This is a genomic window from Hymenobacter sp. (assembly GCF_031398885.1).
GTDB lineage: Bacteria > Bacteroidota > Bacteroidia > Cytophagales > Hymenobacteraceae > Hymenobacter.
Genome location: NZ_JANNOD010000086.1, coordinates 1 through 53293, shown reverse-complemented (window position 1 = coordinate 53293; position 53293 = coordinate 1). Strand labels below are relative to the sequence as shown.

Sequence of the window (53293 nt, the reverse complement as noted above, 5' to 3'; positions counted from 1 at the left end):
GGCTAGTTTGGCGTATTCAAACGTGCCGGGCTCCTGCATCAGTGCGCGGGTAGAGATGCGTGGGCTTTGGTTGTCTTTGCAATCAAAGCTGCCGCGCACATGGCAGGCGCGAATGCGCAGCTCCATCAGCACGGGCATGTTGCTGGCCTCCGACAGGCAAAAGCCGTCTTCCACCATGCGCACCATCACGGGTAAATCGGGACGCGGGTCCATCAGGCACATCGAGCTTTTCAGGGCAAAGGCGTGTGCCGCTCAGCATGACGTTCTGCTTTGTCGTTACCTTGTTGTCTCACTCCCCAAAATTACTTTCCAAAACCTCGTTTCCGCCTTCTACCATGCTGCGCTCCCTGGCCGCCGACTTCATCGGCCTGATTTTTCCGCGCCTGTGCCTGGCCTGCCGCGAGCCGCTGGTGACCGGCGAAACCCACCTTTGCACCGGCTGCCGGGCCGAGCTGCCCTACACCGACTACCACCGGCTGCCGCCCGACCAGAACCCGCTGGGCCGGCGCTTCTGGGGCAAGCTGCCCCTGCGCCACGCCCTGAGCTACCTGCGCTTCGTGCGCCACGGCCGGGTGCAGCACCTGCTCCACGAGCTCAAGTACCAGGGCCAGCGCGACGTGGGCACGGCCCTGGGCCAGCTCTACGGCGCCGAGCTGCGCGCCGTGGGTCTGGCGGCCGACTTCGACCTCATCGTGCCCGTGCCGCTGCACCCGCGCAAGCTGGCCAAGCGCGGCTACAACCAAGCCGCGGCCTTCGCCAACGGCCTGGCCGAGGGCCTGAACGTGCCCGCCACCGCCACCGCCCTGCGCCGCACCGCCAATACCAAGACCCAAACCAAAAAGAACCGCGCCCAGCGCTGGGAAAACGTGGCCACGGTGTTCGAAATAGAAAACCCCGCGCACATTATCGGCCGGCGGGTGCTGGTCGTCGACGACGTGCTAACCACGGGGGCCACCCTCGAAGCCTGCGGCGCCGTGCTGCTGGCCGCGGGCGCCGCCGAGGTCAGCATTGCCACCATTGCCTGCGCCGACCGCTGAATGGCAGGCAGATTACCCAGTAATCCTTACGCAAAAAAGGGCCGCTCCTGCGTCAGGAGCGGCCCTTTTACTGTCACGGGTTTTGCTTACCGGTTCGAGCCGGCGTTAATCATCGCGCAGCGGAAGCCGATGGTGGCCGTGGCCGAATCCTCGGCCATGAAGCGGCGGGTGCCGGGCGAGAGCCAGTAGGCCACGTCGCGCCACGAGCCGCCCTTGAACACGCGCACGTGGTCGTCAATCAGCGACTGGTAGCCTTTCTTGTCGTACCGCTCGGCGGGGTCACCCACGCCGTTGCGGCGGAAGGGGTTCAAATCTTCCACGTCCTGGAACGAGAGGGGGCGGTACACGTCCTGCACCCACTCGTTCACGTTGCCGGCCATGTTGTAGAGGCCGTAGTCGTTGGGCGGGTACGAGTAGATGTAGTCGGTAATCATGGCGCCGTCGTTCAGGCTGCCGGCGATGCCGGCGTAGTCGCCGCGGCCCCGCTTGAAGTTAGCCAGGAACTGGCCCTGCTTCCGGCCGTAGGCGTTGCGGGTCGACTTGCCGTCCCACGGGTAGATGCGCTTTTCTTCCTGGTTCTCGTTGCCCACTTCCTGGGTGCCCACGAGGGCTTGCGCGGCGTATTCCCACTCGGCCTCGGTGGGCAGGCGGTAGTTGGGCAGCGTGTTGCCTTTTTCAATGGAAGCGCCGTTGTTGCCCCCGGCCGAAGCCGTTCCTTCGGCGCCCTCAGCCGCGGCCTGGTCTTTTTTCTTGCCAAACAAGCCGCCTTTTTTGGGGGAGCTGCCGCCGCCGTCTTCGCTGGCCAGGCGCTGGTTCACCTGGGCGGTGCGCCAGGTGCAGTAGTCGTCGGCCTGCAGCCAGCTCACGCCCACCACGGGGAAGTAGCGGAAGCCGGGGTAGCGCAGGTAATAGGTTACGTAGGGGTCGTTGAACGACAGGTCGCGGGCCCACACGGTGGTGTCGGGCAGGGCCGACTTGTAAAACTCTTCGGCCGAGTCGGTGCGGATAAAGTGCAAGTATTCGAGCCAGTGGATGTTGGCTACTTCGGCTTCGTCCATGTAGAACGAGGCGATGGTAACCGTGCGCTCGATGTTGTCGTGCGTCTGGGTCACGTCCTCCTCCTGCGAGCCCAGCACCGTGCGGCCGCCTTCGATGAACACCAGGCCGGGACCTTCGGGGATTTTCTCGAAGTTAGCCACGGCCATGCCCTTTTCCGTGTTATATTCAATACCCGTAGTAGAGGAATATTTACCCGGCTTAGAGGCCGTGGGCTGCCCGTTCTTGCCGCAGCCCGCTAAGGCAACTGCACCCATCACAGCCAGGCGCAGATAATTGGTTAATTTCATAACAAAGTTAAAATGAGTATGGGGAAGGAGGGGTTAGCTAAGGCAATTAGGACGCAATAATACAAAAAATTAGAATGCCGGGCAAGGGGCCGTCGGGTAAACGCGCCTTTTTAGGCGACGATAGGCATTTTCTAGTCGGTCAAACGCGCGAAGGGCCAGGGTGAGTTCGTGGGCACCGCCCAAATCGGCGCTTAGTCGGCTCAGCCCCACGTCGTAGCTGTAGCCGATGCGCAGGCCCCCGGCCTGCACGCCGGCCACCACGGCCAGCACGTGCTGGGTTTCAACGCGGCTCAGGGCCGGAATATTGCGGTACACCGCGCCGAGCGTGACCGGCGACGCCGTGACGTACAGCCCGGTTTCGACGCGCTGCGAGCCGCCCTGCCGGGTGTAGGCCGCCACGGGGGTGTAGCTCACCTCGCGGGTGGCCACGCCGGGGCCGGGTTTGACAACAAAAAATTTGTACCCGCCGCTGACGCTCAGCAGCAGCGGCAGCTGGCTCTGCTGCCGAAACCCCAGGTTGGGCTGGTTGAGGTGTTGGCCGGCCAGGCTCAGCCAGCCCCGCTCGGTGTACAGCACGGCGCCGGTGCCCAGGCTGAGGTAGTTGACGGGCGGAAAATCCAGGGCTTCGGCCGAAGGCCCGACCACCCGGCCGTCCTCGAGGATTTGGTCGCCGAACACGAAATTGTCGTAGCCCACGCGCTGGCGGCCGTAGCTGGCGCGCAGGCCGCCGCTGAGCGCCAGCCGCTCGGTGAGGCGGGTGTGGTAGGCGTAGAGGGCGCCGGCTTCGAAGCGGGTGTAGCCCACGCCGCCGCTGTGGTCTTGGTTGAGGAGCAGGCCCAGGGCGTGGTGCTGGCCGGGCACGTCGAGGCGGAGGTCGCCGGCCAGCTGGGTGCTGACGAAGGAGCCGGCCAGGGTGGGCAGCTGGTTGCGGTAGCTAAGCGTGGCGCCGTAGTCGTCGACCAGCCCCGCGAAGGCCGGGTTGGTGTGCAGGCGCGTGGCAAACGGCTGGGAGAAGAAAACGTCCTGCGCCCGCGCCGCCGAAACACCGCCGAGCAGCAAGCCCGCGGCCAGGCCGTGCGTTAGTCGGATGAGGAACGGAGGGTAACGCCTGGGCATGCGGACCAACAACGCCGGCTGTGCGTGGATTAGTGCGGTCGGCGCCGCGAAGGTACGGCCCGCGGCCCCGGGGCCAGGCCAGCCAAGCCCTCACTTCTGCACGACTTTGACGCTGAGCCGGCGGTTCTTGGCCCGGCCTTCGTCGGTGCTGTTGCTGGCAATGGTGTAGCGCGGGCCGTAGCCGCGGGCGTCCACGCGGCTGGGGCTGATGCCCATGTCGACCAGGGCGGCCCAGGCGGTGCGGGCGCGGGCGTCGCTGAGCAGCTTGTTGACTTTGTAGCTGCCCGTGCTGTCGGTGTAGCCCCCCAGCTTGATGCGGGACTTGGGGTAGGCGCGCAACAGCGCGGCAATGTTCCGCAACTGGCCGACCGACTCGGCGGTGAGCGTGGCCTTGCCGGCATCGAAATATACTCGGTCGAAGTTGTACCACCCTTTGGTCAGGTCCACGGTGTCGACCTGCATTTGCGGGTCGGCGAGGAAGTGGTGCAGGTAGCTTTCGGTGGAATTGACGCCCACGCCCGGAACAACGTCGCCGTTCGGTAATTTCAGAGTGGTCGGGTTGCCGGTGTCGTAGATGTAGTTGCCGGACTTGCCATCGTAGCGGCCGGGCACGATGGGGTCGGACACCCGCCGGACAACGGGCGTGTAGCCGGGGTAGCGGACGTATTTGGGGTAGCGGGCCGCCGTGGGGGCCTGGGCCGCCGGCGCCGGGCTGGCCGGCGTGGGGGCGGGGACGGCCGGGCTGGCCGGCGCCGGGCGCACGGACGAGGCGGGTACCGGCGCGGCGGCTTGGCGCGGGCTGGTTTTGAGAGTGGTGGTCAGCAGCACCGGGCCCCCCACCACGGCCTCGTCGGCCAGGGTCAGGGTGGAACCGTTGGGCTCCCTTGTGCGGTCGTTGCGGTCCTTGGCGGCGCCGGGGTCCAGCTTGCTCAGGGTGACGGTGAAGCTGGCCGTCTTGCCGTTCTCCAGAAAAATATTTTCCACCGTCTGGGGCCGATACCCGCCCTCCCCGACGCGGATGAAGTATGGGCCGCCGGCCGTCAGATTGCCGATGACAAAACGACCGGCGCCATCGGAAGCGGCCGTGTGCCGCACCCCAGAAGGCATGTGAACCACCGTAATGGCGGCGCCGGGCAACGGCTTTTTCTCATCGGACTGCACGCTGCCGACTAGGCTCATGGCTGGATTTTGCGCGTGCGCAAAGGGGCTTGCACTCACAAAGCAGCCCATCAGGGCCAGCGCGGGAATTGAACGCTTCATAATTGCGGAGAAAAGATGCAGAGCAGTTTTGGGGGTCAGTCAGGCCAGGCAAAATCAGCGAAGGCAGCCGAGCCGAAGGCGGCCGAAGCGAATGAGAAGCAACGCTTTCGCGGGTTGTAGCGCGCTGATTGGGAATGTCAAGGAAGGGCGGAAGCAACAACAAGGGCTCAAATATACCGGAAAAAACCAGCTATAATAATTTGATAATTTCTTATAATTTATCTAACTATTCGGTTTCGCTTTTTTGATGGAGCGTCGTCACCGGCGCAGTGAAGGGTATACCTGAAAAGCTTAGCGAGCCCGCGAGGCGCAAAATGCAGCACCCGCGCCGCTGTTCTGCTTCAGGAGCGGCGTGGAAACGGATTGTGCGCGGCGAATCGAATTTCCAGTCCGGCCGGCGGGAGCATTTGGGGAAGCTTCGGTCCTGCCCGTGGCACCGGCTGGGATTTACCTTTGTTGCAATTGCCTCCTCAAAAAATGTGCTATGCGAAAGATTCTGTTGGGATTATTAGCCTTGCTGGTGCTGGCGGTGCTGGCCGTGGTGGCGGCGCCGTTCCTGTTCAAAGACAAGCTGCGGGCGCTGGCCGATAAGCAGATTGCCCAGCGCGTGCGGGCCAAAGTGCAGTACGACCCGGCCAACATCGACGTGAGCCTGTTGCGCTCGTTCCCGGACATGACGGTGAACATCCGCGACCTGCGCGTGATTGGGCTCGACTCGTTCAGCCGCGACACGCTGGCCTACCTGCCCAACCTGCAAGTGGGGCTCGACGTGATGAGCGTGGTGCGCGGCGGCCAGATTGCCATCAAATCCATCGAGCTGGAACGGCCCAACCTGAGCCTGCGCCGGCTGAAAAGCGGCCTGGCCAACTGGGATGTGATGATTTCGGACTCGGCCGCCGCTTCCAAAGGCCAGGACACGGCCCAGGTGAACCTGGCCATTCAGGGCTGGCGGATGACCGACGGCCGCCTGCGCTACGAGGACCTGACCTTGCCGTTTAGTATGCAGGCCCGGGGCGTGAACCACCGCGGCCGCGGCGACTTTGCCCGCAACGTGTTCGACATGACCTCGCAAACCACCGCCACCGACCTGGACCTGACCTACGGCGGCGTGGCCTACGTGACCGATAAGCAGCTCGACGCCGACGTGACGCTGAACATGGACCTGGCCAAGAGCCTCTACACGTTTAAGGATAATAAGATAAAGCTCAACGATTTTCCGTTCAGCTTTGCGGGCGCCATTGGCCTGCCCAACGCCACCGATATTACTTACGACCTGACGTTTAAGGCGCTGGAGACGGACTTCAAGACGCTGCTCAGCCTGGTGCCGGGCGTGTTCACGGCCCAGTTCAAGAACATCGAAACCAGCGGTAAGGTGGCCTTCGACGGCTACTACAAGGGTACCCAGAACGCCCTGCGCATGCCCGGCTACGGCGTGAACCTGACCGTGACCAACGGCCAGTTCCACTACCCGGAGCTGCCGCAGGCGGCGAAGAACATCAACCTGAAGATGCAGGTCGACAACCCTTCGGGCATCACTAACAACGTAAAGGTGAACATCCCGCAGTTTCACCTGGACCTGGGGCCGAACCCGGTGGACGGCAACGTGCGCATCGACGGGCTGGAGCCGATGCAGGTGGACGGCCGGGTGAAGGCCAACGTGAACCTGGCCGAGGCCCTGAAGGTGTACCCGGTGAAGGACCTGGCCATGCGCGGGCAGCTGTTCGTGGACGGTACGGCCAAGGGGATTTACTCCAAAACCCAGATGCCGGTGGTGAACGCGGCCATCCGGCTAACCAACGGCTTCGTAAAATCGGCCCAATTTCCGGCGCCGATTGAGAACATCAACTTGAATGGCACGGTGGTGAACACGACGGGCCGGGTAAACGACACGCAGATTAACCTGCCGCAGTTTCGGATGGTGCTGGAGGGCGAGCCGCTGGAAGGCCGCCTCACGGCCCACAACATCGACCAGCCGGTGTTTGACACCAACGTGCGGGGCACGGTGGACCTCACCAAAATCACGAGGATTTTCCCGCTCGAAGGCATGACCGTGACCGGCCGGGTGGCTGGCGACATCGCCGCCAAGGGCAACATGGCCGACGTGGAAGCCGGCCGCTACCAGAACGTGGTGGCCAGCGGCACCGTGAAGGCAACCAACGTGACCTACAAAAGCAAGGAGCTGCCGCAGGGCGTGAAAATCAGCACCGGCACGGCCACCTTCAATAACAACCAGGTGGCGGTGCAAAGCCTGAACGGCACGGCCGGCAGCTCTGACTTCGCGGCCTCGGGCACGGTGAGCAACTACCTGGGCTACCTCTTCACGCCGGGCCAGTCGCTGAAGGGCAACCTGACGGTGAACTCGCGCAACTTCAACGTGAACGAGTGGATGGTGGACGAGGTGTCGGCCAAGACGACGGCCACCGGCGGCCGGGCCCCGGCCAAGGCCGAGGGCGTGCTCCAGATTCCCAAGTACTTCGATTTGGTGCTGAACAGCCGCGTCGACAACGTGACCTACGACAACCTGAAGCTGACCGATGCCCGGGGCACCGTGGTGGTGCGCGACCAGACGGCCACGCTCAAGGGCATGACCTTTAATACGCTGGGGGCCACGTTCGGCACCACGGGCAGCTACAGCAGCCAGAACCTGGCGCACCCCAAATTTAACTTTGGGCTGAACATCAAGAACCTGAACTTTCAGAATGCTTTCGCGGCCTTCAGCACCATCAAGGCGCTGGTGCCGATGGCCAGCCAGGTGGAGGGCATCTTCGGCACCAACTTCAACGTGAGCGGCGAGATGGGCGCCGACATGCTGCCCAACCTGGCCACGCTCAGCGGCAAGGGCGTGTTCGACGTGGTGCGGGCAGCCATCAACCAGAGCGAGGTGATGACGAAAATTGCCAGCCTGACCACGCTGCCCGAGCTGAAAACCCTGCTGGTGGTGGACAAGAAAATCAACGCCAACCTCGTGAACGGCAACCTGGTGGTGCAGCCGTTTGACCTGACCGTGGGCGACGTGAAGATGACCCTGGGTGGCTCGAACAGCCTGACCGGGGCGCTGGCCTACGTCACGGCCCTGAACGTGCCCACCGGCCGGCTCGGCGCGGCCATGAGCAGCCAGCTCACCCGGCTCACCGGCGTGCAGGACATCAAGGGTGCCGAGCGCGTGACGCTGGGCCTGAACATCGGCGGCACCGTGACCAGCCCCCGCGTGCAGCTGACCAGCGGCAGCGTGAAGGACCAGGGCAAGGCGCTGGTGCAGACCGTGGCCAAGCAAAAAGCCCTCGACCTGCTGGGGGTGAAGGCCCGCCCCCTGAGCCGGGAGGACAGCACCCGCCGCGCCGGCCAGACGCCCGAAGAAGCCGCCGCCCAGGCCGTGCGGGACGAGAAGCAGCGCCGCATCGATACCGAGAACAAGGCCAAGGAGCAGTTGGCCAAGGGCTTCAACAGCCTCTTTGGCAAGCCCAAGCCGAAACCCAAGCCCGTGGAGCCCGCCGAACCCGCGCCGGCCGACACGACCAGAAAATGAGGCTTTCTTGGGATGGACCAGCAGGTCTGGGGGCTGAGAGACCGGGCCTGTCGGGCGCCGGGGGTGGTTGAACGAAAACCGGGCCCGCCCGCCCGGCGGTTAGCGCATCTTTGGCCGCATTGTTGGGCACGCTGGCTCAGCAGCTTCCCCGGAAGCCCGGTCTTTGCGCAGCCATTCGGTTCAACCTCATCTATTTCCCCAATTTTTTATGAATATCACCCGTTTACTGCCCTTAGCCTGTGCCGGCCTGCTGGGCTTGGCCAGCTGCTCCGAAGATGCTTCCGAAAACGCGGACTCCGCCAAGCTGGAAGTGCGAATGACGGACGCCCCCGGCGATTTTAAAGGCGTGGTGCTGGATGTGCGCCAGATTGAGGTGCATTTGAAGAAAGAACAGGACGCGGAGAAGCGCCAGCTGCTGGCTTTCGCGCCGCAGGTCATCAACGTGCTGGAGTACGTCAACGGCAAGTCGGCCCTGCTGGTAAGCGAGGACTTTGCCCCCGGCGACCTGGATGAAATCCGCCTCATTTTGGGCCCCGACAGCTACGTCATCGGCCGCGACGGCCAGCGCTACGACCTCAAAACCCCCAGCGGCCAAAGCTCCGGCGTGAAGCTGAAGCTGGAAAAATGCACCCTGCGCCAGCGCGAAACCTTCCAGCTGCTGCTCGATTTCGACGTGGCCAAGTCCATTGTGGAGCGCGGCAACTGGAATCCTGGCAAAGACAAAAAGGAGCGGTACCTGCTGAAGCCCGTCATCCGGGTGGTGGCCCTGGACCTGCGCGGCGGCCTGCGCGGCACGGCGGCGCCCGCCGCGGCCCGGCCCCAAATCCTGGCCATTCGCACTTCCGGCCTGCTCAGCCCGGATACGGTGAGCACCTCGGCCGATCCATCGGGCGCGTTCCAGCTCGGCGGGCTGCCCGCGGGCACTTACCGGGTGGAATATTTCCCGAGCACCGCGGCCCCCGCGGGCCAGCCCGCCTACCGCAACGTAACCGTGGGCGGCGTGGTGGTCACCAACGACCAGCTAACCATTGTCCCCACCACGGCGCTGAATTAACCCCGCATTTGATGAGGCCAAAAGGGCCGTTTCCCACTCGGGAAACGGCCCTTTTGGCGGTGGTCACCCGATAGCAGAGCCGAACACCGGGTATTATTAAACAAGCCTAAAGCTTATCCGAGTCGTTGGGTCAAAACAATAAAAGGGGCTTTTTGAGGTTGTAGAGCAGTAGGTTCCTCACCCCCTACCCTCCTTAGCTGATGAAAACCTTTGCTCTCTTCCTCTCGTTGCTGCTGGCGGCTGGCCACGCCGGTTTTGCGCAAGCGTCTACGTCCCCCGCCGGCGGGCAAAGCGCGGACGCCGCGCGCTTTGTTGCCCGGCCGCCCTTGTCCGACAGTACCCAGCAACTGGTGCATAAATTGTTCAAGCGGGCGCGCCTGTTCGGGGTGATTAGTGCGGTTAGTGGCGGTGTTTTGTTGAGCAGTGGGGTGATGTATGACCGAAGAGGGGAGTCGTTTCGAGACACGGGGTTTTCCCTGGTGGGAGGAGGCGCTGGGTTAACGATTGGTATTTTAAATCTCGGGCAATTCAGCCGTCGCCGCGAGCGAGCGGTGCTGGCCGCGTTGGAACGCGGGCAACCCCTGCCGGCCTATGCGGTCCGTTGGCTGCCGTTGATTGGCAGGTAGTCGGTGGCGCACCCACCGGGTATGGGCGGCGCTTGGGCAAGCCCTGGCCACAACGGCCCGCCTCAGCGGGCGTGAAGTGAGTCGGGCTACAGGCTCACGGCCGCCTGGCCGGCGGCGCTCAGCTCGCGGCAGTAGGTGATGAAGTCGGAGTTGACGGGCTCAAAGCCGTGGTCGCGCAGGCGGGTGGCCACCTGGGCGCGGTGGTAGCTGGCGTGCACCACGGCGTGGGTCAGGATGTCGTGCACGGCGCTGTCGTAGGCATTGCCCAGCGAGTTGGCGTAAGAAACCAGCCGCTGCAGCTCGGCCTCATCGGCGTGCACCATGAGCTGGTGCAGGGGCTCCGAGGTCTGCTCGTGCCAGTGGTGGCAGCCGGCCAGGTCGTGCTCCTGCCACACCTTTACGGGGCTGGCCGTGCCGCCGATGCGGGCAATCCAGATGGCCTGGGCGTTGAGCACGTGGCTGAACAGGCGCAGCACCGCGGCCGGGACTTCCGGGCCGGAGGTGGCCACTTCGTCGAGGCGGTGCAGCACGGTGGTGTTGGCCCACACGTTGAAAGCGCCAAGTTTTTCGAGGGTATTCATGAAATCAATGAGGAATGAAGAATGAGGAATGAAGAATTTTGGGGAAATGAAGGGATGAGAAATGCCGGGCGGGCAGGTAATTCTTCATTCTTCATTCCTCATTCTTCATTTCATCGCGGGTCTTGCCAGACCAGCTTTTCGTTGGTTTTGTTTTTTTCAAAGTCCGGGCACTTGCCGTCGCCCTTGCCGGTGATGCCGCCGTCGGGGCTGCACACCACCCGGCCCTTGGTGTCGAACACCTGCGAGTACTGGTCGCAGCACGGGGCCGACTGGTAGTAGACCGTCTGGCCGCCGTAGTCGTAGCGCAGGATGCGGATGAGGGGGTTGCGCTTGCGCTCGGCCAGCACGGCGGCAATGCGGGCCTTGAGCCACTGCGGGCGCGCCGTGGTGTCGGACTCGGCCACGCGGCTGGGCACCGGGTCCACGGTGTTGGCGCTGGTGGGGGCGGGCGTGCCGGGGCTCACCTGGCCGGTTTCGGGCGGCGTGGTGGGCGTGGTCACGCTCACCTGCTGGGGGGCGCAGGCCGTGGCGAGGAACAGAAACGCGGCGGGACGGAGTAGGCGCATGGTTTTAAGTGGTCAGTGGTTGTCAGTTGATGGTTGTCCGTTGTCAGTTGGCCGGGCTCAGGCAAAGGCTTACGCCCAGGACGGGGAATGGTTAAAGTTCATTGTTGCCGGTCGCCCCGACAACGGACAACCATCAACTGACAACTAAAACAAGCGCGGCCCGAACACCAGCGCGCCCACCACCAGCGCGCCCAGCGCGGCCAGCAGCACGGCGCCGGCGGCCACGTCCTTGGCCCGGCCCGCCAATGGGTGGTAGGCCGGCGAGGCCAAATCCGTCAGCGCCTCGATGGCCGTGTTCACCAGCTCGGCGGTCCAGACGCCCGCCACGGCCAGGGCCACCAGCGCCCATTCCAGGCGGCTGATGCCGTAGTAAAACCCCAGGCCGATGACGGCCACCGTGGCCGCGGCGTGCAAGCGCAGGTGCACTTCCGAGCGCAGCGCCGACCACACCCCGCGCACGGCGTGGCCGAAGCTGGCCACGCGCCGCCGCCACAGTCCTTCGGGCGGGCGGCGCCGGGCGGGGTGGGGGGCGGCGGGCTCAGCCACGGGCTTCAAACTCCTGAAAAACCGACTGGCGCAGCCCCGACCACTCGGGCTTGATGATGCTGAAAATAACGGTGTCGCGCCGCAGGCCGCCCTGCGTGAGGCGGTGGCTGCGCAACGTGCCTTCTTCGGTGGCGCCCATGCGGGCCATGGCCGTGCGCGACTTGTAGTTGCGGGCGTCGGTTTCCAGCTCCACCCGCTCGCAGCCCAGCTGGCCGAAGGCGTGGCTCAGCAGCAAATGCTTGCACGCCCGGTTGAGGCCCGTGCGCTGGAAGGCCTCCCCCATCCAAGTGTAACCAATGCTGATGCGCTGCTCGGCCTCGCTCGCGTTGTAGTAGCTGGTGCTGCCGGCCAGCTGCCCGGTTTGGCGGTCCACGATGACGAAGGGGTAGCGCTGGCCCTCGGCGCGGGCCTCCAGGGCGTGGCGCAGGTAGGCGGCCAAGCTCACCGCGTCATCGGCGCGGGTGAGGGTGTACTGCCACAGCCCGGCGTCGAAAGCCACGGTTTTGAGGGCTTCGAAATCAGTAATTTCCAACGGCCGCAGGCGGACGCGGTTGTTTTCAAGGACGATGTGGGCAGAAAAATCCATGCAAGAAACCGGGGAATAAGGCTGCAAAGATGCCGGGAAAAAAGAAAAGCCGCCCTGCCAAGACTGACGGGGCGGCTTTTTTAATTAGTTGTCATCCTCATCTAGCGTCCGCCTGCGAAGAGCCTCATCAAGCCCAAATGTTGAGAAGTACTCAATTGCTGCGGGCGTGGTAAGGTCTTTCGCCGCGCTCAGGACGACAGCCGTGAAATTGGTGCTACCGGCCCACCATTTCCTCGGGTTTCAGCCACTCGTCGAACTCGGCCTCCGTCACGTAGCCCAATTGCAGCGCGGTTTCCTTGAGGGTGCTGCCGTTCTTGTGGGCCGTTTGGGCAATTTCGGCGGCTTTGTAGTAGCCGATGTGGGGGTTGAGGGCCGTGACCAGCATCAGGCTGCTGTCGACGTGCTTCTGGATGTTGGCCCGGAGGGGCTTGATGCCCACGGCGCACTTGTCGGTGAAGCTCACGCACACGTCGCCGAGGAGGCGGGCCGAGTGCAGGAAGTTGTAAATCATCATGGGCTTGAACACGTTCAGCTCGAAGTGGCCCATGGAGCCGCCCACGGTGATGGCCACGTCGTTGCCCATCACCTGGGCGGCCACCATGGTCATGGCCTCGCACTGGGTGGGGTTCACCTTGCCGGGCATGATGCTGGAGCCGGGCTCGTTGTCGGGGATGTCGATTTCGCCGATGCCGGCGCGCGGGCCCGAGCTGAGCATGCGGATGTCGTTGGCAATTTTCATCAGGCTCACGGCCACGGTTTTCAGGGCGCCGTGGGCTTCCACGATGGCGTCGTGGGCGGCCAGGGCCTCAAACTTGTTTTCGGCCGTCACGAAGGGCAAGCCGGTGAGCTGGGCGATGTGCCGGGCCACGTTCTCGGAGTAGCCGGGCGGGGTGTTGATGCCCGTGCCCACGGCGGTGCCGCCCAGGGCCAGCTCGCTCAGGTGGGCCAGCGTATTCTTGATGGCGCGCAGGCCGTGGTCGAGCTGCGACACGTAGCCCGAAAACTCCTGGCCCAGGGTGAGCGGCGTGGCGTCCATGAAGTGCGTGCGGCCGATTTTCACGATGTCCATGAACTCGTGGGACTTCTCCTTAAGCGCGTCGCGCAGCTTCTCGATGCCGGGAATGGTGGTTTCAGTCAGGATTTTGTAGGCCGCGATGTGCATGGCCGTCGGGAAGGTGTCGTTGCTGCTCTGGCTCTTGTTCACGTCGTCGTTGGGGGCCAGGGCCTTCTTCTCGTCGGTGAGCTGGCCGCCCTGCAGCACGTGGCCGCGGTAGGCAATCACCTCGTTCACGTTCATGTTGCTCTGGGTGCCCGAGCCGGTTTGCCACACCACCAGCGGGAACGAATCGGCCAGTTCGCCGGCCAGGATTTCGTCGCACACCCGGCCAATCAGTTCGGCCTTGTCGGCCGTGAGCACGCCGGCGTCGCGGTTGGTGAGGGCGGCGGCTTTTTTGAGGTAGGCGAAGGCGGCGATGATTTCCTTGGGCATCCGGTTGATGTCCTGGGCAATGGGGAAGTTCTCGATGCTGCGCTGGGTTTGGGCGCCCCAGTAGGCGTCGGCGGGTACCTGCACGGTGCCCATGGTGTCCTTTTCGGTGCGGAAAGTCATTGATTGATGTGCTGATTTGCTGATGTGAAGATGTGCGGATTTGAGTCGGAGCGGCGGGCAAAAGTACACTGCCGTTGAACGGCTGCTTTTATTGCAACCAAGGCAGCCGCCAAATGCCTTCCCCCCGTACACGAAGAAGGGCTACCGCCAAATGAAAATGGCCGCGTTTCATTTTCGCAGCACATTGTCACATCAGCACATCAAAAAAATCAACGCATCAAATGTCCTCCATCAAGCAAGTCATTGAAATCCTGGCCTCGTCCGACAAAAGCTTTGAAGACGCTCTCCAGCGGGCCGTGCAAAGTGTGAGCACCTCCATTCCGAACATCTCCTCCATCTACGTGCAGGACCAGAGCTGCAAGGTGCGCGACAACCGCATCGTGGAGTACCGCGTCACGGCCAAGGTCAGCTTCGGCACGCCGGCCGAGGAGTTTGACCTCTCGGAGCTGGAGCGCACCTTCGCCGAAGCCCCCGTGCCCGCCGGCAACGGCGCCCCCGACTACAGCCACGTGGAGGTGAAAACCGCGCCCGAGCTGCCCCGCGAAGTGGAGCCCGGCGGCAGCGCCACGGAGTCGGCCAGCGGCGGCGGCTACAGCGGCTAAGTTTCCACCTTTCAACGTCCTGGGCTCACCTCACCCCCCGGCCCCCTCTCCCGTGGAGAGGGGGAGCCAGACGATTTGTATTACAGTAGTTTTCAAGTCTGTATACATCTTTTTTGGCTCCCCTCTCCGCGGGCTTCGCGCATCAAGCGAACCGGGGCCGTGCCCCGTGGGGGTCTCGTGAGTTGAACCGGCCGCGCAGGGTATTCCAACCTGAAAGCTGCTTTGACATTGCGCAAACCTCCGCCACCATTCAGTGGCGGGGGCTCCATATTTATCAACCAGGATTCGTGCTTGCGCCGTGGCTCCCCCTCTCCTCGGGAGAGGGGGCCGTGCCCCGTGGGGGTCCCGTGAGGTCTTCCAGCCGCGCATAACTGCCTCACCTGGGAAGTATCTGATTTGAGCTACCTTTCGCTGAAACGCCGGGCCCGAATCGTAACGGTTTGGACCCTTCACTTAGCGAGGATACTATGCTGAAACGCTACACGTTGCTGCTGGCGGCGGGGCTGCTGGCCGGCCCCTCGGCCCCCGCCCAAACCGCCCCCGCCGAAACCAAGCCGCTGCTGGGCTTCACCGCCGCCACGGCCGCCACCGAGTACCAGCTCGAAGCCCAGTTCGACGCCCAGCTCCGGGCCGAAAACCTGCGCCAGTGGATGAAGCGCCTGGCCGCGCGTCCGCACCACGTGGGCTCGCCCCACGACAAGGACAACGCCGAGTTCATGGCCGGCCTGTTCCGGTCCTGGGGCTACGACACGCGCATCGACGTGTCGTACGTGCTGTTCCCGACGCCCAAGCTGCGGGTGCTGGAGCTGGTGGCGCCCACCAAATTCACGGCCAGCCTCACCGAAAAGCCGGTGGCCGAAGACGCCACTTCGGGCCAGACCAGCGAGCAGTTGCCCACCTACAACTGCTTCTCCCGCGACGGCGACGTGACGGCCGAGCTGGTGTTCGTCAACTACGGCGTGCCCCGCGACTACGAGGAGCTGGAGCGCCGCGGCATCGACGTGCGGGGCAAGATTGTCATTGCCAAGTACGGCGGCTCCTGGCGCGGCATCAAGCCCAAAGTGGCGGCCGAAAAGGGCGCCATCGGCTGCCTGATTTATTCTGACCCCAAGGACGACGGCTACGCCCGCGGCGACGTGTACCCCAAGGGTCCGTTCAAGCCCGAGAGCGGGGCCCAGCGCGGCTCGGTGCTCGACATGCCCACCTACCCCGGCGACCCGCTCACGCCCGGCTACGGCTCCACCAAAAATGCCAAGCGCCTCGACTACAAAAAAGCTCCCACGCTCACCCAGATTCCGGTGCTGCCCATTTCGTACGGCGACGCCCAGCCCCTGCTCGCGGCCCTGGCCGGCCCCATGGCGCCCGAAGCCTGGCGCGGCGCCCTGCCCATTCCCTACCACCTCGGCCCGGGGCCGGCCAAGGTGCATTTACAGTTGGAGTTCAACTGGAAAACCGAGCCGGTGTACAACGTCATCGCCACGCTAAAGGGCAGCCAGTACCCGGACCAATGGATACTGCGCGGCAACCACCACGACGCCTGGGTGAACGGCGCCAACGACCCGCTCAGCGGCGTGGTGGCGATGCTGGAAGAGGCCCGCGCCGCCAGCGAGCTGTACAAAGCCGGCTGGCGCCCCAAGCGCACGCTCATGTTCTGCGCCTGGGACGGCGAAGAGCCCGGCCTGCTGGGCTCGACCGAGTGGGCCGAAACCAACGCCAAGCAGTTGCAGGAGCACGCCGTGGCCTACCTCAACAGCGACAGCAACGCCCGCGGCTTTTTGTCGGCGGCCGGCTCGCACACGCTGGAGAAGTTTTTCAACCAGGTGGGGCGCGACGTGACCGACCCGGAAAAGAAGATGTCCATCAACGACCGGCGGCGGGCCTACGACCTGCTGAACGGCACCCCGGAGGTGCAGAAGGACGCCCGCGACCGCGCCGACCTGCGCATTGGGGCGCTGGGCGCGGGCTCCGACTACTCGCCCTACCTTCAGCACCTGGGCATCGCGGCGATGAACGTGGGCTTTGGCGGCGAGGGCGAGGGCGGCGAGTACCACACCATCTTCGACTCGTTCGACCACTCCACCCGCTTCAAGGACCCCGACTTTGCCTACGGCGTGGCCCTGGCCCAAACCATGGGCCGCTGCGTGCTGCGCCTGGCCAACGCCGACGTACTGCCCTTCGAGTTTCAAAACTTCTCGAATACCGTGGCCAAGTACCACGCCGAGGTGAAGCAGCTGGCCGAAACCATGCGCACCGAAACCGAGCGGCAAACCAAGCTCCTGGCCGAGAAACGCTACGAGGCCGTGGCCGACCCTACCCTGACCCTGCTGCCGCCCAAGGCCCAGGAGGCGGTGCCCTACCTCAACTTCGCGCCCCTCGACAACGCCTTGGCCAAGCTCGAAAAAAGTGCCGAAGCCTACGCTCAGGTCCGTAAATCCTCCGGCGCCGTGCCCGCCGCCCGCCAGCAGGATCTGGACCAGCTGCTGTACCGGGCCGAGCAGCAGCTGCTCAGCGCCGAGGGCCTGCCCCGCCGCCCCTGGTACCGCCACCAGATTTACGCGCCGGGCTTCTACACCGGCTACGGCGTGAAAACCCTGCCCGGCATCCGCGAAGCGGTGGAGGAGCGCAAGTGGGCCGAGGCCGACGAGCAAATCCGGCGCACGGCCGCCGCCATCGAGCGGTTTTCGGGCCAGGTGAGCCGGGCTGCCGCGGTGGCCGGGCCCGCGCCCGCGCAGTGAGTAATGGCCGCAATGGAGGACCTCATGCTAAAAGTGGAACGTCCTGCTGCGCGGAGTCGAAGCATTTTTACCGCTTCGTTGATAACGGCATTGGTTGCCCGTGGGAGAGATGCTTTGGCAAGCTCGGCAAGACGTTATTTAGGATTTCACTCGCTTTTTTAAAAAATGAATCTTTTCTCTTCCTCACGCTTGGCTGCTGTGCTGCTGAGCGCCGCCCTTGCCGGTTGCACCCAAACGAAAGCGCCGGCTACCGAATCGAATGCAGATTCGGGCTTGCTGGCCGCCTACTTCCAGCCCACCGAAACCGGCGTGCAGGACGGCGGCGTGCGCGTCATTTCCATCAGCACGCCCAAGGGCCAGTTCAAGGTCTGGACCAAGCGCTTCGGCCACAACCCCAGAATCAAGGTGCTGCTGCTTAACGGCGGGCCGGGCGCCACCCACGAGTACTTCGAGTGCATGGAAAACTTCCTGCCCCGGGAAGGAATCGAGTTCATCTACTACGACCAGCTCGGCTGCGGCCTGTCCGACAACCCCAAGGACACGGCCATGTGGAGCCTGCCGCGCTACGTGGAGGAAGTGGAGCAGGTGCGCCAGGCCCTGAACCTGACCAAGGACAACTTCTACCTGCTGGGCCATTCCTGGGGCGGCATCCTGGCCGCCGAGTACGCCTTCAAGTACCAGCAGCACCTCAAAGGCCTCATCATCTCCAACATGATGATGAGCTGCCCCGCCTACGGCAAATACGCCCAGGACGTGCTGGGCAAGCAGATGAAGCCCGAAGTACTGGCCGAAGTGCGCGCCATTGAGGCCCGGAAAGACTTTGCCAACCCGCGCTACATGGAGCTGCTCATGCCCAATTTCTACGCCGAGCACGTGCTGCGTCTGCCGCTGGACCAGTGGCCCGAGCCGGTGACTCGCTCGCTGGGCAAGTCCAACCAGTCGCTCTACGTCACCATGCAGGGCCCCAGCGAGTTCGGCATCGCCGGCAAACTGGCCACCTGGGACCGCACCGCCGACCTGCCCAAGCTCACGGTGCCCGTTCTCGCCATCGGCGGCCAGCACGACACCATGGACCCCGCCCACATGCGCATGATTGCCACCAAAGTGCAGCGGGGCAACTCCCTCATCTGCCCCAATGGCAGCCACATGAGCCTCTACGACGACCAGCAAACCTATTTCACGGGGCTGCTCAAGTTTCTGAAATCCGTAGACGAAGGCACGCTCAAACCCGGCGCTACGCTGTAGTTGTCCGTTGCTAGTTGTTAGTTGTCAGTACTCTGTTTCGGATTACTTTGACAACTGACAACTGACAACTAGCAACTAGCAACGGACAACTAAAACGGCACCGTGACTTCCACGGGCAGGGACGCGCGCCGGCCGCCGGCCACGCCGGGCTGCCAGGCCGGCCCCTCGCCCACGATGCGCAGCGCCTCCGCGTCGTAATCGGCGCGCAGGCCGCGGGCCACTTTCAGGTCGCGCAGCTTGCCGTCGGCGTCCACCACGAAGGTGATGCGCACCGAGCCGGTCAGGCGCGGGGCTTTTTCGTCGGGTTGAAACAAGGCCGCTTCGCGGCGCACGTAACTGCGCAGGGCTGGGGTGCCGCCCACCGGTACCGGCACGATGGCCGGCGCCACGGGCATGGGCGTGGCCCGAACCCGCGCCGCCACTGCCTTGTCGGCCGTTGCGGGCGACAAGGCAGTGGCTTTTTTAGCCGGGCTGGCAGTGGCGTAATCACCGGCTTTAGCGGCGGCGGTGTCGGAAGCGGCTCCCCACCCATCCGACGTGGCGCTGAGGCTTTTAGCGGGCGGCGCGGCGGCCATCCTGGCGGGGCTCTGCAAAGTGTCCGCGGCTTCATTTGCCATCACCGATTCGGCAGCAGCCCCGGTGCTGGCTAGAATTTCGCCGTCGGCCGCGTCGTTGCGGCCGGCGCGCACGGTAGCGGGCTTGGTTATTTGGCGGAGCCCACGGCGGGCGGCCACGCGCGGCGGGGCGGCGGGGGCGGCCGCGTATTCGGCTTCTTTGGCAGTTGCTGCTGCTTTGGGGGCCGCAGCGCCCGTGGCTGCCGAGGCAGGCTTCAAAGCAGGTTCTGATGCGGCGGGGGCCTGGGCCAGAGTGGGCGCGGGCGCCGCCGTTTCGAGGCGGGCCGTGGCGGCGGTGGGGGCTGCGACGCGCTGCTCCCAGCCCCAGATGCCGCCGCCGACCACGGCCAGCAACGCCGCCGCGGCCGCCAGGCGGGGCCACGCCCAACCGGTGGGCACGGGTTCGGGCGCGGTCATACCCGGTAGGGCCGCGCCCGTGCGGGCGTGCAGGCGGGCGCGCAGGGTGGCCACGGCCTGGTCAGTGGTGGCCGCGTCGCTCATCGAAAATCCGTCCACCAGGTCGGCGCAGCGGGCGCAGTCCAGGGTATGCGCCTCGATGCGGTGCTGCTCGGCGGCCGTGAGGGTGCCGGCCGCGTACGCGCGCAGCTCCGCCGGGGCCGGGTGGGGGCCGGGGGTGGGCAGCTGGGCAAAAGGCGAGTCAGCGGGCGACATGGAGTGGGTTGTTGGGGGCGGACGGCGGGGCGGGTTGGGACTTGGGCGCGGGCGCAGGTGTCGGCGGGCCGGGCGGCTCCAGTTGGCGGCGCAGCATGCGCTTGCCGTTTTGCAGGTGGCTGCGCACCAGGTTCAGTTCGAGGCCGGTTTCGGTGGCGATGTCGCGGTAGCACTTTTTTTCGAGGTAGAATAATTCGAGGCAACGGCGCTGGGCCGCCGGCAGTTGGGCCAGGGCCGCCTCCAGGCTTTGCAGACGAATTTCGGTGTCCTCGGCGTCTTCCGCCGCCGCCTCTTCGCTGAGCAGATGCCGGGCCGCGGCGGTTTCCACATCGGCGGCGTCGGGAAAGCTCAGGATGAGCGGCCCGGCGCTGGGCCCGGCGCGCTTGCGGGCCCGCAGCTGCATCAGGCAGTGGTTGCGGGCGGTGGTGTGCAGCCAGGCCGGAAAGTTGTCGGGTGCGTGGGTGCGCAGGGCCTTCACCAAATGCTCGAACAGCTGCATCACGGCGTCCTGGGCGTCTTCGTCGGGCGGGGCCAGGTAGCGGCGGCACACGGCAAACGCCTCGGGCAGGTACCGGTCGTAGAGCACGCCCAGGTCGGCCACGTCGCCGCGCAGGCGGTAGCGGGCCAGCAGCTCCTGGTCGGAGAGCGGCGCGGCGGCGGCGGACGGGGAGCGGCGGAAAAACATCAGGCGGGGAAGATACCACCGTTTCGGGGCCGGGCCGCAACCAAAACCGGCCCGGCCGGACAGCCGCAGCGGGCTGCCCCGCCGGGCCGGTGCGGCTGAGTTGGTAGCTGTTAGTTGTCAGGTATTAGTTGTCAGTTGTTAGCATCTTGGCAAGCATTTGACTGACAACTGACAACTAACAACTAACAACTAACACCTGACAACTAAACTAATACTACGGGCTGACCAGGTTCAGGCTCAGGTTGAAGTACAGCGGGTTGGTGAGCGTGTTCTGAAACAGCGACGGCTCGGAGCCCAGCGTGCTTTCCCGCTCGCCGGTGGGGTCCTGGTTGCGGAAGGCGTCGTTGCGGTAGTTGTAGCGCAAGCCGGCCTGGGCCGACACCCACACGAAGCCCGTCAGCTGTTGCTCGTAGGTGAGGCGGGGCTTGAGCTCGCCGCGACGCAGGTATACCTCGTCGGTGCCGGCCTTGCCCAGGTAGTAGGAATTGCCCTCCAGCTCGTAGCCCAGCTTGAGCAACGCCTTGGTGCCGAAGTTGCGGCGCAGCTCGGCGCGGGCCGGAAAGATGACCTCGCAGCCCCACTGCGGCGAGAACGTGCGGTTGTAGAGCAGCACCGGAATGTAGAGCAGTTGCCCGGCGCGGTAGGTGCGGCTCAGGCCCAGACCCCACTGCAAGTTGTCGTTGGGCTTCCAGCCGTAGACGCCCGTGGCGCTGAACGTGAAGTGCTCGGCCCGCAGCTCGTTGACGCCGCGGTAGTTGCCGCTGGCATCGAGGTTGAGCTGCAGTAGAAAGAAGCGCTTGGTGTCGAACGGGTTGAAGATGGTCGTGTTGATGCCCGTGGTGCGCAGGCCATTCTGCAGCCGGTCGAAGTAGGGCGAGCGCTCGGGGTTGGCCAGGTCGAGGCCGGTGTTCCAGTAGGTCAGGCCCACGTTGTAAATGAAGTCGCTGCGCGAGATAACCGGGGTGTTGAGGGCCAGCCGGATGCCGCGGGCCGAATTCACGCGGGTGCTAACCTCAGCGCCGGTGGGCTCCGTGCCCGACCGGGGCGACGGGCCGATGGTGGTGAGGTCGAAGGGCAACTGCGCCTCGTAGCCCACCGAAATCAACTTGGTGGGCGTCAGGTACAGCACTTTTTGGGTGGCGTAGTTGGTGGCGCCCTCGGCGGAGGCGTCGCCAAACTGGTCGAAGTTTTCGACCGGGGCGGTGCGGGCGGTATCGGGCGTTTGGGCGGCGGCCGGCACGGCTACGAGCAACCCGGCGGTCAGCAACAGGTAAAGAAATTTCATGCGAAGAGGGAAAACCAGCGTGGAAGAAGGGGGAAGGGCCGCAGCCGGCGCGGCGCTACTTCTTGGCCACCTGCCGCTTCCACACGTCGGTGCGGCCGAAGATTGACACGCCGATGAAGCCGCGCACCTCCAGGGTGTTGGGGTCTTTCAGGGTCATCTCGCAGCTGTAGTCGCTGCCGTTTTTGGGGTCGTAAATTTTGCCGTTCTCCCACTTGCCGGCTTCGGTCGAGGTGAAGTCGCGCATGTTGACCAAACCCTTGAGGGGCGTTTTGCGCTTGGCTTCGTCGGGGTTGTTCACGTCGGTGCGGGGGGTGCCGTCGGGGTTGTTGGGCACCTTCAGCCAGACGAGGCGGCCGTGGTACTTGCCATCCTGCTTGTAAATCTGAATCATGCCGGTACCCTCGCCATTTTTCCACACGCCCAGCACGTCGTCGGGGCCAGCGGCCCGGGCCGGCACCACGGCCAGCAGCAGGTGAAAGAAGAGGGCGCTAACAAATACCAAAAGACGCTTATTCATGAGAAAGTGAGAATAAAAGTGGATGAGGGAGTATCGCAAATGTAAAGAGGACTTACGCAAATTTTTCGAGCAAATTTTTACCCGGAAAAATACTGCGCAAAGGAGGCTTTGGGAATGAGGGCGCAGGTCCCGACGAGGTAAAATCCGGGCTGCTCGGCACCCCCTAGCAGTTCGCGTACCAAAAATCCGCGCGCCGGCCCGCTGGCCTTCAAGGAGTGGCCCGGCGCCCAGTTTTTCGAAGCCGTGTGTATTCTGGCGGCCGGCGGCATCAGGAGGACAACGTTTCACCCCATTCCCCAATACCTCATGAAAAGCCCCCTCTCCCTGGCGTTGGCGCTGCTGCTGACGGCCGCCGCGCCCGCCGCTGCCCAACAAGCCGCCCGCAGCACGGCGCCCGTCGGCGCCCCCGCCGATACGGCCCGCCACCGCACCATCACCGGCGTAGTGCGCGACGGCCAAACGAAGCAGCCCGTGCCCGGCGTCACGGTGCTCATCAAAGGCACTCGGCAAGGCACCAGCACGGCGGCCGATGGGCGCTACGCGCTGCGGGTAGCGAATGCCAGCGCCGCCACGCTGGTGTTTTCCAGCGTCGGCTACGTCACGCAGGAGGTCCGCATCGGCAGCGCCCGGGTGGTGAACATGAACCTGACGATGGACGTCAAAGAGCTGAGCGAAGTGGTGGTAGCCAAGGGCATAAGACGCGCTCCGGGCGTGGTTATTCGGGGCGCTACGACTTACCCGGCGAAACGAGCAAAGGGGAACCAGGGGAATGCCGATCAAGCCGTGGGCGACTACGATGCACTGTCGAGCGGCACCTCCACCCCCAGCCCCCTGGCCACCATGCCCGCCCGCGACGAGGCCGGCGCCGGCGACACCTACGCCCAGATGCAGGAAAATAAGTTTTTCGAAGTAAAAAAAGACGCGCTCAGCACTTTTGCCCTCGACGTGGACAACGCCAGCTACAGCAACGTGCGCCGCTTCCTTAACGAAGGCCAACTGCCCCCGCGCGACGCCGTGCGGGTGGAGGAGCTGCTGAACTACTTCCGCTACGACTACCCCGCGCCGCCCGCCGCCTCGCCCGACCCCGTGCGCATCAGCACCGAGCTGGCCGCCTGCCCCTGGAACCCCGCCCACCAGCTGGCCCGCGTCGGCGTGCAGGCCCGGCGCATCGAAACCGCCAAGCTGCCCCCGGCCAACCTCGTGTTCCTGGTCGACGTGTCGGGTTCGATGATGAGCCCCGACCGCCTGCCCCTGGTGCAGGCCGGCCTGAAGCTGCTGACGAAGCAACTGCGGCCCCAGGACCGCGTGGCGCTGGTGGTGTACGCCGGGGCCGCCGGCCTGGTGCTGCCGCCCACGCCCGGCTCGCAGCCCCAGGTCATCCTCGACGCCATCGACCGGCTGCAGGCCGGCGGCTCCACGGCCGGCGGCGCGGGCCTGCGCCTGGCCTATTCCACGGCCAAGCAGTACTTCAACAAAGACGCCAACAACCGCGTCATCCTGGCTTCCGACGGCGACTTTAACGTGGGCGAAAGCTCCGACGCGGCCCTGGAGCAGCTCATCGTGGACCAGCGCGAGAGCGGCGTGTTCCTCACCGTGCTGGGCTGCGGGCGCGGTAACCTGCGCGACGCCCGCATGGAAGCCCTGGCCGACAAGGGCAACGGCAACTACGCCTACCTCGACAACCTCGACGAAGCCGGCCGGGTGCTGGTGGCGCAGTTCGGCGGCACGCTCTTCACCGTGGCCCAGGACGTGAAGCTGCAAGTCGAATTCAACCCCGCCCGGGTGGCCCACTACCGCCTGGTGGGCTACGAAAACCGCCTGCTGGCCGCCGAGGATTTCAACAACGACCGCAAGGACGCCGGCGAGCTCGGCGCGGGCCACACCGTCACGGCCCTCTACGAAATCGTGCCCGTGGGCGCCGCCCAGCCGCTGGTCGACCAGCTCAAGTACCAGCCCGAAAAGGCTGCGCCCGCCAGTCTCCAGTCGTTCCTCACCAATGACGTGCTGACCGTGAAGCTGCGCTACAAAGAGCCGCAGGGCAGCACCAGTAAGCTACTGGCCCAGCCCCTGGTAGGCGCGGCGGGCAGCATCGAAAAGGCCTCGGTCGACTTCCGCTTTGCCGCCGCCGTGGCCCAGTTTGGTATGCTGCTACGCCAGAGCGAGCAGCGCGGCACCGCCACCTGGGCCGCCACCGAGCGCCTGGCCGACGGCGCCCGCGGCGCCGATGCCGACGGCTACCGCGCCGAGTTCGTGCGCCTCGTGCGCCTGGCTGAGGGCCTGAGCGGCAGCCCCGCCGTGGGCAAGCGGTAGGGAACGCTCAGTGATTAACGATTAGTGGTTGACGGCGGTTTATTGTCCACTAATCACTAATCGTTAACCACTAACCGTTAATCACTGAATAAGCCAGGTTTTGGGGCCGTCCGCTTCGTAGGCGGCCAGCAGGAGGTCGCCGCCGGGCTGGAACTGCACCCGGTTGGTGGGGCCCTTGCCGTGGCACTCGTATTCGGCGCGGTTGTTGGCGCGGTTCCATAGCACGGCGTCGCCGGTGGCGAAGCCCAGGGCCAGGGTACGCCCGCTGGGCTCGATGGCCAGGGCGGTGAGGGGGTGGGGCAGGGGCAGCACCGCCACGGCCGCGCCGGGCTGCAAGGGCCAGCTTTTCAGATTGGGCGTGCCCGTGGCGGCCAGCAGCGTGTCGGCGTGCAGGCACAGGCTCCGCACCGGCGTGGTGGCCAAAGCCTTTCGTACCTGCGCCCCCGTACCCAGGTGGTACACCAGGGCCACGCCCGAATCGAAGCCCAGCGCCACGCGCTGCCCGTCGGGAGCAAAAGCCACCGCCGTGATGCTGCTTTTTTCCGGCAGCGTGAGCTTGACGAGCACCGGCCCCGCGGCCCCGCGCAGGTTCCAGAGCCAGCAGCCGCGGGCGCCCACCAGCACGGCCCGGCCGCCGCCCGGGGCAAAGGCCACGGCCCGCAGCGGGCCCGGGGCCTGCCATTTGGCCAGCGTAGCGAGCGTTTCGGGGTTCCACAGACGCACCTGGCCGGCGGCATCGGCGCTGAGGAGGGTGTCGGGGTGGGGGGCAAAAGCCAGGTCGGTTACGGGCTGGGTGTGGCCGGGGTAGGTCCGCAGCAGCAGCCCGGTGCCGGTCTGAAACACGGCCACCGGGGCCGCGCCGCCCACGGCCACCAGGCTGCCGTTGGGGCTGAAAGCCGCCACGCGGCCGTTGCCAGCGGCCGGCCGAAACTCGCGGCGCGGCTTCGGCAGCTCGGGCAGGGTCATCGCCAGCAGGCCCGCGAGGGCCAGGGCATACAGAACAATACGCATAAAACTAGCGGCTGATGGGGTAGGTGCGCACCGCGCCTTCCACGGTCACGCTCATAGTAGCGGTGCGCAGCATCACGGCGTCGTTCTGATACTCAAAAGCAGGCTCGCCGTATTTAGCACCGGCAAACGCATTGCGGAAGGCTTCGGCTTCGCGCGGGGGCACCTTGAGGCGGTAGGGCTGGGCGAAAAGCGGCGAAAGCAGCGTGAAATACTCGGTGTCGGCGCTGTACTCGCCGAGCTTGAAGCTTTGCCAGTTAGCAGAGTTGCCGTAAGTGGCCAGCATCTTGGCCCGGCCCTCCTGCAAAAAGGCCTTCCGGCGCTCGTCCTGCTTGGCCATGCGCTTCTGGTACTCGTCGGTTTTCTCAAATTCGCTCTTGCGGGCCCAGCGTTGCATGTTTTGGTTGGCGTAGGCGGCCATGCGCTCGTCGGTGCTGGGCACCCGCCAGAACTTGAGCGAGCCGTCGCGGCTCACGCTGGCCAGGTGCCGGCCGTCGGGGCTGAACACCACGTTTTCGACCTCGGCCGTGTGCAGCTCGCCGCTCACGTCCTGCACCAGCTGGCCGGTGGCCACGTCCCACACGCGCACCTTGCGGTCGCCGCCGCAGGTGGCAATCAGCTGCCCGTCGGGGCTGAAGGCCGTGCCCCACACGTCCGACACGTGCGCCGGAATGGTGTACACGAGCTTCTGCGTCTTCAGGTCCCACACCCGGGCCGTGTTGTCCCAGGCGCCGCTCACCACGTACTGGCCGTTGGGGGCGTAGCGGGCGTCCCACACCTCGTCGGTGTGGCCGGTCAGGCCGTATTTCTGCTGCCAGGTGCGCGTGTCCCACACCCGCAGGCTGTGGTCGCCGTTGGCCGTGAGCAGTTCGGTGCCGTCGGGGCTGAAATCCACCGACGTCATGTTGGTCGAGCGGCCCTTGTTGGTCTTGGCTTTGTCGTAGGCGGCGACCGGCGCAGCGGCGCGGGCGGTGCCCAGCGTGGCCAGGCGCTGCCCGCCCAGCGCGTCGAACACCAGGGTCTGGCCGTCCCAGCCGGCGCTGGCCAGTCGCTTGCTGTCGGGGCTGAAAGCCACGTCGCGCACGTAATCGACGTGCTCGGTATTTTTGCGCAGCAGCTCGCCGGTCAGCGCGTCCCACAAAATCAGGGCTTTGTCGACGCCGCCCGAGGCGATGTAGCGGCCGTTGGGGCTGTATTTCACGGCCACCACGTCGTCGGTATGGCCTTTAAGGGTCAGCAGCGACTTGCCCGTTTCCACGTTGTACACCACGATGTCGCGGCCCAGCCCGCACACCACCACGCGCTTGCCATCGGGGCTGTAGTCCACCCCCAGCAGCGCGGCCGAGGTCAGAATTTCGTGCTCAAAATACGGGTTAGAATCTTCGGCCCCGGCCTGCGCGGCCGCGGTTTCGGACCCCAGCGAGCCAAGCAGTAGAATGAAAAGTAATCTGACGTTCATAAAAAAGAGGTTAAAAGCAGAAGCGAAAAAGAAAAAGCGGGAGATAAGGAGACCAAGACAAAAGCCGAATGAACCTGGCAGAGCCGATGAACCGTGGGTTAGTACTGCCCCCCCACCGCGCGGCCGGGTAGGTCCCGCATTCGGGGCAGGGCCGCCGGGGCCCGGTGGTCGGCGGAGGTGGTGTCGGTCAAGGCTTCGAGAAAAGCCGTGAGCTGCTCTACCTCGGGGGCGGTGAGGGGCCGGGGCGGTAGCGGCCGGTGGTAGCCGTCGGTGAGGACGGCGGCCAGCGTGGCCGCGCCGCCGTCGGCCCGGTAGGGCATCGTCACGGCCACGTTGCGCAGGGTGGGGGTTTTCACCCACTGGCCAGCCGCCACCTCGTGCCGCTGCCCGTCGCGGAACTGCGGCCCGCCGTGGCAGCCGGCGCAGCCGCCGGCACCGGCAAACAGCGCCGCGCCGGCCGCCGGGGTGGCGGGCAGGGCGGGCCCGCCGGCCCGGGCGCGGTCGTACGGGCTGGCAGTGGCCGTCTGGGCGCGCAGGTAGGCCACCAGGGCCGCGTTGATGGTGTTTGCCGCGACGGGGGCCGCAAATGCCCGACGGAACAGTTGCCGGTACTCGGCGCTGCTGCCCAGCCGCTGCGCCGCCTGCGCGTAGCTGCTGCCAAACTCGTCCGGGCTGGTCAGCACGGCCTCAATCACGGCGTCGAGGCTGCTGGCGCGGCCATCGTGGAAGAAGCTGGTCTGCCCGGCGGCGTTGAGGATGGTGGGGGAGTTGCGGCGCAGGTTGCCGGCGAAACGCAGCGCCCGCGGGGTGCCGCGGTGGTCGGTAAAGGCTTTTTCGGGCCGGTGGCAGGATGCGCAGCTGCGCTTGCCGTTCACCGAGAGCGCCGGCTCGAAAAAGAGCAGCTTGCCCAGCGCCCGCTGGGCCGCAACCCGGCTCGCGCCGGCCAGCCCCAAGGCCGAGGCGGCTAAAACTACCCAAATTCTCACGGTGCTTGCGGCTAATAATTAAAACTCTCGGGCAAAGATTAAATACTGCCGAGAGTGCCCAGCCATGTATTCGACCAAAGGTACTGTTTAACCATTGAAGGAGAAAGATTAAACGTCTAATATTGGGAGCATTTCCCAATTTGGTACGAAAGCGGCGTTGGCCGCCCGGAGCAAGAGCTGGCCAGGGGGCTGACTTGTCCGAACATCATTGAACAACAAAGGCCCCGCCGTTGCAACGGCGGGGCCTTTTTATAAACTATTTCGGATGCTTACCCGAGGAATAACAGGAACTACATAATTGGAAAAGAACGGCCGGTAATCAGCTTAGAAGGAGAAGTTGGCGCCGACTTTGATGACCCGGTTCTGGACGTCGAAGCGGTTGCCGGTGTCGAGTGAGCTCAGGCCGTAGTCGTAGCCGGCGCTCATGCCCAGGCCGTTCTCGAACTGGTAGCCCAGGCCGCCTACGGCGGCAAAGTCAACCTTGCGCAGCTGGTTGGAGATGTCGAAATCCTGCCGGTAGGCCGCAAAGCCCAGGGCCCCCGCTTCCACGCGGGCCTGGCCGCTGACCAGGAACGAGGCCTGCGGGCCGGCGTAGAAGTAGAAGCCCGGCGTGACGAACACCTTGGCCAGCACCGGCACGTCGACGTACGCCAGGCGGGCGGTGCCGGTGAGCCGGGTGCTCAGGAAATCGAGGGCCGGGACGGGGACTTTGCCTTGCAGCACCGTGCCTTTTTCCGAATACGAGATACCGGGCTCGATGGCGAAGCCGGGCCCCAGGGGCAGCGTGGCGTAGATGCCGGCGTAGAATCCCGGCCGCATTTCCCGGGTGATGGTGCCTTCCGGGGCGTAGCCGGCCAGGTCGGTGAACGTCTTGACGGCGTCGCCCTGCACGTCGGCCAGGTTCAGGCCGCCGCGGAAGCCGAACCGCACGGCGGAGTTGGCGCCGGCGGAAGGCGAATACGCTGGTTTGCCGTAGGCCGGCGTGCGGCGCGCCGACCCCATCGGCCGGGGCGAGGGCGCGGCTTTGGGGTTGCCGTAAGCATCGCGGGTGCCCTGGGCCGAGGCCGGAGTAACCACCGCAGAAATCAACAGGCAAGCCGCGGCCAGGCCGCCCGAAAGGCGTGAAATTTTCATAACCAAAAAGATGGAGGGGGTGAAAGAAACCGGCCTCGTTTGTACCGGGCACCCAGCCCGGCCACCGGGCCGATGACAGGAGATATTACAAAACCGTGCCAAACCGCGCGCCGCGTTGGCGCCAGGAGTTTTGCCCGCCGCGGTAGTGCCGACCAAGGCCCCCTATTTCCACATCAGCCGGCGCCCGGCATCGACTAAACGGCCGCATAAAAAAGCCGGGCCGCCCCGTGAGGGAGCAGCCCGGCTTTCCAACTGAGGAACTTAGAGCAGCTTTCAGGTTCGTGTACGTGGCGCGGTCGGGAAACCTCACCCCCGGCCCCTCTCCCGCGGAGAGGGGAGCCGGACGACCAGTACACGAACCTGAGAACGGCTGTAGGTAATGCGTCAGCTACTCGTGCAGCACTTGGTGGCTGGTGGTTGGCCCGTTGGGCGGCGTCACGCGCAGCACGTACAGGCCCGGGGCCAGGCCGCGCAGGTCCAGCAGCTGGCGCAAAGGGCCGGCCGGCGCCGCAAAGGCTAGTCGGCGCACGGGCCGGCCCAGCGCATCGAGCAACTCCAGGCGCACGGGGCCGGCCGTGGCCAACTCGGCGGCTACGGTCACGGCGTCGGTGGCGGGGTTGGGGTAGGCTTCCCAGGCCGCGGCCGTGTGGCGGGCCAGGGTGGCGGTGGGCAGCAGCACGGCCGTGGTGGCGGTGTTGGTGCGCACGGGGTCGTTATAGTCGAAGTAAATGCGGGCGTGGTTGGGAATGATTTCGCCCACGGCCAGCGTGGTGCGCGGCTGCACCCGGAAGCGCACGAAGCCCTGCGAGCGGATGACGTCCTGGTTACGATAAGGCAGTTGAATGTTCAGAAAACGCACCGTGAGCAGGCCCGTGCCGCTCAGGCTCCAAAGGCAGTTGTGCGACTGCGCCACGAGCTGCAGGCTGGCCACGTCAAGCTTGCGGAAATCCAGCGTGTCGCTGAGCACCACCGTGAAAGCCGTGTCCGTGCCCATGTTCTGGAAGCGGATGGTGTAATCCAGCGGCTGGCGAGCGGCCACCTGGGCGGGGCTGAGGCGGGCGTAGTTGACCTCGATGTCGTTGGGGTCGAACGAGCCGGTCACGGTTTGCTGGGCGCCGGCCGTGTTGTCGTCGGGGGCCACGTCGCCGGCCAGCGGCGCGGCGGCCGTGGTTGCGAGCTGCGTGCCGAGGGTGGTATTGGTGGGCAGGCTGAAGAGCACGTCGAACTCGCGCCGGCCGAAGGGGGCCAGGTTGGCGTAGTCCCAGGTCACGGTTTGGCCCGCGCGGCTGCCGGCGGGGGTGCTGCTCACGTAGGCCATGCGGCCATCGAGCGTGACGGTGGCCGTGCCGCTGGCCACGGTGGTGGTGCCCACGTTTTCCACCGTTAGGCGGTAGCGGGTGATGAAGCCTGGCCGCGCCGCGCCGTAGGGCGTGAGCGTGGCGCGCAGGTCGGCCTGGTTGGCGAGGGGCCGGTAACCGAAGTGCCGGGCGGTGTCGGCGTTGCCGAAGCTGCCGAAGTTGCCGGCGTAGCTGCCCGAAGCCGGCTGGGAAAGTACGTAGTGCGTGGGCGCAACCGGCGCGGCCACGGTGTAGGCGCCGGGGCCAGCGTAAAGCCGATATTTACCATCAGTGCCCAGCGAGCCCACGGCGGCGAGCGTGGGCTGTGATGCTTGTACCACCAGCGTCTGTGGAAAGGCCGTGTCGCCGGCATCCAGTTGGCCGTTGCCGTTCTGGTCGAGGTAAAGCGCGCCGCTGATGGTATTCGTGCGAACGCCCACGCGTGCAACGACTAAGCCCCGGCCCACTAGCGTGTTACTGCCGAGCATGATGGCCGGCCGCCGGTTGGCCGCTGTCGTATCGATGCCGGCTACCACGTTGGCCGAGTAGTACACGTTACCCTGCTCATCCAGGCCCAGTGAAACGGGCTCCAGATACGGCGCAAATCGCGTGGTCGAGCCCGTGATGAAGCCCTGCCAGTCATCGGCCACCGCCCACTGCGCCTGCCCTTGCCCATTGAAGCGCACGATGTTGTATGGGCTACGCAGCACCAGAGTGCCGACAACCAGCGGGCCGGCGATGGTTGGGCTGTTGGCGGTGGTGCCCACCACGGCCGTGATGTTTCCCGCATCGTCCACGGCCACATCTTCGGCAATGCCGCCGCTGGTTTGCCCAGCCGGGGCCGCCGCCGAAGCGGTGAGCCACTGCTGCACGCCGGCGGCGTTGTACTTGGCCAGCCCGAAGCCGCCGTTGCCAAACCGGCCGGTTGCGTAGCAGTTGCCGGCCGCGTCGGCCGCGATGCCGAAGATATTGCCACCCGTTGGGCTGGTGGTGGTGCGGGCCGGGGCCGGCTGCGCCCACAGCAGGCTGCCGGCTACGTCCAGGTTGCCGATAAAAGAATCCTGACTGCTGCCAATGGCGGCGGCGGGTGAAAGCACGGGTGCCGGGCCCGAAGCGCTGAAGTACAGGTCGCGGCTGTAGTATCCCATCACCACGCAGCCCCCGCTGGGTTTAGCCCCCAGGGCTACGGCTTGAAGCTGAGTCCGGCTGGTTGGCCCGGTAATGCCCGCAGTGCGGAAAATTCGGGTCCATTGAATGGCCCCAGCGGCGTTGGCCTGGAGCACCACCGTCGTGGTCGAGTCGAGCGCCGTTCCGGCCAACGTAGCGGTTCCGCGCACGTTGCCCATCACGTAGCAGTTGCCTAGGCCGTCGGCGGTCAGGGCCCCGCCCAGGCCCACGGGCGACTGGTTGCGGTAGGCGCCGGACAAAAGCGGCAGCGCGGTCACCCATTGCAGGGTACCGGCGGCCGAGCATTTGGCAAAAAAGCTACCCGTGGGACTTACCGTGACCGGCACGCCGCCCCAGGTGCCGCCCAATGACTGTCCCAGCACGAATATGCCGCCGTTGGCGGGGTCCACGGCGATGCCGTTTTGCAGCAAAATGTTGCGCAGTTGCTGCACCCATTGCACCTGTCCGGTCGAGTCGTACTTCACCACCGCGCCGTTGCCAGCCGTGGCCAAAAGCACCTGGGTGCCGACGCGCAGCGTGTCTCGAAACGAAACGACGGCGTAGGTATTGCCGGCTAGGTCCGTGGCGCTTCCCGTTCCACCGGTGAGGGGCCGGTCTGAGCCCCGCGCCAGCTGGGCCCAGTCCACTACTTGGGCCCGGACCGCAGATTGCTGGCCCAGCAGGAGGCCAGTCAGCAAGAGAAAGAATTGTAGCAGTTTCATCAGAAAAGAAAGAAAAAGACCAAAGCCGAATGCGCGGCCCGCGCCACCGTTGAAACGAACCAGTACCGCCCCGGCCGGGCCGCAGTACTACCGTTTCTAAATCCCCAGACCAGCCCCGCCCCCGAAAGGCTGCCGGGCCGGCCAAGAATCTTTACAGCCCGAACCGGACCCCGAACATGAGGCCGGTGGCCGTGGGCTGCTGCCGCAGCCCCGTTTCCAGCTTGTACAACGACAGGGCCTGCCAGCGCATGCTCGGCGCCACGCTCACGCTCAGGCGGTTGGTGAGGGCGTAGTTCAGGGCCAACGAGCCGGACAAGGCCACGTTCAGCGCCCGGAAGGGCCCGCTGCCGGGCGCGATTTTTTCGGTGCGGAAGTTCTCGCCGTCCTCGGTCACGACCTGGGTGCCGCCCAGGAAAAACTGGAGCTGCGCCCCGGCGCTCACGTCGGTCCACCAGCGGCCGGCCCCGGGCGTGAGGCGGTAGCGCAGCAGCACCGGCACCGTGAAGAAGCGGTAATCGGGCCGCAGCCGCCGGGCCGTGAGGGTTTCGAACCTGCTGATGAGCGGCGTCACCGTCCGGCGGATGGCGTGGGTGCTGTCGCGCTGCACCGTGGTGGTGAACACGGTGTCCTGCCGAGGCACGTACACCGTGTCGTAGCGGATGACCTGGCCGCTGCCGTTGAAGATGGGCGAGAGCTGCGGCGTTTGCAGGATGCGGATGGAGTACGTCTGGTTGGTGGAGGTGAGGAAGCTGGTGGTGCGCGTGGTGGTGGTGTCGTAGGTCACGCGCACCTCGGTGTTTTTGGTGGTCAGGCGCAGGTCGGCGCCGTAGGTGCTGTAGCCCACGCCGCCGCCCACGCTCAGGCGCGGCGTGAGGCGGTACTCGGCCAGCAGGGCGGCGTTGAAGCCGGCGCGGCCGGTTTCGTGGTTGCGGCGCAGGGCGGTGAGGCTGTCGCCTTCGGGGCCTTGCAGTCCGAGCGTGTTTTGCTCGGGCGTGGCCGTGAGCAGCACGCTCCACCTCCGAGATGCCATAGCCAGCTGTTGGGGGCTGGTTTCGCGCTGCTCGCCGGTGTTGGGGCCGGCAGTGAAGGTTAGGGTGGCAGGCAGAACGTCGCCCAGGGCCAGCAGGGTGCTGTCGGTGCGGCGCTGCAAGTGGAGCAGTTCGTTTCGCTCGGCCCGCAGGCTGGCCAGGAGTGCGGCGCGGCTGCCGGCGGGCGGGGCAGCGGGGCTCGGCGGGGCCATGCCGGGCAGCTGCGCCAGCGTCTGGCGCTCCAGCGCCACCAAAGTGCGCAGGGCGGGCGGCACTGAGTCAGTGGCGGCCGTCGCTGCCCGCGGTTTGGTCGTCCCTGCCTCCAACCCCGAATCCGGCGAGCGGGAGCTTACCGGAGGGGCCTCTGAGCCCGAAAGCGCCACTTCTAAACCCGGGCTTGGCAAACCTGGGCTCGGGGTTAATGTTTCGGGGTTCCGGGTTGGCCTACCCGAACTCGGGTTTGCCAAACCAGAGTTCGGTTTCGCCAAGCCTGGGCTCGGGTAGGCCAACCCGGAGTTTGCTTTCGCCAAGCTTGGGCTCGGATTCGCCGAAATTGGGTTTGCTCCCGCCACTTCGCGCTTCTCCGAAGGGGCCTGGAATAAGTCTCTTGTGACCGGCGAAGCTGCGGCAGCGGCCGTTGCCCGCTGCTTTGGCCCCTGGCCGGGCGCGCCGGCTCCGTGCGGCAGCAGCCAGCCCAACAGCCCCGCCAGCAGGGCCGTGAGCCCAAACAGCAATGGCAGCGGCAGGGGCCGCCGGCGCGCGCGGAGCACGGGCGGCGGGGGCGCTCCCGCCAGGCGCTGCTCAATGCCGGCCCACACCTGCCCGGTTGGGGTCAGCTCGAAGTCCTCGAATTTGTCGCGCAGGGAGTGGTCGAGGCGGTTTTCTTCCGGTTCTTCCATCATAGGTTCAGGTAGCTGGTCTGCCGCTGGTGCAGCAAGTGGAGTTGTTTGCGGGCCTTGCTGAGCTGGGCCTTGGAGGTGCTCTCCTGAATGCCCAGCAGCTCGGCAATTTCGCCGTGCGTGTAGCCGTCCACGGCGTAGAGGTTGAGCACCAGCCGGCAGCCGTCGGGCAGTTGCTCGATGAGGGCCAGCACCTCGGCCACGCCCAGGCGGTCGAGGGCGTCGGCATCGGCCGCGAACGGCTCGGGCACGTCGTCGAGCAGCAACTGCTGGCGGCGGTGCTGCCCGCTCTGCCAGTGGTTGAGGGCCGTGGTGACGACGATGCGCCGCACCCAGCCCTCGAACGAGCCCTCGGCCCGGAAGTCGCCCAGCCGCGTGAACACCTTCACGAAGGCATCTTGGAGAATGTCTTCGGCTTCGGCCACCGAGCGCACGTAGCGCCGGGCCACGCCCAGCATCCGGCCGGCGTAGTGGGCATAGAGTTGGCGCTGGGCCGCGGGTTCGCGGTGGCCGCAGCGGCGGAGCAAGTCGGGTAAGTCAGCGGGCGGAGCTGGCATGCAGGCAAGGTAAGCCCGCGCAGGGGGCCAGTGCGGGGCAGACAGGCCCCGGGCCAAAAAGGCTGCTTGGGCTGCGAAGTTTTTTGCGGCTAGCCTGTCCAGAACCGATTTTCAGGGCGTGGACAGCGCTACTCCACCACCACGCGCCGGCTAATCGTGGTGCCTCCCACCTGCACCCGCACTACGTACAGCCCGGCTGCCCGTCCGGCCAGGGGCAGCACCAGTTGCCCGCCGCCCGCCGGCAGCGGCCCGGTACCCCGCGCCACAGACTGCCCTAAGGCGTTCAGCAGCTCAACGGCAAACCCCGCCACGCCCGGTACGGCCGGCACCCGCACCGTCAGGCTTTCCCGCGCCGGGTTGGGGTACAGGCTCACGCCCGCCGCGAGGGCGCCGCCGGCTATGCCTAGCGGCGCGGCCGGCCCGAAGCGCAACGTAAAGCGCCCCGTCAGGGCGCCCGCCCCGGCGCTGAAGGCGTAGGTGCCGCCCGCATCCAGGCGTGCGGTGCGGCCGGTGGCCGCGTCGTCGAGCCAAGCGCTCAGGCCGGTCAGATTGGCGGGGGTGGGGGCATCGAAGGTGAACGTGCCAGCCCGCGGCAGGGCCACTCCCAGCGGCACATGGGCCGTGCCGGCCCCGCCGACTGGCAGCCCGCAGATGCCCAGGGCCTCGCCGCTGCTGGCCACGGCCCACACCGAGGGCTCGCCGCCGGAGTTGGCCGCCAGCTGCCGGGCGTCGAACGCCGCGTCGAAGCCTGTTGTGGCCCCGGCTTCAAAATAGACAGTGGCCTCGTCGGCGAGGCCGGCCGCGTCGGTCAGGCGCAGGCGCAGGCGGGGCCGGGCATCGGCCGTCGGGCGCAGAAAGTCGGCCGGGTTGGTATCGACGCGCCTGGCAGAGTTGGTCAGCGTCAGGCTCACTGCGGTGCCGGGCTGGGCCACGCGCACGAAAAAGCCCTGACCCACGTCCAGCACCGGGTTGCCGATGCCGTTCACGTAGCGGGTGTAGGTGCCGCCGTAGGCGCTGGTGCTACGGAAGTAGTAGAGGGCGGGCTCCAGGCCGGCCGGAATGGTCACCCGGCTCCAGTCGAGCGGCGAGGGGTAGGGGTTCCCCAGCAGCTGCCAGCCGCCGTCGGCCACGGGCGTGGCAGCGCGGGCCAGCGGCAGCACGAGCGGGCCGTTATTGAGCGGGCCGGTGAAGGCCACCGTGCGGCCGCTGCTCAGATTCACCGAGTAGCCCCGGCCCGGCACGAGCGGGTCGGTGAGGCCGGTGGGCGACACCCAGCCCTTGTCGAAGTCGCTGAAGTTGCTGGTCGCGGTGCTACTGCGGGCCTGGTCGTAGCCGTACACCGTGGGGAAGGGTGTCACCAGCCCCGGCGCCGGCGCGGTATTGTAGGCCGGGTTCACCACGGGCGCGAAGCCGGCGGTGGCCAGGCTGCCCACCGTCGCGTTGGTGGTCGGGGCACTGAAGTGACGGTAGCCCAGGCCGGCGTTGCGGTAAGCCAGCACGAAGCGCTGGACGGTGGCCGTGCCCAGCACCGCACCGCCGGCATTATCGACCCAGGCCTGCCCGCCGAAGGACGAAAGCAGCGTCAGGCCCTGCCCGTTGGTGCTGAAGTCGCCGCGGCTCAGGCGCAGCAGCTCCGTGATGGCCAGCGGCTGGGTGAGGGCCAGGCCGGTGGGGTTGTCGAGGGTGAGCCGCGCGACCTGCGCCGGCAGGCCGGTACCAGTTGCCTGGGCCTGGGTGCCGTTGTAGGTGTAGTTGCCCTGATTGTCGAAGGTGCGCGGCCCTGCCACCTGCACCGCGCCGGTGGGTCCGCTCAGGCTGATGCCGGCCGGGTCGCAGATGGTGAGCTGTGCGAAAGGCTCCATCACGAAGGCCCCCGGCCCGGTGATGGGCTGGCAGTTGGTGAGCAGGGTGCCGCCGCCCCGCACCGTGAGCGTACCCGTCACCGTGAGCGGCCCCACGAGGTTGGCCACGGTGCCGAAGAACTGGAAGACGGTTACGTTGCGGTAGATGCCGGCCACATCCATCGGGCCAATCACGTCCAAATCGGGCGGCACGTTCGACACGGTAAAGAGCGGCGAGTTGTTATTGTATCCATGGTCGGTATAGACGTACACCCCGCCCGTGGTGGCCCCGGCCGGCACCGTGAAGGTGAGGCTGGTCGGCGAGTTGATGACTAGGTTGGTCACGGACGTGCCGTTCAGCGCCACGTTTAGCACATTGACGAAGTACTGGCCCGTGACTGTGACCACCGTGCCGGGCAGCCCAAACGTGGGCGTAAAGCTGGTAACGACCGGCCGGGGAAGCTGGTTGAGCAGCAGCAGCGGCGTGTTGCTGCCGATGTTGTACCCAACCACTGCGATATCCAGCGCATCATCGCCGTTGTAGTCCTCCACGCTCAGGCCAAGGGAACTGCCGGATGCGAGCGGAATCTGCGTGATGGGCAAAAAGCCGCCGGTTCCGTTGTTCAGCGAAGTTCGGAGCTCGGGGCCAGCCGTCAGCACGATGTCGGGGCGATTGTCGCCGTTGAGGTCGGCCAGCGTGAGGTCGGAAAGGTTAGCGAAGGCCGTGACCTGCCCGGTGCCGGCAAACTGCCCCAACCCGTTGTTCAGGCGCACACTCACCGTGTTGCCCATGGGGTCGAAACTATTGGCAACCACCAAGTCAGGGTCGCCGTCGCCGTCGAGGTCGGCCAGCTTCAGGTTCACGGGGTCGGGCGCGACCATCACCACTGCGGGCTGGCCGAAGGTGCCGCGGCCGTCGTTGCGGCACAGCGTCACGGTGCCGTCGGAACGGTTGGTGGCGACGGCGTCCAGGTCGCCGTCGCCGTCCACGTCGGCCAGCTCTACCTGGTTGGCCGTGCCGCCCAGCGCCAGCACAGCCGCGGGGCCGAAAGCGCCCGTGCCGTCGTTGAAGACCAGCAGGCCCTCTCCAGTGGTCACACTAAAGGAAAGCAGGTCCAGGTCGCCGTCGCCGTCCACGTCGCCCGCCTTCACGTCGCCGGCGCTGCCGAGGCCCGGCAGCGCGATGCTGGCAAAGCTGCTGCCGTTGTTGCGGTAGTAGGTGCCGGCCGTCACGAAGTCGAGGTCGCCGTCGTTGTCCACGTCGGCCATTGCCGAGGCAGAGCTGTTACCGTACTGAGGCCGAGCGAAAGAAGCCACCATGGGTCCGGGGCTAAAGGTGCCGCGCCCGTTGTTGGTGAAAACCTGCAAGCCGGTTGGCACCGCAGCAATAAAGTCCAGGTCGCCGTCGTCATCCAGGTCGCCCGGCTGCATCAGGCTAGGATTAGGCAGGGACGAAATATCGCCGCCGCTGACGAATGTGGCCATACCGGCCCCACTCGCCGCCGTAAATTGGTATCCCTCGGGCCGCACAGCCGCGCCGCTGGTGCCGAGCAGGCTGGGCGGCGCGCTCACCTGCACCACCTCGCCCGGCCGAAAGGGCAGGGCTGGCTGCAGGCTCAGCGTGGCCGTGCCGCCGCCGCCCACGGCGTCGGGCCGTCGCCCGCCGCTGCGGTTGCCCCACACCCGCAGTTCCGCCGCCGAGGGAGCCGCGATGGCCTGCGAAAAGGTGAGCGCCACTGGGCCGATCGGGCTGGCGCCAACCAAATCCCGGCCCGGGCTGCGGCTCACTACCACGGGCGCGGGCGGCCCCGTCACGCTAAAGCCAGGGGCCGCGACTGTCGTGCCGCCCGCGGTCGTCACGGTCACCGGCCCGCTGGTAGCCCCCGGCGGCACCGTAGCCACTAGGTTGCTGCTGCCGTTCACTACGAAGCCCGCCGCCGCGCCGTTGAACAATACGGTAGTGGTCGTACCAAAGCCGATGCCCGTAATGGTAACATTGCTGCCCACCAGCCCGCTGCTGGGTGCCAGGCCGGTAATGGCGGGTGCCGGCAGGCGGTTGAAGCGCACGGTCAGGGCCGTGCCGCTGGCGGTGGCCGCCGTCAGGTCCAGGGCCAGGTCGCCGTCTATGTCGGCTACGGCCAAGGCAAATGGGCCGTTGCCCATCCGCACCAGGCGGCCGGCCGCGAAGCGGCCCGTTCCGTCGTTCAGATTCAGCACAATGCCGTTTACCTGGCTCACGGTCTGCAGCAGGTCGAGGTCGCCGTCGCCGTCCACGTCGGCCAGGGCCACGGCATCCGTGTTGCTGCCGCTGGTCACGTCGGGGGCACTGCCAAAGGTGCCGTTGCCGTTGTTGAGCAGCACGTTTGTGGGCGCAATTACATTACCCACCACCAGGTCCGCGTCGCCGTCACCGTCGAGGTCGCCGAGAGCTACGGCCCCGCTGAGGGCCCCCGTCGTCACGTCCGGGGCACTGCCGAAGGTGGCATTACCGGCGTTGAGGCGCACGTTCGCGTAGCCGCTGGTGTAGTTGCCGTTCACCGCTCCGGCGCCCACGAAATCCACATCCCCGTCCGCGTCCAAGTCGGCCACGGCCACCGAGTACACGTATTCCCCCATCGGCACGTCGGTTCCGCTGCCGAAGGTGCCGGTGCCCGCGTTGAGGCATACGTGGACGGTGCGGAAGCCGGGGTCGGCCAGCAACACGTCCAGGTCGCCATCAGCGTCGAGGTCGGCGGCCACGGGCGCCATCAGCAAGCCGCTCACCGCGAACCGGCTGGTGCGGGCAAATGTCCCGGCCCCAGTGTTAAGCCAGGTATCGAGGAAATTATTGCCGCTGGTGAGCAGGTCGAGGCGGCCGTCGGCGTCCACGTCGGCCAAGGTCGCGCCATTCAGGGCGCTGCCGGCGGGGGCCGTCAGGTCGGGGGCATTGTTGAACCCGCCCGTGCCATCGTTGAGGCGGATGCCGACCGTGGTGCCGCCAGTGGTTACCAGGTCCAGGTCGCCGTCACCGTCTACGTCGCCGGCCACCAAGCTGGCGGTGGGGCCCGGTACGGGCAGCGTCGGGCCGCCCGCGAAATCGGCCGGGCCAGCCCCCGCCGCCGCCCGAAACTGATAGACTTCTGGGCGGGCGGCTGCGCCATTGGTTCCCTGCACCGTGGCCGGTACCGTCACGCTCACCTGCTCGCCCGGCGCGAAGGCTTGCGCGGGCTGAAAGCTGAGGCCGGCCATACCACCGCCGCTCACGGTGCCGACTCGCTGCCCCTGCCGCTGGTTGCCAAACACGCGCAGGTTGCCCGCCGTGGCCGCGCTCACTGGCACCGAAAACGTAACATTGACCGGCCCTCCCGCGGCGGCCGCCGGAGCATTACGGGCCGGGGTGCGGTCCGTGACGGTGGGCGCTTGCGCCGCTACTGGGTGAGGGTGAGCGGTAGCTGCTAACAATAGGCCGGACAAAAGGGCAATAGGATAGCCAGGGCGAAGAAATACGGACATAGAAGGCAAAAATGGTTATGGGTAGAAAGCAGCCGCAACGCGGTGGCTACCGGTAAAGTAACGGAGAAGCTGGTCGTAGAAATTTGTTGTTTGTGCCGAACGTCTCAATTCGCTCCGAGCGGTCGCTCGGCGGGAGCAGACAGGCCTCGTGCTGGAAAAGATGCTGGCCCTCGGGTAATATTTTTGCCCGAAGACCAATTCGTTATCGCACATGCAACCAAGATAAATTAGGAAGCAGGACAACTAAATGATTAGTCTGATAACTAAAAAATTAGTTGTACGTTTGCTTTACGTAAAAATTGCCGTCTTCTCATGACCCCCGCTTTCCCCGAGCTCACCCGCGCCGAAGAACAAGTCATGCAAGTGCTGTGGCGCCGGGGCCCCTCCTTCGTGAAGGACGTGCTGGCCGAGCTGCCCGCGCCCGCGCCGGCCTACAACACCGTGTCCACCATCGTCCGCATCCTCGAAACCAAGGGCTTCGTCGACCACGAAGCCTTCGGTCGCACCCACCGCTACTTCGTGCTGGTGGCCCAGGACGACTACCGCCGCTTCTCGCTGCGCAAGCTGCTGGGCGGCCACTTTGGCAACTCCTTCGGCCGCTTGGTCTCCTTCTTCGCCAAAGAAGAAAACCTCGATGCCGCCCAGCTCGACGAGCTGCTCCGCCTCGCCTCCTCACCCCCAACCTCCGATTCCGATGAACCCACCCGGTCTGCTTAATTGGATGCTGCTCAGCACGGGGCTGCTGGGCACTTGGTGGCTCTGCTACCGCCTGGCGTTGCGCGGCGAGCGCAGCTTTGCCTACAACCGGGCCTTTCTGGGGCTGGGACCGGTGCTGGCCGCGGGCCTGCCGCTGCTGCCGCTGGCGTGGCCGGCGGGTTGGGCGGCGGCCCCGGCCACGCTGCTGGGCGTGACCCACGTGCTGCTGCCGGCCATCGAGGTCCGGGCCGCGGGCGCTGCAACTGAGGCCCCCGCCCCGAACTGGGCAGTCTGGCTGGGGGCCGGCTACGCGGCCGGGGTAGTCCTGCTGCTGGGTCGGCTGGGGCTGGGCCTGGTCCGGCTGTGGTGGGCCACCCGCGGCCTGAGCGGCGAAAAATGCGTCGGCTACACCCTCGTGCGCACCCACGGCCGGCTGCCCACCAGCTCGTTTGGCCGCGCGGTGCTCTGGGACGAAACCCGGCCGCTCAGTCCCGCCGAAGCCGCCCAGGTGCTGCGCCACGAGCTGGCCCACGTGCGCCAGGGCCACACCTACGACCGCCTGCTGCTGGAGTTGCTGCGGGCCGCGCTGTGGTTCAACCCCTTCGTGCACTTATGCGGCCGGGCGCTGGCCCTCACCCACGAGTACCTGGCCGATGAGGCCGCCCTGCGCCACGCGGCGGCCGCGGCGCCAGCCTTTTCCCCTACGCATTCCTACGCTCGCCTCTTGGCCCGGCAAGTGGCCGGCCGCCTTGGCTTCTCGGTTCCGCTTGCGCATTCCTTTTCTCACTCCCAAACCTTACGTCGCATTGCCATGATACAGAAAACCTCTCCCATTCGCCGCTGGAAGCAGTGGTTGGTGCTGCCGGTGGCGGCCGTGTTGTTCGTCATCGTTGCCGGTGGGCGAACGGCCGCGCAGGGCGGACCCGTGCCCGTGCCCAAACCCAACGCCGTGCTGCCAGAGGGCACACCGCCACCGCCACCGCGGCTGGCCCGCGAGGGCGACGCGCCGTTGCAGTCATCGCCACCAGTGTATACCTACGTTGAGAAAATGCCGCAGCTACCGGGCGGTGGCGGCAACAAGGCTATCGTGGAATACATCCAAAGCAAGTTGGTTTACCCCAGCGCGGCGCAGGCCGACCGTAAACAAGGCCGGGTGTTCGTCTCGTTCGTTGTGATGAAAGACGGAAACGTGCAGGACGTGAAAATTATCAAGGGCTTGGCCGCGGCATACGACGCGGCCGTGGTGGCGGCGGTGCAACAGTTGCCGCGGTTCATACCCGGCACTCAGAATAGTAAGGCGGTCAACGTGAGCTTCACTGTGCCCATATCAATTGCCAACTAAGAACCTGTCCGAAAAATACTTCGGCTGCGCTCAGCATGACGTTCAATTTATTTTTCGGATAGGCTCTAAACAGCCGCGAAAAGCAACTGGTGGTGTCGGAAATTGCCGGTTGCACGGCTTCGTCGACCCAGCGAAACCGTTTGAAAAGCCCGGGCCGCCACCGGGGCTTTTCTGCGGAAGGTCCGGCGGCAAACGCCCCGGATGGGCTAACTTGCGGGCCGTATTGGCCTTCTAATTCGTTTTCGCTCAGTGTTATTTTTCCAAACGCCGCGGCTTGCCGTCGTGGCCGCCTCCTTGGGCCTGCTGGTTGCCGCCGGCCTGCCCGCTTGCCAGACCAGCCCTAACGAGGGCAAAAAAGGCGGCATCGCCGCCGACAGTGCCGCCGCCAAGCCCGCCCCCGTCGATACCCTCAAGCTCCGGGCCCTGGCCATGCGGCGCGACTCGCTCCGGGCCGACTCCATCGTGCGCAAGAGCGGGGCGCTGCCGGGCGCCATCCTGCCGGGCCACCGCATCGTGGCATTTTACGGCAACATCCGCTCGAAGGGCATGGGCATTCTGGGCCGCGAGCCCAAGGAGCAGATGTTCCGCAAGTTTGAAAAGGTGCTGGCCGAGTGGCGCGCCGCCGACCCCGGCCTGCCCGTGCAGGCGGCCCTGCACAACGTGACCATCACGGCCCAGGGCGCCGCCGGCCAGGACGGCAAGTACCGCCTGATGAACTCCTCGGCCACTATCGAGGAGGTTATTGGCTGGGCCAAGGAGCACAATTGCATCCTGTTCATGGACGTGCAGGTGGGCCTGAGTAACCTGAAGGCCGAGCTGCCCAAGCTGGAAAAATACCTCAAAGACCCCATCGTGCACCTGGGCATCGACCCCGAGTTTGCCATGGAAACCAAGGGCGTGCGCCCCGGCAAGAAAATCGGCACCTTCGACGCCAAGGACGTGAACTACGCCGTGGGCTTCCTGGCCCGCATCGTGAGCGAAAACAAGCTGCCGCCCAAGGTGCTCACCGTGCACCGCTTCACCCAAGGCATGATTACGAACACCAAAAACATCAAAACCGACCCCCGCGTGCAGATTGTGATGCACATGGACGGCTGGGGCAGCCCCACCCTGAAAAAGGATTCCTATAAGGCCTACATCGAAAAGCAGCCCGTGCAGTACACCGGCTTTAAGCTGTTCTATGAGTACGACATCAAGCCCAAGGGCTCGCACCTGATGACGCCCAAGGAGGTCATCGCCCTCACGCCCGCGCCGCTCTACGTGCAGTACCAGTAGCGGCAAAGTGGCGGGGCGGTGCGCAAAGAGCCGTCATTGCGAGGCCCCAGGCCGGGGCAATCCTTCCCCTCCGCGCGACCAGCCCTGCAGCGTGACCAGCCTTCTCAAGCACAAGGCCCCAACTCCCAGCGAGTCGGGGCCTTGTGCTTAAAGTGGCCGACGATAAGCGCCGGGCTTACGCCGCCACGCGGCCCGCTGCGGTGGCTTCCGGCACTTCGATGAGCTGGCCGGATTTTACGTCGTAGATGTAGCCGTAGACCGGGATGGTGCCGGGCACCAGCGGGTGGCGGCGGATGCGGGCCACGTCTTCCACCACGCTGGCTTCCAGGTTTTGGATGGTGAGGAAGGAAATGTGCTGGGCCTCGGGCGAGCCGGGGCCCCGCCCCACGTCGTGCCAGCCGTCGGCGTCGACGGTGGCGGTTTCGAGGTGGCGGAACACGCTTACATCCGTGCGGGCCGAGCCGGTCAGGGCCTAGGAGTAGCCATCGAACCGCTGGATGGGCACCTGGCTCTTGTCAATGTTGGCGAAGACGAGGTCAAGCTTCTCGCGCACCGGGTCGGGGGCCTGGGCCTGGGCGGCGGGGCCCAGTAGCAGAGCATGGAGCAGAAGGGGAAAGCGTATGGTCGTACCGATCAAAAGAGGAAAGGTGGGATGGAGTGAAAAGCGAAACGGCCTACAGTTTTTTGTCGAAGCGCCCCTGGGTAATCTTGAGCGTGTCGCAGCCATTGCGCGCAATTACCGCGTCAAAAGTCCCAGCTACTATTCGGCTATTTTTATCAAATCGCGTAATAATTAAGGTCGCCTTTCTGTAAGTCACGTCGCGGCTATCATACATAAATCCACAAAGCGACCCTTCTCCACTAGAGTAAAGCACTTCCCCTGCTCCTAAATTCAATGAGTAGCTGCCCACGGCATTGATTGGAGCAGCGTCAATGTTCAAGTACCGGGTAAGGCCTTTATCTTCTACCCGGTAAGTTTCGATGCCAAAAGCACCACCTCGAAAAGTTGGGTCGTAAGAGACATAAAAGTTGCTCATACCATTGCTCCCCTTAGGAGTATAAGCCTGCCCGTTGACGAGGCAGCCGAAGGTGTTGGCCCCGGTCTGGGTGGCGGGCGGGAGCTGGTCGAGCGGGGCGGGGTCGTCCTGCTTGCACTTGCTGCATTGGGTGAGCAGCAACAGAGCCAAGTAAACGGGCAGCTTGCGTACCATGAATGGAAAGGATTAGCGTAAAAAGAACAGTGGAATGCTATTCAAGATAAGTACGCCTCTTGCATCGGTAAAGCTCTGCCTTTATCATCGTGAAAAAAGGACACTTTGGCCTTAGATTGTGACATCGGTTTTTGGCTTTAAGCAGGCGGCTTTTGCTTTCTTACAGCGGTTTCCAAGTCCGTGTCCACGGCGCGGCTGGGTTAACCTCACCCCCGGCCCCTCTCCCAAGGAGAGGGGAGACGAGAAAGAGATACACTGACTAAGAAACCACTCTAATTGGATATAAAGTGCGAATGCGGCTTGCCAAGCATTGTTTATTCGCCAGCAACGGCCGCCTCACCCCTGAAAAAAGCAGCTATATGTGACATCCGAAATACTACTACTTTTTAGCCAGCCATGCCAATAAATCAAAAGCCCCGACCGCAGTGCGGCCGGGGCTTTTCAATAAGCAAAGCGGCCCTGCCGGGCGGCTCCTGCCTCAGTCTTTCACCACGCGCTGGCGGAACACCTGGCCGTCCATCGTGGCCGTGAGCACGTAGCTGCCGGCGGCGCAGGCGGGCTGCACGTGCAGGGGCGCGCCGCCCGTCACGGGCTGCTCCTGGCGCCACACTTCGCGGCCCAGGGCGTCGAGCAGGCGCAGGGTGGCGGTGGTGGCGGTGGGGTGGGCCAGGGCCAGGGTCAGGTCGGCGCCGAACCGGGTGGGGTAGGCGGCGAAGGCGGCCGGCAGGGCGTCAAAGTTGAGCAGCTGCGGGGCCGAGAACTGCGAAGGGCCCTCGCGGTCGTCCTGGCGCAGGCGGTAGTAGCGGGGGCCGGTTTTGCCGGCGGCCGCGTCCACGAAGCGGTAGCTGCGGGGGGTGGTGCTGTTGCCTTCGGCGGGCACAAAGCCAATTTCCCGGTACGCCTTGCCGTCGAGGGAGACTTCGAGGCCGAAGCCGCGGTTGTTGGTTTCGGTGGCGGTGGCCCAGGTGAGCAGGGCGTTGCGGCCCTGGCGCTCGGCCCGGAAGGCGGTGAGGGTCACCGGCAGCGGGGCGGCAACGTCGCCCAGGGTCCAGCGCGAGAAACTGTTCACCCCGTTGAGCACGGCGAAGCCCTCGCCGGCGGCGCTCCGGCCGCGGTTCTGCCAGGTCACGCCGTTGTCGACAGATTTAAAGAAACGCAGGTTGGCCGGGGCAATGCCATTCAGCTCGTGGGCGAAATAACTGATGGTCATAACCACGTTCAGGCCCGTATTGACAGTAGCGTTGATGTCAAAATAGCGCTTGATGCCCTGGCGGCCACCCACGCCCACCGAAGGCGTGCCGGTGAATCGCTTGACCAAGGTGGGGCCGGGCGGTAACGATGCCAAAGTCGGCTCCAGCATCAGGCCCACGCCGCCGAAGCTTTCGGAACCGCCGACCAAGGGCGTGCGCTCTACTTCCACCTCGCCCAGCACATAGCTGGCATCTGTCTCGAATAAAGTGCCTGCATTACCCAAGATGATGCTATGGGAACCTGTACTCAGAAAACCAGCAACCATCTGCACGCCGTTGATAACGGAAGCATCTCGATTCAAAGTTTTAGTGCCACTACCATTTACTTCCAGGTTGAAATAGAGACCTCCGCTTACTTTCTGGTTGCTAGCCCCGGTCAGCTTCACCAAGCCCGTAGTGCTGCTAAAAAGGCCAAGCCCCAGCATGTCACCCTTTATTTCAAGGACGCCATCGGTCTGCGCCAAGGTACCGGAATTAATAAAGTTGCCGTCAACACGGATATTGCCACCAGATAGGGTGAGGACGCCCGCATTAGTGAAATCGCCCAGCACCTGGGTTGTGCCGCCATATACCAGCATTAGCTGGCCGTTGCCTACCAGGAAGGAATCCAGGATGGTCACACCTTTGCTTATCAGGACATTGACGCCATTGGCACTGGGCCCGGTATTGGTTAGATTGGTCAGGATGTTGCCAGTCAGTTCAACACGGCCTCCCTCCACGCTCAAGGCAGTGAGGGCTTCGGGGCCTGTGCCAGTTAAGCTAATCTGGCTCACGGTGTTGTTGGTGACTTGATTGATGTCGGTGGTGCTAGACCCGCAACTTATCACAATGCCCCGGAAGTCCAGGATGCCGTTGTTCACCCAAGCGCCCCCAGTGGCTCCGGCCGCCTGGCCGCCGATGAAGTTGCCGCTCACCAGGGCGTCGTTGGCCGCGGGGCCGGGGCGAAAGTCGATGGCCGTTTGGGCTGTACTGGGCAGGGTGAAGGCGTTGTAGTAAAAGCTGTTACCGCTGATGGTCCAATCGTTGCCGTTGCCGGCCGCCACCAGCACGCCAGTGTTGGTGAAGTTGAACAGCTCGCAGTCACTCAGGGTAAAGTTGTCGTTGGTGCCCGTCGCACTGGCCGCGTACACGAGGTTAGCCGGCAGTTGGGCTATAAAAGCGTTGCCCACGAAACTCTTGGTCACGGTGTTGCGGTCGTTGCCGGTGCTCACGCCGTCGCCCACCACCACCACGCCGCTAGTCAGTGAGGTATTCGAGCCTAGTATCTTCGCCTCACTCACCTTATTTTCGGAGGCGTCGCCGCTGAATACCACGGCCGGCAGCGCGATGCTGGGCTGCTGCACCGTGAGCGCGCGCGGCGCGCCGTTGTTGCCGTCCAGCGTGGCGTAGCGGCTGCCCGCGCCGAAGGTAACCGTGCCGGTAATGACCGGGCTCACCCCGGCCTTGGGCCGGATGGTGAGCGTCCGGGTGGGCGTGCCGGTTTTGTTGAGCAACACGTTCTCAGTGTAGGCAGCATCCCACAGCTCCAATTCGTAGGCTTGCGTGAGCGGCGAAGGCACCGCCGCCAGGGCCAGCGTAATTGTGGGGTAGGTAGCCCCTGCGGACGTGCCTACCTTGAGGATGACCTGCGCTTGGCCCTGGCCACCCAGCAGCAGCAGCGCGCCCAGCAGCAGGCTTACTAATTGCCACCGGCCCCGCGCCCGCCCCGAATGCGTCGGCGTCAAGTTGAAGGAATAGGCGGTAGCGTGTAAATCGTGTTTCATAGAAATGAGAAAATGGAGGGTAAAAATGAGCCGTTACACCGTATCAAAGCTACTGTAGAATTAGAGCTACCGTAGATGCTGCTGAAATCCCGATTTTATCAATCGTCGCGCTCAAAGAATCAAAGGGCCCCGGTGTTTTAAAATTGTATCTCGTTCGCAAGCGCCCCATCACCTTCCCAACATCAGCCAGTGCCGGATACAAAACGGGATAGCATTCATCAAACTTATCCCGCGGCTTCTTCGTCCACAATAGGAAGCCCAATTATGAAATGAGATAGTCCAAATTAGCCGGCTCATTATTCCCTACATCCAACCTCTGCCGGTTGATAATGCAATTAAATTTTTGTTTCTGGCAATAATAATTAGCCCCAAATAAATCCAGAGTGCGGCGGCTTTTCGTACTGGCCGGCGCATGAACAACCACTTTCAGCTGTGATTATTCCGTATAGCCGCCCTGTTAAAATATAGATTTGTTAGTTGTTGGATTTCACTACGCCGCGCTTCACAATCGTACAATGCAAACCCCCGCTTAACCCCCGCTGAGCAAAGACGGGGCCCGGGCCAAGCCTCGTAGTTCAACGCTTGCCGATGGCGTAGGCGGGCTCGCGGTTGGGCACCAGCGTCAGCTCCCAGGTGTCGAGGTTGAGGGCGGCCAGGTGGGCCAGCTCGGGGTTGTGGCGATAAACGCAGCCAGTGTCCAGGCCCAGCGCGCCGGGGTGGGTGGCGGCCCGGCTGCGCACCTGCGCCGTGGGCGTGGGCACGTGTCCGTGCAGCAAGCGCTTGCCGCCGAGCCGGGCGGGGTCGAAAACAAACCTTTTGATGTTGAGCATGCTGTGGTGGTCCTGCCGCATGGCCGCCACCGGCAGCGCGAAATCATAGCCCGCGTGCACGAGCAGGAAGTCGGGCAGCTCAATTTCGTAAGGCAGCGCGGAGAGCCAGGCCAGGTAATGCGCCGGGATGTCGGCGAGGCGCGCCACGCCAAAGCTGCGCAGGGCGGGCAGCCGTCCGCGGGGGCCCAGCCAGTCCCAGCGCCAGCGCTGGCGGGCGGCGTCGAGCAGGGCCTGGTCGTGGTTGCCGCGCAGGCACTGCACCCGGTAGCCGGCGCTTTGCAGGCCCATCAGGTAGTCGAGCACGCCGCGGCTGTCGGGGCCTTTGTTCACGTAGTCGCCCAGCAGGTACAGCTCGTCCTGCGAGGTGAGGCGCAGCTCTTCTTCCACGAGGTGGCGGAACGTGTGCAGGCAGCCGTGCAAGTCGGTGGTGGCGTAGCGCACGGGCAACGGGTAATTGATGAACGGAAAGGCCCCAAGCAAAACGTCACGCCCCGGCTGCAGGGACATGACGTTTTACTTGAAGGAAATTACGACCCTGCTCAGTGGCCGCCGCCGTATGCGGGCTTGTCCACCTCGGCTTTGTCGTGGCCGCGGTTGGGGTGGCGCAGGCCGGCGTCGAGGGCGTCCTGTTCGAGCTGTTCTTCGGTTTGCTCGTCGGTGTCGTTCACCGGCAGGGCGTCGGCTTTGGGCTGGCCCTCCAGGTTACGCTTGTCGGGATGCTCGGTGGGCTTTTGGTCGTTGTGGTGCGAGGACATGGCGGTGATTGATGTGTTAATGTGTTGAAGTGCTGATTGATTGTTGTGCTAGCTGTGAGCTTTGACCATTCGGCTATAACCGGGCAGTGTATCAACGCATCAGGCAATCAGCACATTAGAAAGCTACTGGTCGATGGCCGTGTCAGTGGCGTTAGGGTCGTTGAGCTCGGCGTTGGTGTCGGTGCCCGTGATGGGCGCGACGGGACGGGGCTCCATCTGGCCCATGCCCACGCGGGAGTTGGGGTTGCCCATCTCGTCGGGGCCGGGCCGCATGTCGTGGGCGTCGAGCTCATCCACGGGGCGGCCAGTCGGGATTATCGACTCGGTGTACTCGTCGGCTGGGGGCAGGTCCTGGTTGGGGCGGTCGGGGCGGCCTTCATCGGCCGAGCGCATGTTGTCCTGCGGCGGGCTCATATTGTCGGCCGTTTCGTTCACGCCCACGGCGGTTTCGCCGCCCGACGTATCGGAGCCAAAGCCTTCCTTACCGTCGCGGTTGCCGAAGCCACCGCGGGCGGCGTCGTTCTTGGGCGGGTCGGCGTTGGGGATGTGGTGGCCGGCCTCCATTTCTTCGTTGGTCGTATCGTCGTTGATGACGCGGATGGGACGGTTGTTGGGGTCGATGGCCATTTGATTAATGTGCTGGGTTTAATAATGTGCTGATGTGCTGCTGGGGTTTCGAGGCAACGGGGAAATAGTGTACTTTGGTTTAGCCGTTTATGTTGTGCCCAATTTTGGCATCGCCCGCAAGTTCCGCCCGGCACGTCGGGTACAATGAGCGCCTTCAGTACCTCCACCAGTCAGCACATCAAAAGAATCAACCCATGTGGACCGAAACCGACAACAGCCTCCGCCGCAGCTTCCGCTTCGCTGATTTCACCACCGCCTTCGCCTTCCTCACCGAGGTAGCAGCCGAAGCCGAGCGCCTCGACCACCACCCCTGGTTCAGCAACGAGTACAACGTGGTGGAATTTCGCCTGAGCACCCACGACGCCGGCAACACCGTGACCAAGCGCGACCGGCAGCTAGCCGCCGCCATTGATGCCGTGGCAGCAAGGCACGCTGCGCTTAATGAGCAATGAAGAATGAGGAATAAGCAATGAGCAATGAGGAACGTCATGCTGAGCTTGCCGAAGCATCTCGCATGGGAAAGTAATTCAATCGTTCAACAATGCGAGCGAGATGCTTCGGCAAGCTCAGCATGACGTTCCTTTTGCTCCTTTTCATTCTTCTTTCTCCCTCATTAAGCGCAGCGGCTACCTTTGCGCCATGCCCCACACGGTTCTCTACCTGGTTCCCACGCCCATTGGCAATCTGGAGGACATTACCCTGCGGGCCATCCGCATTCTGGGCGAGGTGGGCACGGTGCTCTGCGAGGACACCCGCACCAGCGGCCGCCTGCTGCAGCACCTGGGGCTAAAAAAGCCGCTGCTCTCCTACCACCTGCACAACGAGCACCAGCAAGTGCCGCGCCTGCTGGCCCGCCTGACCGCCGGCGAAACCATGGCCCTGGTGTCCGACGCCGGCACGCCGGGAATCTCCGACCCCGGGTTTCTGTTGGTGCGCGAGTGCCTGGCGCGGGGCCTCGGCGTGGAGTGCCTGCCGGGCCCGACGGCCCTGGTGCCGGCGCTGCTCAAGTCGGGGTTTGGGGCCGAGCGGTTCACATTTGAAGGGTTTTTGCCGGTGAAGAAAGGCCGACAGACCCGCCTGCAGGAGCTGGCCACCGAAACCCGGACCATGATTTTCTACGAGTCGCCGCACCGCATCGTCAAGACCCTGGGCCAGCTGGCCGAGGTGCTGGGCCCGCAGCGGCCGGCCTCCGTGAGCCGCGAGCTGACCAAGCTGTTTGAAGAAACCGTAACCGGCACGCTGGCCAGCCTAGAAGCTGACTTCGCGGCTCGGGCCACCATCAAAGGAGAAATTGTCGTTGTCGTCGAAGGAAACCTCACCCCGCCCCCCCGCGCGCCCCGCCCCGGCCGCGCCGACCGCCACTCCCGCGCCGCTGATGCCGATGACGACCTCGACGGCGAAGACTAGCAGGTGGCCGCGCCCGGCGGTGCTGGCCGTGCTCGGCGCGCTGCTGCTCTGGGGCGGCTGGGCGCCGCACCCCACCGCGGTGCTGGTGCCGCTGCTGTTCATCGGCTGGGTGCCCTACCTGCTAATGGAGCGGCAGCTCACGCTGCAAGGTGCCCGTAAGCGGCGCGTGTTTGCCCACACCTACCTGTTTCTGGTGCTCTGGAACGCCCTCACTACCTGGTGGGTGAGCTACGCCGACCTGCCCGCCGGCATTGCCGCCGTGGTGCTCAACGCGCTGCTTATGTGCCTGCCGCTCATGGCCTTTCGCCAGACGAAGAAGCGGTTGGGCAACCGCCTGGGCTACCTGTCGCTGCCCGTGTTCTGGATTGCCTTCGAGCAGCTGCACCTGCACTGGGACATTACCTGGCCCTGGCTCACGCTGGGCAACGGCTTCGCGGCCGCGCCGCAGTGGGTGCAGTGGTACGAGTACACCGGCTTCCTCGGCGGCTCGGTGTGGGTGTGGGCGGTGAATTTGCTGTTCTTTAGTTGGTTAATTAAAAATTATGAATTAAAAATTAAAAATGAGACCCGCACGACAGCCGTTGGGAGCAATAATTCGCTTGCGGTGAGGCCTTCATTTTTAATTTTTAATTCTCAATTTTTAATTCCCCTCCTGGCCATCGCAGGGCCCATTGCCCTATCCTACCTCATTGGCACAGTGTACCAAGAAAAAGGCGCCCCGGCGGAGGTCGTCGTCGTGCAGCCCAACCTCGACCCGTACGTGGAGAAGTTTGAAGGCGGTGCCAAGTTCGTGCCTTACGACGAGCAACTGACCCGGCTGCTGGCCCTGTCCGAGCGGCAGCTCACGCCCCAAACCCGGCTCATTTTGTGGCCCGAAACGGCGCTGGAAGAGTCCTACTGGGAAAATACGATTGAGAGCAACGCCAAAATTCAGCGCGTGCGGCAGTGGCTGGGGCAGCATCCGGGCGTGACGCTGCTCACCGGCATCACCACCCTCGGCTCGTACCCAAACAAAGAAGCCGCCAGCGAAACCGTCCGCTACCGCGACGACCTCGGCTACTACGATGTGTTCAACACCGGTGCTTACTTCGCCAGCACCGCCGCGCCCGTGGCCTTCTACCACAAGTCGCGCCTCGTGCCCGGCGTGGAAAAGGTGCCGCCGGTGCTGGCGGCCATCGTTTCGCACATCGACCTGGGCGGCACCGTGGGCAGCGTGGGCAGCCAGCCCAGGCGCACGGTGTACCCCGCGCCCGCCAACGCGCCCACCCTGCGCCTGGCCCCGGTCATCTGCTACGAGTCTATTTACGGCGACTTCGTGGGCGAATACGTGCGCAACGGCGCCACCCTGCTGGGCCTCATCACCAACGACGCCTGGTGGCACGACTCGCCCGGCTACCGCCAGCTGCTGAGCTACGGCCAGTTGCGCTGCATCGAGACGCGCCGCGACCTGGCTCGCTCGGCCAACACGGGCTTCACGGGCTTCATTAATCAGAAGGGCGAAATCACCCAGCGCGAGCCGGCCTGGACGCCCACCGCCAGCCGCGCCACCGTGCACCTGAACGAGGAAATAACGTTTTACGTCCGCTTCGGCGAGCTGATTGGCCGGGGGGCGCAGATTTTGGCGGTGTTGATTTTAGTGGTGGCGGTATTTAGCGCAAGGTTTCGCAAGGGTTAAAGTAGGTTTCGCAAAGTCAGATTAGGGCGTGTTCTCAAGAACGTTCACCGCGCTGATGGCGTAGCAGGCTTATTTTCAGGATGAACGCCGACCGCACGTTGCTCACCGATAGTCATTGGGCGCTGATTGCGCCGCTGCTGCCCGGCCGGGCCGGCCGGCGCGGGGTCGTGGCGAAGGACAACCGCGGCTTTGTCGAAGCCGTGCTCTGGGTGGGCCGCACGGGCCTGCCGTGGCGGGACCTGCCCCCGCACCTGGGGCAGTGGCACCGGGTGTTCGTGCGCTTCAGCCGCTGGCGCACCCGCGGCGTGTGGGCC

At 65.1% G+C, this 53293-nt stretch carries 43 protein-coding genes; 15 read left to right on the top strand and 28 right to left on the bottom strand.

Going from position 1 to position 53293, the window contains the following annotated elements; genetic code table 11:
• Positions 1-213, bottom strand: a 213-nt coding sequence (locus RMO51_RS16710; protein ID WP_310396531.1) for a hypothetical protein, incomplete at its 3' end; no start/stop codon positions are given.
• Positions 214-335: 122 nt separating this feature from the next.
• Here RMO51_RS16710 and RMO51_RS16705 point away from each other — a divergent pair.
• Positions 336-1037, top strand: a complete 702-nt coding sequence (locus RMO51_RS16705; protein WP_310396530.1) for a ComF family protein — start codon at positions 336-338, stop codon at positions 1035-1037.
• Between the two features lie 86 nt (positions 1038-1123).
• Here RMO51_RS16705 and RMO51_RS16700 read toward each other — a convergent pair whose 3' ends face one another.
• The 3 genes from RMO51_RS16700 to RMO51_RS16690 form a co-directional block, all read right to left on the bottom strand.
• Positions 1124-2383: an SUMF1/EgtB/PvdO family nonheme iron enzyme gene (locus RMO51_RS16700; RefSeq protein ID WP_310396528.1), complete on the bottom strand. Its 1260-nt coding sequence runs from the start codon at positions 2381-2383 to the stop codon at positions 1124-1126.
• Positions 2384-2452: 69 nt separating this feature from the next.
• Complete coding sequence (locus RMO51_RS16695; RefSeq protein WP_310396526.1) at positions 2453-3499, bottom strand: PorP/SprF family type IX secretion system membrane protein; 1047 nt, start codon at positions 3497-3499, stop codon at positions 2453-2455.
• Positions 3500-3589: 90 nt separating this feature from the next.
• Positions 3590-4759: an OmpA family protein gene (locus RMO51_RS16690; RefSeq protein ID WP_310396524.1), complete on the bottom strand. Its 1170-nt coding sequence runs from the start codon at positions 4757-4759 to the stop codon at positions 3590-3592.
• Between the two features lie 484 nt (positions 4760-5243).
• Here RMO51_RS16690 and RMO51_RS16685 point away from each other — a divergent pair, with 484 nt between their 5' ends.
• The 3 genes from RMO51_RS16685 to RMO51_RS16675 all read left to right on the top strand — a co-directional run bounded on the left by RMO51_RS16685 (position 5244) and on the right by RMO51_RS16675 (position 9965).
• Positions 5244-8285 carry an AsmA-like C-terminal region-containing protein gene (locus RMO51_RS16685; RefSeq protein ID WP_310396522.1) on the top strand — a complete coding sequence of 1014 codons (3042 nt, stop codon included), beginning with the start codon at positions 5244-5246 and terminating at the stop codon, positions 8283-8285.
• 208 nt (positions 8286-8493) lie between these two features.
• Complete coding sequence (locus tag RMO51_RS16680) at positions 8494-9339, top strand: DUF4382 domain-containing protein (RefSeq protein ID WP_310396520.1); 846 nt, start codon at positions 8494-8496, stop codon at positions 9337-9339.
• Positions 9340-9539: 200 nt separating this feature from the next.
• Positions 9540-9965, top strand: coding sequence for a hypothetical protein (locus tag RMO51_RS16675; protein WP_310396519.1), 426 nt, complete (start codon positions 9540-9542; stop codon positions 9963-9965).
• An 86-nt stretch (positions 9966-10051) separates the two neighbouring features.
• Here RMO51_RS16675 and RMO51_RS16670 read toward each other — a convergent pair whose 3' ends face one another.
• The 5 genes from RMO51_RS16670 to fumC form a co-directional block, all read right to left on the bottom strand.
• Positions 10052-10546 (bottom strand): DinB family protein, encoded by a 495-nt coding sequence (locus tag RMO51_RS16670; RefSeq protein ID WP_310396518.1) that lies wholly within the window; start codon positions 10544-10546, stop codon positions 10052-10054.
• 110 nt (positions 10547-10656) lie between these two features.
• Positions 10657-11112, bottom strand: a complete 456-nt coding sequence (locus tag RMO51_RS16665; RefSeq protein ID WP_310396516.1) for a DUF6970 domain-containing protein — start codon at positions 11110-11112, stop codon at positions 10657-10659.
• A 144-nt stretch (positions 11113-11256) separates the two neighbouring features.
• Positions 11257-11658 (bottom strand): diacylglycerol kinase family protein, encoded by a 402-nt coding sequence (locus RMO51_RS16660; RefSeq protein WP_310396514.1) that lies wholly within the window; start codon positions 11656-11658, stop codon positions 11257-11259.
• Positions 11651-12244 (bottom strand): GNAT family protein, encoded by a 594-nt coding sequence (locus tag RMO51_RS16655; RefSeq protein WP_310396512.1) that lies wholly within the window; start codon positions 12242-12244, stop codon positions 11651-11653. The genes RMO51_RS16660 and RMO51_RS16655 overlap by 8 nt, the downstream gene beginning before the upstream one ends.
• Before the next feature lie 214 nt (positions 12245-12458).
• Positions 12459-13853, bottom strand: a complete 1395-nt coding sequence (gene fumC / locus RMO51_RS16650) for a class II fumarate hydratase (protein WP_310396510.1) — start codon at positions 13851-13853, stop codon at positions 12459-12461.
• 221 nt (positions 13854-14074) lie between these two features.
• On the opposite strand from fumC, the gene RMO51_RS16645 reads away from it, so the two are divergent.
• From RMO51_RS16645 to RMO51_RS16635, 3 genes are all read left to right on the top strand, one after another.
• Positions 14075-14455 (top strand): dodecin family protein, encoded by a 381-nt coding sequence (locus tag RMO51_RS16645; protein ID WP_310396508.1) that lies wholly within the window; start codon positions 14075-14077, stop codon positions 14453-14455.
• A gap of 467 nt (positions 14456-14922) precedes the next feature.
• On the top strand, positions 14923-17190 hold the full coding sequence (locus RMO51_RS16640; RefSeq protein WP_310396507.1) for a transferrin receptor-like dimerization domain-containing protein: 2268 nt from the start codon (positions 14923-14925) through the stop codon (positions 17188-17190).
• A gap of 165 nt (positions 17191-17355) precedes the next feature.
• The gene (locus RMO51_RS16635) at positions 17356-18435 is read left to right on the top strand and encodes a proline iminopeptidase-family hydrolase (RefSeq protein WP_310396506.1); all 1080 of its coding nucleotides are present in this window, start codon (positions 17356-17358) and stop codon (positions 18433-18435) included.
• Between the two features lie 89 nt (positions 18436-18524).
• On the opposite strand, the gene RMO51_RS16630 is transcribed toward RMO51_RS16635, so the two are convergent.
• The 4 genes from RMO51_RS16630 to RMO51_RS16615 form a co-directional block, all read right to left on the bottom strand.
• Positions 18525-19721, bottom strand: a complete 1197-nt coding sequence (locus tag RMO51_RS16630; RefSeq protein ID WP_310396505.1) for an energy transducer TonB — start codon at positions 19719-19721, stop codon at positions 18525-18527.
• Positions 19708-20406, bottom strand: coding sequence for a sigma-70 family RNA polymerase sigma factor (locus RMO51_RS16625; protein ID WP_310396504.1), 699 nt, complete (start codon positions 20404-20406; stop codon positions 19708-19710). The genes RMO51_RS16630 and RMO51_RS16625 overlap by 14 nt, the downstream gene beginning before the upstream one ends.
• A gap of 214 nt (positions 20407-20620) precedes the next feature.
• The gene (locus tag RMO51_RS16620) at positions 20621-21691 is read right to left on the bottom strand and encodes a DUF6268 family outer membrane beta-barrel protein (protein WP_310396501.1); all 1071 of its coding nucleotides are present in this window, start codon (positions 21689-21691) and stop codon (positions 20621-20623) included.
• Between the two features lie 55 nt (positions 21692-21746).
• The gene (locus tag RMO51_RS16615) at positions 21747-22208 is read right to left on the bottom strand and encodes a DUF2147 domain-containing protein (protein WP_310396499.1); all 462 of its coding nucleotides are present in this window, start codon (positions 22206-22208) and stop codon (positions 21747-21749) included.
• Between the two features lie 306 nt (positions 22209-22514).
• Here RMO51_RS16615 and RMO51_RS16610 point away from each other — a divergent pair, with 306 nt between their 5' ends.
• Entirely contained in the window at positions 22515-24518 is a 2004-nt protein-coding gene (locus tag RMO51_RS16610; RefSeq protein WP_310396498.1) for a von Willebrand factor type A domain-containing protein, read from the top strand.
• Between the two features lie 81 nt (positions 24519-24599).
• On the opposite strand, the gene RMO51_RS16605 is transcribed toward RMO51_RS16610, so the two are convergent.
• From RMO51_RS16605 to RMO51_RS16570, 8 genes are all read right to left on the bottom strand, one after another.
• A complete protein-coding gene (locus RMO51_RS16605) occupies positions 24600-25529 on the bottom strand; it encodes a hypothetical protein (RefSeq protein ID WP_310396496.1) in 930 nt (309 codons plus the stop codon).
• 4 nt (positions 25530-25533) lie between these two features.
• Positions 25534-26985 carry a WD40 repeat domain-containing protein gene (locus RMO51_RS16600; RefSeq protein WP_310396495.1) on the bottom strand — a complete coding sequence of 484 codons (1452 nt, stop codon included), beginning with the start codon at positions 26983-26985 and terminating at the stop codon, positions 25534-25536.
• A gap of 98 nt (positions 26986-27083) precedes the next feature.
• A complete protein-coding gene (locus RMO51_RS16595) occupies positions 27084-27971 on the bottom strand; it encodes a cytochrome-c peroxidase (RefSeq protein ID WP_310396493.1) in 888 nt (295 codons plus the stop codon).
• A gap of 324 nt (positions 27972-28295) precedes the next feature.
• A complete protein-coding gene (locus tag RMO51_RS16590) occupies positions 28296-29105 on the bottom strand; it encodes a porin family protein (RefSeq protein ID WP_310396491.1) in 810 nt (269 codons plus the stop codon).
• Between the two features lie 388 nt (positions 29106-29493).
• Positions 29494-32331, bottom strand: a complete 2838-nt coding sequence (locus RMO51_RS16585; RefSeq protein ID WP_310396489.1) for a T9SS type A sorting domain-containing protein — start codon at positions 32329-32331, stop codon at positions 29494-29496.
• A 151-nt stretch (positions 32332-32482) separates the two neighbouring features.
• Entirely contained in the window at positions 32483-33634 is a 1152-nt protein-coding gene (locus tag RMO51_RS16580; protein ID WP_310396488.1) for a hypothetical protein, read from the bottom strand.
• Between the two features lie 623 nt (positions 33635-34257).
• The gene (locus tag RMO51_RS16575) at positions 34258-34815 is read right to left on the bottom strand and encodes a sigma-70 family RNA polymerase sigma factor (protein WP_310396486.1); all 558 of its coding nucleotides are present in this window, start codon (positions 34813-34815) and stop codon (positions 34258-34260) included.
• 128 nt (positions 34816-34943) lie between these two features.
• Complete coding sequence (locus RMO51_RS16570) at positions 34944-40109, bottom strand: FG-GAP-like repeat-containing protein (protein ID WP_310396484.1); 5166 nt, start codon at positions 40107-40109, stop codon at positions 34944-34946.
• 351 nt (positions 40110-40460) lie between these two features.
• Here RMO51_RS16570 and RMO51_RS16565 point away from each other — a divergent pair, with 351 nt between their 5' ends.
• From RMO51_RS16565 to RMO51_RS16555, 3 genes are all read left to right on the top strand, one after another.
• The gene (locus RMO51_RS16565; protein ID WP_310396482.1) at positions 40461-40865 is read left to right on the top strand and encodes a BlaI/MecI/CopY family transcriptional regulator; all 405 of its coding nucleotides are present in this window, start codon (positions 40461-40463) and stop codon (positions 40863-40865) included.
• Positions 40843-42186, top strand: coding sequence for a TonB family protein (locus RMO51_RS16560; RefSeq protein WP_310396481.1), 1344 nt, complete (start codon positions 40843-40845; stop codon positions 42184-42186). The genes RMO51_RS16565 and RMO51_RS16560 overlap by 23 nt, the downstream gene beginning before the upstream one ends.
• 282 nt (positions 42187-42468) lie before the next feature.
• Complete coding sequence (locus RMO51_RS16555; RefSeq protein ID WP_310396479.1) at positions 42469-43461, top strand: hypothetical protein; 993 nt, start codon at positions 42469-42471, stop codon at positions 43459-43461.
• A gap of 175 nt (positions 43462-43636) precedes the next feature.
• Here the strand turns inward: RMO51_RS16555 and RMO51_RS16550 are convergent, their stop codons facing one another.
• The 7 genes from RMO51_RS16550 to RMO51_RS16520 all read right to left on the bottom strand — a co-directional run bounded on the left by RMO51_RS16550 (position 43637) and on the right by RMO51_RS16520 (position 49897).
• The gene (locus tag RMO51_RS16550; protein WP_310396478.1) at positions 43637-43900 is read right to left on the bottom strand and encodes a hypothetical protein; all 264 of its coding nucleotides are present in this window, start codon (positions 43898-43900) and stop codon (positions 43637-43639) included.
• A gap of 33 nt (positions 43901-43933) precedes the next feature.
• Positions 43934-44098 carry a hypothetical protein gene (locus tag RMO51_RS16545; protein ID WP_310396476.1) on the bottom strand — a complete coding sequence of 55 codons (165 nt, stop codon included), beginning with the start codon at positions 44096-44098 and terminating at the stop codon, positions 43934-43936.
• 37 nt (positions 44099-44135) lie between these two features.
• Positions 44136-44672, bottom strand: a complete 537-nt coding sequence (locus RMO51_RS16540) for a hypothetical protein (RefSeq protein ID WP_310396475.1) — start codon at positions 44670-44672, stop codon at positions 44136-44138.
• Positions 44673-45150: 478 nt separating this feature from the next.
• Entirely contained in the window at positions 45151-47685 is a 2535-nt protein-coding gene (locus RMO51_RS16535; protein ID WP_310396472.1) for a hypothetical protein, read from the bottom strand.
• A gap of 575 nt (positions 47686-48260) precedes the next feature.
• The gene (locus RMO51_RS16530) at positions 48261-49022 is read right to left on the bottom strand and encodes a metallophosphoesterase family protein (protein WP_310396471.1); all 762 of its coding nucleotides are present in this window, start codon (positions 49020-49022) and stop codon (positions 48261-48263) included.
• A gap of 32 nt (positions 49023-49054) precedes the next feature.
• On the bottom strand, positions 49055-49270 hold the full coding sequence (locus RMO51_RS16525; protein WP_310396469.1) for a hypothetical protein: 216 nt from the start codon (positions 49268-49270) through the stop codon (positions 49055-49057).
• Between the two features lie 123 nt (positions 49271-49393).
• Positions 49394-49897 carry a hypothetical protein gene (locus RMO51_RS16520; RefSeq protein WP_310396468.1) on the bottom strand — a complete coding sequence of 168 codons (504 nt, stop codon included), beginning with the start codon at positions 49895-49897 and terminating at the stop codon, positions 49394-49396.
• An 89-nt stretch (positions 49898-49986) separates the two neighbouring features.
• Between RMO51_RS16520 and RMO51_RS16515 the strand changes: the two genes are divergently transcribed.
• The 4 genes from RMO51_RS16515 to RMO51_RS16500 form a co-directional block, all read left to right on the top strand.
• Positions 49987-50349, top strand: a complete 363-nt coding sequence (locus tag RMO51_RS16515) for a 4a-hydroxytetrahydrobiopterin dehydratase (protein WP_310396466.1) — start codon at positions 49987-49989, stop codon at positions 50347-50349.
• Between the two features lie 187 nt (positions 50350-50536).
• On the top strand, positions 50537-51304 hold the full coding sequence (rsmI, locus tag RMO51_RS16510) for a 16S rRNA (cytidine(1402)-2'-O)-methyltransferase (RefSeq protein WP_310396465.1): 768 nt from the start codon (positions 50537-50539) through the stop codon (positions 51302-51304).
• On the top strand, positions 51273-52979 hold the full coding sequence (gene lnt / locus RMO51_RS16505) for an apolipoprotein N-acyltransferase (RefSeq protein WP_310396463.1): 1707 nt from the start codon (positions 51273-51275) through the stop codon (positions 52977-52979). Before rsmI ends, lnt begins: the two co-directional genes overlap by 32 nt.
• Before the next feature lie 80 nt (positions 52980-53059).
• Positions 53060-53293, top strand: a 234-nt coding sequence (locus tag RMO51_RS16500) for a transposase (RefSeq protein WP_310396461.1), incomplete at its 3' end; no start/stop codon positions are given.

Excerpts from the sequence above, each read along its gene's own strand:
- RMO51_RS16705 (WP_310396530.1), top strand. The coding sequence starts at position 336 with ATGCTGCGCTCCCTGGCCGCCGACTTCATCGGCCTGATTTTTCCGCGC.
- RMO51_RS16700 (WP_310396528.1), bottom strand. The coding sequence starts at position 2,383 with ATGAAATTAACCAATTATCTGCGCCTGGCTGTGATGGGTGCAGTTGCC.
- RMO51_RS16695 (WP_310396526.1), bottom strand. The coding sequence starts at position 3,499 with ATGCCCAGGCGTTACCCTCCGTTCCTCATCCGACTAACGCACGGCCTG.
- RMO51_RS16690 (WP_310396524.1), bottom strand. The coding sequence starts at position 4,759 with ATGAAGCGTTCAATTCCCGCGCTGGCCCTGATGGGCTGCTTTGTGAGT.
- RMO51_RS16685 (WP_310396522.1), top strand. The coding sequence starts at position 5,244 with ATGCGAAAGATTCTGTTGGGATTATTAGCCTTGCTGGTGCTGGCGGTG.
- RMO51_RS16680 (WP_310396520.1), top strand. The coding sequence starts at position 8,494 with ATGAATATCACCCGTTTACTGCCCTTAGCCTGTGCCGGCCTGCTGGGC.
- RMO51_RS16675 (WP_310396519.1), top strand. The coding sequence starts at position 9,540 with ATGAAAACCTTTGCTCTCTTCCTCTCGTTGCTGCTGGCGGCTGGCCAC.
- RMO51_RS16670 (WP_310396518.1), bottom strand. The coding sequence starts at position 10,546 with ATGAATACCCTCGAAAAACTTGGCGCTTTCAACGTGTGGGCCAACACC.
- RMO51_RS16665 (WP_310396516.1), bottom strand. The coding sequence starts at position 11,112 with ATGCGCCTACTCCGTCCCGCCGCGTTTCTGTTCCTCGCCACGGCCTGC.
- RMO51_RS16655 (WP_310396512.1), bottom strand. The coding sequence starts at position 12,244 with ATGGATTTTTCTGCCCACATCGTCCTTGAAAACAACCGCGTCCGCCTG.
- fumC (WP_310396510.1), bottom strand. The coding sequence starts at position 13,853 with ATGACTTTCCGCACCGAAAAGGACACCATGGGCACCGTGCAGGTACCC.
- RMO51_RS16645 (WP_310396508.1), top strand. The coding sequence starts at position 14,075 with ATGTCCTCCATCAAGCAAGTCATTGAAATCCTGGCCTCGTCCGACAAA.
- RMO51_RS16640 (WP_310396507.1), top strand. The coding sequence starts at position 14,923 with ATGCTGAAACGCTACACGTTGCTGCTGGCGGCGGGGCTGCTGGCCGGC.
- RMO51_RS16635 (WP_310396506.1), top strand. The coding sequence starts at position 17,356 with ATGAATCTTTTCTCTTCCTCACGCTTGGCTGCTGTGCTGCTGAGCGCC.
- RMO51_RS16630 (WP_310396505.1), bottom strand. The coding sequence starts at position 19,721 with ATGTCGCCCGCTGACTCGCCTTTTGCCCAGCTGCCCACCCCCGGCCCC.
- RMO51_RS16625 (WP_310396504.1), bottom strand. The coding sequence starts at position 20,406 with ATGTTTTTCCGCCGCTCCCCGTCCGCCGCCGCCGCGCCGCTCTCCGAC.
- RMO51_RS16620 (WP_310396501.1), bottom strand. The coding sequence starts at position 21,691 with ATGAAATTTCTTTACCTGTTGCTGACCGCCGGGTTGCTCGTAGCCGTG.
- RMO51_RS16615 (WP_310396499.1), bottom strand. The coding sequence starts at position 22,208 with ATGAATAAGCGTCTTTTGGTATTTGTTAGCGCCCTCTTCTTTCACCTG.
- RMO51_RS16610 (WP_310396498.1), top strand. The coding sequence starts at position 22,515 with ATGAAAAGCCCCCTCTCCCTGGCGTTGGCGCTGCTGCTGACGGCCGCC.
- RMO51_RS16605 (WP_310396496.1), bottom strand. The coding sequence starts at position 25,529 with ATGCGTATTGTTCTGTATGCCCTGGCCCTCGCGGGCCTGCTGGCGATG.
- RMO51_RS16600 (WP_310396495.1), bottom strand. The coding sequence starts at position 26,985 with ATGAACGTCAGATTACTTTTCATTCTACTGCTTGGCTCGCTGGGGTCC.
- RMO51_RS16590 (WP_310396491.1), bottom strand. The coding sequence starts at position 29,105 with ATGAAAATTTCACGCCTTTCGGGCGGCCTGGCCGCGGCTTGCCTGTTG.
- RMO51_RS16585 (WP_310396489.1), bottom strand. The coding sequence starts at position 32,331 with ATGAAACTGCTACAATTCTTTCTCTTGCTGACTGGCCTCCTGCTGGGC.
- RMO51_RS16575 (WP_310396486.1), bottom strand. The coding sequence starts at position 34,815 with ATGCCAGCTCCGCCCGCTGACTTACCCGACTTGCTCCGCCGCTGCGGC.
- RMO51_RS16565 (WP_310396482.1), top strand. The coding sequence starts at position 40,461 with ATGACCCCCGCTTTCCCCGAGCTCACCCGCGCCGAAGAACAAGTCATG.
- RMO51_RS16560 (WP_310396481.1), top strand. The coding sequence starts at position 40,843 with ATGAACCCACCCGGTCTGCTTAATTGGATGCTGCTCAGCACGGGGCTG.
- RMO51_RS16540 (WP_310396475.1), bottom strand. The coding sequence starts at position 44,672 with ATGGTACGCAAGCTGCCCGTTTACTTGGCTCTGTTGCTGCTCACCCAA.
- RMO51_RS16535 (WP_310396472.1), bottom strand. The coding sequence starts at position 47,685 with ATGAAACACGATTTACACGCTACCGCCTATTCCTTCAACTTGACGCCG.
- RMO51_RS16530 (WP_310396471.1), bottom strand. The coding sequence starts at position 49,022 with ATGTCCCTGCAGCCGGGGCGTGACGTTTTGCTTGGGGCCTTTCCGTTC.
- RMO51_RS16525 (WP_310396469.1), bottom strand. The coding sequence starts at position 49,270 with ATGTCCTCGCACCACAACGACCAAAAGCCCACCGAGCATCCCGACAAG.
- RMO51_RS16520 (WP_310396468.1), bottom strand. The coding sequence starts at position 49,897 with ATGGCCATCGACCCCAACAACCGTCCCATCCGCGTCATCAACGACGAT.
- RMO51_RS16515 (WP_310396466.1), top strand. The coding sequence starts at position 49,987 with ATGTTGTGCCCAATTTTGGCATCGCCCGCAAGTTCCGCCCGGCACGTC.
- rsmI (WP_310396465.1), top strand. The coding sequence starts at position 50,537 with ATGCCCCACACGGTTCTCTACCTGGTTCCCACGCCCATTGGCAATCTG.
- lnt (WP_310396463.1), top strand. The coding sequence starts at position 51,273 with ATGCCGATGACGACCTCGACGGCGAAGACTAGCAGGTGGCCGCGCCCG.